General features: G+C 58.4%; 50 protein-coding genes and 1 tRNA gene (1 of these 51 only partly in view). 43 read left to right on the top strand and 8 right to left on the bottom strand.

From position 1 onward, the window contains the following. From bcsA to ACN1C3_RS28815, 12 genes are all read left to right on the top strand, one after another. Nucleotides 1-894, top strand: the final stretch of a protein-coding gene (gene bcsA / locus ACN1C3_RS28870) for a UDP-forming cellulose synthase catalytic subunit (protein ID WP_419119123.1). It extends 1329 nt beyond the left edge of the window; 894 of the gene's 2223 nt are visible here — the last part of the coding sequence; its start codon lies off the left edge, out of view; it ends in the stop codon at nt 892-894. Then, a complete protein-coding gene (gene bcsB, locus ACN1C3_RS28865; RefSeq protein WP_419119122.1) occupies nt 894-3167 on the top strand; it encodes a cellulose biosynthesis cyclic di-GMP-binding regulatory protein BcsB in 2274 nt (757 codons plus the stop codon). The genes bcsA and bcsB overlap by 1 nt, the downstream gene beginning before the upstream one ends. A gap of 22 nt (nt 3168-3189) precedes the next feature. Beyond that, on the top strand, nt 3190-4416 hold the full coding sequence (gene bcsZ / locus ACN1C3_RS28860; RefSeq protein WP_419119121.1) for a cellulose synthase complex periplasmic endoglucanase BcsZ: 1227 nt from the start codon (nt 3190-3192) through the stop codon (nt 4414-4416). Beyond that, complete coding sequence (locus ACN1C3_RS28855; RefSeq protein WP_419119120.1) at nt 4392-8357, top strand: cellulose synthase subunit BcsC-related outer membrane protein; 3966 nt, start codon at nt 4392-4394, stop codon at nt 8355-8357. The genes bcsZ and ACN1C3_RS28855 overlap by 25 nt, the downstream gene beginning before the upstream one ends. Before the next feature lie 15 nt (nt 8358-8372). Continuing rightward, the gene (locus tag ACN1C3_RS28850; RefSeq protein WP_419119119.1) at nt 8373-9041 is read left to right on the top strand and encodes an SGNH/GDSL hydrolase family protein; all 669 of its coding nucleotides are present in this window, start codon (nt 8373-8375) and stop codon (nt 9039-9041) included. 38 nt (nt 9042-9079) lie between these two features. Beyond that, nucleotides 9080-9712 (top strand): cell division protein FtsQ, encoded by a 633-nt coding sequence (locus tag ACN1C3_RS28845; RefSeq protein WP_419119135.1) that lies wholly within the window; start codon nt 9080-9082, stop codon nt 9710-9712. Nucleotides 9713-9730: 18 nt separating this feature from the next. After that, on the top strand, nt 9731-11146 hold the full coding sequence (locus ACN1C3_RS28840; protein WP_419119118.1) for an MBOAT family O-acyltransferase: 1416 nt from the start codon (nt 9731-9733) through the stop codon (nt 11144-11146). An 11-nt stretch (nt 11147-11157) separates the two neighbouring features. Further along, a complete protein-coding gene (locus ACN1C3_RS28835) occupies nt 11158-12300 on the top strand; it encodes an alginate O-acetyltransferase AlgX-related protein (protein ID WP_419119117.1) in 1143 nt (380 codons plus the stop codon). A gap of 197 nt (nt 12301-12497) precedes the next feature. Continuing rightward, on the top strand, nt 12498-13394 hold the full coding sequence (locus ACN1C3_RS28830; RefSeq protein WP_419119116.1) for a TauD/TfdA dioxygenase family protein: 897 nt from the start codon (nt 12498-12500) through the stop codon (nt 13392-13394). A gap of 24 nt (nt 13395-13418) precedes the next feature. Continuing rightward, entirely contained in the window at nt 13419-14456 is a 1038-nt protein-coding gene (locus tag ACN1C3_RS28825; protein ID WP_419119115.1) for an ABC transporter substrate-binding protein, read from the top strand. Nucleotides 14457-14461: 5 nt separating this feature from the next. Beyond that, a complete protein-coding gene (locus ACN1C3_RS28820; RefSeq protein WP_419119114.1) occupies nt 14462-15322 on the top strand; it encodes an ABC transporter ATP-binding protein in 861 nt (286 codons plus the stop codon). 20 nt (nt 15323-15342) lie between these two features. Next, nucleotides 15343-16209, top strand: a complete 867-nt coding sequence (locus ACN1C3_RS28815; protein WP_419119113.1) for an ABC transporter permease — start codon at nt 15343-15345, stop codon at nt 16207-16209. Nucleotides 16210-16325: 116 nt separating this feature from the next. Here the strand turns inward: ACN1C3_RS28815 and ACN1C3_RS28810 are convergent, their stop codons facing one another. Then, nucleotides 16326-17150: an RHS repeat-associated core domain-containing protein gene (locus ACN1C3_RS28810; protein WP_419119112.1), complete on the bottom strand. Its 825-nt coding sequence runs from the start codon at nt 17148-17150 to the stop codon at nt 16326-16328. 385 nt (nt 17151-17535) lie between these two features. Between ACN1C3_RS28810 and ACN1C3_RS28805 the strand changes: the two genes are divergently transcribed. Further along, complete coding sequence (locus tag ACN1C3_RS28805) at nt 17536-19158, top strand: glycosyltransferase family 39 protein (RefSeq protein WP_419119111.1); 1623 nt, start codon at nt 17536-17538, stop codon at nt 19156-19158. A gap of 11 nt (nt 19159-19169) precedes the next feature. Here ACN1C3_RS28805 and ACN1C3_RS28800 read toward each other — a convergent pair whose 3' ends face one another. Further along, on the bottom strand, nt 19170-19928 hold the full coding sequence (locus ACN1C3_RS28800) for a slipin family protein (RefSeq protein WP_419119110.1): 759 nt from the start codon (nt 19926-19928) through the stop codon (nt 19170-19172). Between the two features lie 2 nt (nt 19929-19930). Then, on the bottom strand, nt 19931-21301 hold the full coding sequence (locus tag ACN1C3_RS28795) for an NfeD family protein (RefSeq protein WP_419119109.1): 1371 nt from the start codon (nt 21299-21301) through the stop codon (nt 19931-19933). 234 nt (nt 21302-21535) lie between these two features. Here ACN1C3_RS28795 and ACN1C3_RS28790 point away from each other — a divergent pair, with 234 nt between their 5' ends. The 13 genes from ACN1C3_RS28790 (at nt 21536) to ACN1C3_RS28730 (ending at nt 34284) form a co-directional block, all read left to right on the top strand. Continuing rightward, nucleotides 21536-22000 carry an aminoacyl-tRNA deacylase gene (locus ACN1C3_RS28790; protein WP_419119108.1) on the top strand — a complete coding sequence of 155 codons (465 nt, stop codon included), beginning with the start codon at nt 21536-21538 and terminating at the stop codon, nt 21998-22000. 101 nt (nt 22001-22101) lie between these two features. Next, nucleotides 22102-22347 (top strand): DUF2789 domain-containing protein, encoded by a 246-nt coding sequence (locus ACN1C3_RS28785; RefSeq protein WP_419119107.1) that lies wholly within the window; start codon nt 22102-22104, stop codon nt 22345-22347. Between the two features lie 99 nt (nt 22348-22446). Continuing rightward, nucleotides 22447-23916: a Fic family protein gene (locus ACN1C3_RS28780; protein ID WP_419119106.1), complete on the top strand. Its 1470-nt coding sequence runs from the start codon at nt 22447-22449 to the stop codon at nt 23914-23916. A gap of 351 nt (nt 23917-24267) precedes the next feature. Then, nucleotides 24268-24546 carry a hypothetical protein gene (locus ACN1C3_RS28775; protein WP_419119105.1) on the top strand — a complete coding sequence of 93 codons (279 nt, stop codon included), beginning with the start codon at nt 24268-24270 and terminating at the stop codon, nt 24544-24546. Between the two features lie 688 nt (nt 24547-25234). Beyond that, nucleotides 25235-25663, top strand: coding sequence for a MarR family winged helix-turn-helix transcriptional regulator (locus ACN1C3_RS28770; RefSeq protein ID WP_419119104.1), 429 nt, complete (start codon nt 25235-25237; stop codon nt 25661-25663). Continuing rightward, nucleotides 25660-27747, top strand: coding sequence for an FUSC family protein (locus ACN1C3_RS28765; protein ID WP_419119103.1), 2088 nt, complete (start codon nt 25660-25662; stop codon nt 27745-27747). Before ACN1C3_RS28770 ends, ACN1C3_RS28765 begins: the two co-directional genes overlap by 4 nt. Beyond that, entirely contained in the window at nt 27744-27953 is a 210-nt protein-coding gene (locus tag ACN1C3_RS28760) for a DUF1656 domain-containing protein (protein ID WP_419119102.1), read from the top strand. Before ACN1C3_RS28765 ends, ACN1C3_RS28760 begins: the two co-directional genes overlap by 4 nt. Next, nucleotides 27950-28840, top strand: a complete 891-nt coding sequence (locus tag ACN1C3_RS28755) for an efflux RND transporter periplasmic adaptor subunit (RefSeq protein WP_419119101.1) — start codon at nt 27950-27952, stop codon at nt 28838-28840. The genes ACN1C3_RS28760 and ACN1C3_RS28755 overlap by 4 nt, the downstream gene beginning before the upstream one ends. After that, complete coding sequence (locus ACN1C3_RS28750; RefSeq protein ID WP_419119100.1) at nt 28837-30285, top strand: efflux transporter outer membrane subunit; 1449 nt, start codon at nt 28837-28839, stop codon at nt 30283-30285. Before ACN1C3_RS28755 ends, ACN1C3_RS28750 begins: the two co-directional genes overlap by 4 nt. 92 nt (nt 30286-30377) lie before the next feature. Next, nucleotides 30378-31010: an NADH:ubiquinone oxidoreductase subunit N gene (locus ACN1C3_RS28745; RefSeq protein ID WP_419119099.1), complete on the top strand. Its 633-nt coding sequence runs from the start codon at nt 30378-30380 to the stop codon at nt 31008-31010. Between the two features lie 392 nt (nt 31011-31402). Further along, nucleotides 31403-32914 (top strand): YdgA family protein, encoded by a 1512-nt coding sequence (locus ACN1C3_RS28740; RefSeq protein ID WP_419119098.1) that lies wholly within the window; start codon nt 31403-31405, stop codon nt 32912-32914. 354 nt (nt 32915-33268) lie between these two features. Further along, nucleotides 33269-33829: a YbhB/YbcL family Raf kinase inhibitor-like protein gene (locus tag ACN1C3_RS28735; protein ID WP_419119097.1), complete on the top strand. Its 561-nt coding sequence runs from the start codon at nt 33269-33271 to the stop codon at nt 33827-33829. 260 nt (nt 33830-34089) lie between these two features. Then, nucleotides 34090-34284 (top strand): hypothetical protein, encoded by a 195-nt coding sequence (locus ACN1C3_RS28730; protein WP_419119096.1) that lies wholly within the window; start codon nt 34090-34092, stop codon nt 34282-34284. A 374-nt stretch (nt 34285-34658) separates the two neighbouring features. Here the strand turns inward: ACN1C3_RS28730 and ACN1C3_RS28725 are convergent. Then, nucleotides 34659-34735 (bottom strand) — tRNA-Arg (locus tag ACN1C3_RS28725). A gap of 351 nt (nt 34736-35086) precedes the next feature. Between ACN1C3_RS28725 and gabD the strand changes: the two genes are divergently transcribed. The 3 genes from gabD (at nt 35087) to ACN1C3_RS28710 (ending at nt 39338) form a co-directional block, all read left to right on the top strand. Further along, nucleotides 35087-36529 carry an NADP-dependent succinate-semialdehyde dehydrogenase gene (gene gabD, locus ACN1C3_RS28720; RefSeq protein ID WP_419119095.1) on the top strand — a complete coding sequence of 481 codons (1443 nt, stop codon included), beginning with the start codon at nt 35087-35089 and terminating at the stop codon, nt 36527-36529. Nucleotides 36530-36708: 179 nt separating this feature from the next. Continuing rightward, complete coding sequence (gabT, locus tag ACN1C3_RS28715) at nt 36709-37986, top strand: 4-aminobutyrate--2-oxoglutarate transaminase (RefSeq protein WP_419119094.1); 1278 nt, start codon at nt 36709-36711, stop codon at nt 37984-37986. Nucleotides 37987-38123: 137 nt separating this feature from the next. Beyond that, nucleotides 38124-39338: an HDOD domain-containing protein gene (locus ACN1C3_RS28710; protein WP_419119093.1), complete on the top strand. Its 1215-nt coding sequence runs from the start codon at nt 38124-38126 to the stop codon at nt 39336-39338. A gap of 143 nt (nt 39339-39481) precedes the next feature. Here ACN1C3_RS28710 and ACN1C3_RS28705 read toward each other — a convergent pair whose 3' ends face one another. Together ACN1C3_RS28705 and desA are read right to left on the bottom strand one after the other, a co-directional pair. Further along, nucleotides 39482-40471 (bottom strand): GGDEF domain-containing protein, encoded by a 990-nt coding sequence (locus tag ACN1C3_RS28705; RefSeq protein WP_419119092.1) that lies wholly within the window; start codon nt 40469-40471, stop codon nt 39482-39484. Nucleotides 40472-40619: 148 nt separating this feature from the next. Beyond that, complete coding sequence (desA, locus tag ACN1C3_RS28700; RefSeq protein WP_419119091.1) at nt 40620-41804, bottom strand: delta-9 fatty acid desaturase DesA; 1185 nt, start codon at nt 41802-41804, stop codon at nt 40620-40622. 147 nt (nt 41805-41951) lie between these two features. Here desA and dibA point away from each other — a divergent pair, with 147 nt between their 5' ends. The 6 genes from dibA to ACN1C3_RS28670 all read left to right on the top strand — a co-directional run bounded on the left by dibA (nt 41952) and on the right by ACN1C3_RS28670 (nt 48202). Then, the gene (gene dibA / locus ACN1C3_RS28695) at nt 41952-43871 is read left to right on the top strand and encodes a phosphodiesterase DibA (protein ID WP_419119090.1); all 1920 of its coding nucleotides are present in this window, start codon (nt 41952-41954) and stop codon (nt 43869-43871) included. Between the two features lie 200 nt (nt 43872-44071). After that, entirely contained in the window at nt 44072-44254 is a 183-nt protein-coding gene (gene oscA, locus ACN1C3_RS28690) for a sulfur starvation response protein OscA (protein ID WP_003170956.1), read from the top strand. Nucleotides 44255-44417: 163 nt separating this feature from the next. Then, nucleotides 44418-45428 carry a sulfate ABC transporter substrate-binding protein gene (locus ACN1C3_RS28685; RefSeq protein WP_419119089.1) on the top strand — a complete coding sequence of 337 codons (1011 nt, stop codon included), beginning with the start codon at nt 44418-44420 and terminating at the stop codon, nt 45426-45428. Nucleotides 45429-45504: 76 nt separating this feature from the next. Next, nucleotides 45505-46323 (top strand): sulfate ABC transporter permease subunit CysT, encoded by an 819-nt coding sequence (gene cysT / locus ACN1C3_RS28680; RefSeq protein WP_419119088.1) that lies wholly within the window; start codon nt 45505-45507, stop codon nt 46321-46323. A 13-nt stretch (nt 46324-46336) separates the two neighbouring features. After that, nucleotides 46337-47209 carry a sulfate ABC transporter permease subunit CysW gene (gene cysW, locus ACN1C3_RS28675; protein ID WP_419119087.1) on the top strand — a complete coding sequence of 291 codons (873 nt, stop codon included), beginning with the start codon at nt 46337-46339 and terminating at the stop codon, nt 47207-47209. A 3-nt stretch (nt 47210-47212) separates the two neighbouring features. Beyond that, on the top strand, nt 47213-48202 hold the full coding sequence (locus tag ACN1C3_RS28670; RefSeq protein ID WP_419119086.1) for a sulfate/molybdate ABC transporter ATP-binding protein: 990 nt from the start codon (nt 47213-47215) through the stop codon (nt 48200-48202). Between the two features lie 122 nt (nt 48203-48324). Here ACN1C3_RS28670 and ACN1C3_RS28665 read toward each other — a convergent pair whose 3' ends face one another. Beyond that, nucleotides 48325-48846, bottom strand: coding sequence for a DUF962 domain-containing protein (locus ACN1C3_RS28665; RefSeq protein WP_419119085.1), 522 nt, complete (start codon nt 48844-48846; stop codon nt 48325-48327). Between the two features lie 82 nt (nt 48847-48928). Here ACN1C3_RS28665 and ACN1C3_RS28660 point away from each other — a divergent pair, with 82 nt between their 5' ends. Further along, on the top strand, nt 48929-49615 hold the full coding sequence (locus tag ACN1C3_RS28660) for a Crp/Fnr family transcriptional regulator (RefSeq protein WP_419119084.1): 687 nt from the start codon (nt 48929-48931) through the stop codon (nt 49613-49615). Between the two features lie 87 nt (nt 49616-49702). After that, complete coding sequence (locus tag ACN1C3_RS28655; RefSeq protein WP_419119083.1) at nt 49703-50071, top strand: response regulator; 369 nt, start codon at nt 49703-49705, stop codon at nt 50069-50071. A 3-nt stretch (nt 50072-50074) separates the two neighbouring features. Here the strand turns inward: ACN1C3_RS28655 and ACN1C3_RS28650 are convergent, their stop codons facing one another. Continuing rightward, nucleotides 50075-51079 carry an AraC family transcriptional regulator gene (locus tag ACN1C3_RS28650; RefSeq protein WP_419119082.1) on the bottom strand — a complete coding sequence of 335 codons (1005 nt, stop codon included), beginning with the start codon at nt 51077-51079 and terminating at the stop codon, nt 50075-50077. Between the two features lie 100 nt (nt 51080-51179). On the opposite strand from ACN1C3_RS28650, the gene ACN1C3_RS28645 reads away from it, so the two are divergent. The 6 genes from ACN1C3_RS28645 to ACN1C3_RS28620 all read left to right on the top strand — a co-directional run bounded on the left by ACN1C3_RS28645 (nt 51180) and on the right by ACN1C3_RS28620 (nt 57335). After that, entirely contained in the window at nt 51180-52253 is a 1074-nt protein-coding gene (locus ACN1C3_RS28645; RefSeq protein WP_419119081.1) for a fatty acid desaturase, read from the top strand. A 396-nt stretch (nt 52254-52649) separates the two neighbouring features. Further along, a complete protein-coding gene (locus tag ACN1C3_RS28640; protein ID WP_419119080.1) occupies nt 52650-52973 on the top strand; it encodes a hypothetical protein in 324 nt (107 codons plus the stop codon). 477 nt (nt 52974-53450) lie between these two features. Beyond that, a complete protein-coding gene (locus tag ACN1C3_RS28635; protein WP_419119079.1) occupies nt 53451-54032 on the top strand; it encodes an alpha/beta hydrolase in 582 nt (193 codons plus the stop codon). Nucleotides 54033-54088: 56 nt separating this feature from the next. Continuing rightward, a complete protein-coding gene (locus ACN1C3_RS28630; RefSeq protein ID WP_419119078.1) occupies nt 54089-55036 on the top strand; it encodes a sigma 54-interacting transcriptional regulator in 948 nt (315 codons plus the stop codon). 168 nt (nt 55037-55204) lie between these two features. Next, a complete protein-coding gene (locus ACN1C3_RS28625; RefSeq protein ID WP_419119077.1) occupies nt 55205-55987 on the top strand; it encodes a MetQ/NlpA family ABC transporter substrate-binding protein in 783 nt (260 codons plus the stop codon). A 190-nt stretch (nt 55988-56177) separates the two neighbouring features. Further along, on the top strand, nt 56178-57335 hold the full coding sequence (locus tag ACN1C3_RS28620; RefSeq protein WP_419119076.1) for an RHS repeat-associated core domain-containing protein: 1158 nt from the start codon (nt 56178-56180) through the stop codon (nt 57333-57335). Nucleotides 57336-57423 lie beyond the last annotated feature (88 nt).

Raw genomic sequence — 57423 nt, 5'->3', positions numbered from 1 at the left:
TCGGCGTTGATGATCAGCGCTTATGTGTTACCGCATATCTTCCACGCCAGTTTGACCAACTCCAGCATTCAGGGGCGTTTCCGTCACTCGTTCTGGAACGAAGTCTACGAGACGGTGCTGGCTTGGTACATCATGGGGCCGGTGCTGATGGCGTTGGTCAATCCCAAGTTCGGTGGTTTCAACGTGACCGACAAGGGCGGGATCATCGATCAGAAATTCTTCGAGTGGAAGCTGGCACGTCCTTACATCATTCTGCTGACGCTGAACATCGCTGGCCTGATCTTCGGTGTAGTGAAGCTCATAACGGGCGATGACGGCGCAGTGACGACGATCCTGATCAACCTTGTCTGGACCCTCTACAACATTGTCATCACCAGTGCTTCGGTGGCTGTTGCCAGTGAAACGCGACAGGTTCGTTCCGAACCCAGGGTGGCTGCAGTTCTACCCATGCGCATCACGCGCCCTGACGGTACGAGCATTGAAGGCGTTACTCAGGACTTCTCGCAGAAAGGGCTAGGTTTCAAGCTGCCGGAAGGGGTCACCATTCCTACCGGTGAGCAGGTACAGATCACGCTTTTTCGCAATCAGCAGGTCAGTGTTTTTCCCGCAACTGTCGTATTCAGTCGTGGCTCGCTATTGGGTGCCCAGTTCGATCGGTTGACGTTGCGTCAGCAAAGCGATCTGGTCCGGTTGACTTTTTCCCGCGCGGACACGTGGGCTTCGATGTGGGGCAGTGGTCAGGTCGACACGCCGCTAGTTGCATTGCGCGATGTGAGTGTCATCGGTATGCAGGGCATTTACGAATTGTTCAAAGCCACCGTCAAGGAAGGTCGTATCGTGTTCCGCAACCGTCGCTCGGCTCCATCCCCTCTCAAAAACCTTATGGAGAAGTGATGAATTCGACGTATTTCGTTTTCAGCATCCTGCGCGGCACTCGGCGCTTTCTGATACTGCTGGCTTCCTCCTTATTGGCCTTGGGTGTCGGTGCAACGGCGTTTGCCGACACAGCGCTCGGGGCGGATGCTCCTACTGGCGCCAATAGCTACAGCTTGACCCTCAAGCAGCTGGGTCGGAACTATCCGATGAGTTTGCATGGGGTCGAGTCCACTGACAGCGTCAACTTCGATGTGCGTGCCGACTCAATCGTCACCGGCGCACACGTGACCCTGGAGTACACGTATTCGCCATCGTTGCTGGCCGATCTCTCGCAGATCAACGTCATCGTCAACGATGAGGTGGCTGCCAGCCTGCCTTTGCCCAAGGAAAACGCCGGGAAGATGCAAAAACAGGTGGTCGAGATTCCGGCGCACCTGATTACCGAGTTCAACCGTCTGAGCCTGCAGTTCATCGGCCACTACACGATGAGTTGCGAAGACCCGCAGCACTCCAGCCTCTGGGCCAAGATCAGCAACGCCAGTCAGCTCGACATAAAGGTATCGCCACTCGCCCTGCCGGATGATCTTTCGATTCTGCCGCTACCGTTCTTCGACCGTCGAGATGCGCGGCCATTAAACCTGCCGTTCGTTTTCGGCACGGCGCCTGACAACGGCACACTGGAAGCCGCTGGCGCACTGTCGTCCTGGTTCGGCGCCCAAGCCAGCTACCGCGGTGCGGTGTTCTCCTCTCGGCTCAACGAACTACCCGCCAGTGGCAACGCCGTCGTTATGTTGAGTGGCAATAACCCTCAGCAATTGGGATTGCTGACCTTGCCTGTGCCGAAAGGGCCGACGTTGACGCTGATGACCAACCCCAACGATCCGAACGGCAAGCTGTTGGTCGTCACCGGTCGTGATGCGCAAGAATTAAAACGTGCCGCTACCGCTCTGGTTCTGGGTAGCCAGACACTCTCGGGCAGCAGCGTGGTGATTGATCGCCTGGATACCCTACAACCGCGCAAACCCTACGATGCCCCCAACTGGTTACCCAGCGATCGCCCGGTCAAGCTCGGCGAGTTGATAGCCGCCAAGCAGTTGAATGTGTCCGGCTACAATCCTGGCGAGATCACCGTGCCGCTGAATTTTCCGCCGGACTTGTTCAGCTGGCGTGACGCGGGTGCTCCGCTGGACCTGAAATACCGATATACGCCACAGGAGAAGTCGACTAACTCGTCTTTCATCGTCAGCTTCAACGATGCGTTGATCAAAGCCCAGAACCTGCCCTCCGAAGACAAACTGGATAGCGGTGTACTGAGCGTGCTGAAAACCAATGACAGCCTCGTGCGCGAAACCCGCGTGCTGTTGCCGCTCAATTCCGTGGCCCTGCAATCTCGCCTGCAACTGCGCTACATGTTCGATTACATCAAACAGGGCGAATGTGGCGACATCATCATCGATAACATGCGCGGTAGCGTCGATCCGGAATCGACCCTGGACCTGAGTGGTTACGACCACTTCATGGCCATGCCGAACCTGGGTGTGTTCAAGGATGCGGGCTTCCCCTTCACCCGCATGGCCGATTTGTCGCAAACCGCCGTGGTGCTGCCGGACAACGCCGGCGCTGCCGAGTTGAGTGCATACCTCACCGTACTGGGGCGTTTTGGTCAATCCACCGGTTATCCGGCCACTGGCGTCGTGGTGACTCAAGCGGCACAGGTTACTGCCGTCGCCGACAAGGATCTGCTGGTGTTCGCTTCCGGCGCCAATCAGCCGCTGCTCACGCAATGGGCCGATCACTTGCCGGCTACCGACAATGGCGGTCAGCAACGTTTCGAGCTGTCTGACCTGCCGTTCCGTCTGCGTGACTGGTTTAGTCCGGACGCTGAGGCGAACTTGCGCAATACGCGGGTCGCCATGGCCTTTACCGGTGGTCAGCGCAGCACCTTTCTGACCGGTTTCGAGTCACCACTCAAACGTGGTCGCAGCGTGGTCGTGATATCCAGCGGTCGTCCTGAAGGTCTGGCTGAAGCAACCAACGCCTTGATCGGCGGCGACGAATACACCCAGTCGATACAGGGCAGCCTGGTGGTGGTGCGCGGCAAATCCATCGAAGCACTGGTTGCGGACGAGCAGTACTACGTCGGTCATCTGGGCCCGTTCAAGTACATGCAATGGCTGATGTCGCGGCATGTGGGGTGGGTGTTGGTGCTGACCGGGCTAGGTGTGTTGCTGCTCAGCGGTTTGGCTTATCTGGCTCTGCGTGCTCGTGCCAAGCGGCGGCTGAGTAATTAAGTTGCCCATGGAAGCCATCCCGATGAATAGCCGCAACCTTTCTTCTGGTCGTCGATTGCGCAAAGCCGCCTTGTGGCTGGCTGGTACGTTCGCATCGATGGTACTGGTACCAGCAATGGCGGCGCAGGCGATGTGCAACAGCCAGGCCTGGCCACTTTGGCAGACCTATGCCTCGCGCTTCCTTCAGGACGATGGGCGAATGCTGGAGTCGAGCATAGAGCCCAATCACAGCACTTCCGAAGGTCAGTCCTACGGCATGCTGTTCGCCGTGATTGGCAATGATCGGCAACGCTTCGACAATATATGGAAGTGGACTGCCGCCAATATGGTGGGCTCCGATCTCACGAACCGCCTGCCAGGCTGGTTATGGGGGCAAGGAAAGGATGGTCAGTGGCAACTGCAGGACGCCAATTCGGCGTCTGACTCTGACCTCTGGATCGTTTATGCGCTGCTCGAAGCTGCTCGTCTCTGGCAACGCCCGGACTATCGGGAAGATGCCCTGCACCTGCTCAAGACCATTGAGACGCAGCTGGTCGTCAACCTCCCGGGTTTGGGCAAGATGGTACTGCCCGGCCCTGAGGGGTTCGTTCAACCCGACCACCTCTGGCGCCTGAACCCCAGCTACCTGCCATTGCCATTATTGCGTCGGCTTGCCAAAGAGGCCCCGGCCGGGCCGTGGAAAGAAATTGCCGAAAACACTGTCAAGATGGTGCGTGCATCCAGCCCAAGGGGCTTCGTTGCCGACTGGATTGGCTATCGCGGTACCTCACCCCACTCTGGTCTGTTTGTGATCGATCCTATCAAGGGCGAACTCGGCAGTTATGACGCTATTCGTGTCTATCTTTGGGCCGGTATGACGGCCAAGTCCGACCCGCTGGCTGCACCTCTGCTGGCGAGCCTTGACGGCATGGCGAACAGCACTGCTTCCAACGGAGTTCCGCCGGAAAAGGTCCAGGTCATCAGTGGACATGGCGAGGGTCAGGGACCGTTCGGCTTCTCCGCAGCGTTGGTCCCTTACTTCCAGGCCAAAGGCCAGCCCTGGCTTGTTGAGCAACAACAGCGTCGTGTCGAACAGGCTCTAAATACGGCACTGGCTAAAGCTGATAGCGAACGCGCTGAACCTCTGTATTACAACGTTATGCTCAGCCTGTTTGCTTTAGGCTGGGCAGAAAAACGCTATCAGTTTCGTGATGACGGAACACTCAAATTGTCTTGGGAGACGTCATGCATCCGCGCCGCTATACGTTAGCCATTGGGATTTTCACCGCGCTGATCACCTGCGGCGCCCATGCTGAAAGCAACGATCTGCAGGCCCAGCTGGTCGAGCAAGGGCAATATTGGCAGGCGCGTGAGAATGCTCAGCGTGCCTCCGAAACGTGGCAGAAAGTGCTGCGTCTGGACCCCAATCAGGTCGATGCGCTTTATGGCATGGGATTGATTGGCGTCAAGCAGGGTAATCCTGCGCAGGCACAGGAATACCTCGTGCGATTGCAGGCGCTTTCACCTCGGCCATGGCTGGCTCTTCAGTTGGAGCAGGACATCGCACTGGCACAGCCGCAGAACAAGGCGTTGCTGGACGAAGCACGGCGTCTGGCTGATGGTGATGAGCGTGACAAGGCCACGCAAGTGTTCCGCCAATTGTTTGCTGACCGCACGCCGGAAGGAACGATTGGACGCGAGTATTACACCAACCTGGCCTTCAATTCCGCTGATTGGCCAGAGGCTCGCAAAGGTCTGGAGCGGCTTTTGCGCGAGACGCCTAACGATTCGATCCTGGCGTTGTTTCTTGCCAAGCATCTGGTGCGTCATGAAGACAGTCGCGCTGAAGGTATACGCGCGCTTGCGAAACTCTCCACCCGTGTTGATATCGCCGGGGATGCCGATGAAAGCTGGCGCCTGGCATTGACCTGGATCGGTCCGCCCAACGCGGCGCAGGTCCCCTTGTTCGAAGAGTTCCTCAAAGTGCATCCCGATGATCAGGGGATACGGGAGCAGATGAGCAAAGGTAAGTCGCAGTCGGCGGGTGCCGGTGTGGGTGCGCCAGCCTGGCAGCAGGATCCGATCGTTGCGCGTGGGCTTCAGGCGCTGGAGAAAGGTGATCAGGCGGGTGCCGAGCAGGCCTTTCAGACTCGCCTTAAAAGCAAACCCGACGATGCCGACGCGCTGGGTGGCCTGGGCGTGGTCCGCCAGCAGCAGAACAAACTCGGCGAGGCCGAGCAACTGTTGACTCGAGCGATAAGCAAAGGCGGCGTACGCTGGAAAGCGGCCCTGGGTAGCGTGCGCTACTGGTCGCTGCTGCAACAGGCTCGCGAGCTGCAAGCCAAAAGTCGGACCGCCCAGGCCCAGGATGCAATTGCTCAAGCCATGCGTCTGAATCCGGCAGGCGTCGATGCGCGATTGACCCTGGCCGATATCCAGGCTCAGGCAGGGCAACTGGACGCCGCTCAAGGCAATTACCGTCAGGTACTTTCGGTCCAGCGTGGCAACCCGCAGGCCGTTCGCGGATTGATTAACGTGCTGTCGCAAACTGGCCAGGCCGATGAGGCGCTGCGTTTGCTCGACACCCTGCCGCCTGCCGATCAGGCCAGGCTGGGCGACAGCGGTCGCCTGCGTGCCCTGCGTTCGACGCAAATGGCCAAACTTGCCGAGCAACGGGGTGATGTGCGCGGCGCTCAAAGCGCATTGGCGGAGGCGGTGCAGAACGATCCGGATAACGTCTGGACTCGTTTCGACCTGGCTCGCTTGTACCTCAAGACGGGTGAGTCGCAGAAGGCTCGCGATCTGATAGATGCGATGCTCAAGACACACCCCGATAGCATCGACGCGCTTTACACCAGTGCTTTGCTCTCCGTTGAAATGGAGCAGTGGAAGGCCGCGCAAACCGCGATCAGCCGTATTCCGGCTGACCGCCGCACAGCGGACATGAACGAGCTGGCCGACCAGATCACGCTCACCGTGCAAATCAAACTCGCCGCGAGTATGGCCAAGCGGGGCCAGCGTCAGGAGGCTCTGGCACTGCTCGATCGTTTACAGCCGATGGCCAGTCGCAGTCCCGAGCGTATGGCTACCCTGGCTTCGGCCTATGTCGATGCCGGTGATTCTGCTCGCGCCCAGGCCATGATGCGCGATGTCATTGCGCAGACCCGTGCGCCGTCTGCGGACTTGATGCTGCAATACGCCAACCTGTTACTCAAGACGGGTGACGATGTGCAGGTCAACTCGATTCTGCACAGCCTGCAAAATCAGCCCATGAGTGTGGCTACCCGCAAGCGTTTTGATGATGTGTTGTATCTGTACCGAATTCGCCAGGCCGATATCCTGCGCGAGAGCGGTGATCTGGCCTCCGCCTATGACACCCTGGCGCCGGCGTTGGCTCAGCGTCCAGGTGACGCCGCTTCTGTCTCTGCGCTTGCCCGGATGTACGCTGCCAACGGCAACAACGCCAAGGCATTCGAACTCTACAAACCGTTGTTGCAGCGTCAGCCGAATGACCCTCAAATCCTGTTGAACGCCGCCGATGCTGCCGTTCAGGCCCATGACAATGCCTTTGCGGAGCAGGCTCTGGATCAGTTTCTCAAGCTCGAAACCTACGATCCGCAGTCGTTGACCGAGGCCGCTCGGATTTACCGCAGCATGGGCAAGGTCAGTAAAGCGACCGACCTGCTGCGTCAAGCCGTGGCCACAGAACAAACTGAACAAAGGCGCAGTCTGGCAGCCCAGGCCAGCACCTTGAACGTGGCACCCAACCCATTTGTGGGGACCCCGGGCCAGCGCAATCAAGTGAGCAGAGTCGCCGTTGCCGTGATTCCTCCACCCGCTCAGGCAACGCTTGGCGCTGCGACTAACGCTGTCGCCAGCGCAGATGCCCTGCCAACTGACGCTTACCCAAGCCAGACTCAACGCATGGTCGGCGCTGTCCCAAGCGCCGGCGACTATCGACAGCCAATGCCAACAGGACGCTTCGCAGGTCCGCAAGGTAACCCGTTTGCGCCTCAGCCACTGGCGGCGGTCGCTGCTGTTGATGAGGTCAGTTCCGCCCAGCGCGCGCTGGACAACATTCTTCAGGAACGCAGCGGCTACGTGACCCAAGGCGTGACGATTCGCGGCAACAACAGCGAATCGGGCCTGAGCAAACTGACGGATATCGAGACACCACTGGAAATCAATGTTCCAGCCGGCGATAACCGTTTGGCCGTGCGTGTCACGCCGGTGTCGCTGAATGCGGGCAGTGTTGGCAGCGACGCTGCGTCGCGTTTCGGCGGTGGCAACACTGCGTCGCAGGGCGTGGGGTCACAACGCGATAGCGGTGTAGGCCTCGCGGTAGCGTTCGCGCGCCCCGACGAGGGCCTCAAGGCTGATATCGGCACCACCCCTATCGGTTTCAAATACAGCACCGTTGCCGGTGGCGTGAGTGTCGATCGGCCGTTGGCGGATAACTCCAATGTGCGCTACGGCGTCAACGTTTCGCGGCGTCCTGTGACCGACAGCCTGACCTCGTTCGCCGGAACCACTGACAAGCGCGACGGTTTGTCCTGGGGCGGCGTCACCGCAAACGGCGGCCGCGCTCAACTGAGCTATGACGACGCCGAAGTCGGCGCCGAAGTCGGCGCCTATGGATACGGTTCCTGGCACAAGTTGTTGGGTCACAACGTCGAATCCAACAGCCGGAGTGAACTGGGTGGTGGCGTCTACTGGTACCTGCAAAATGCCATGGACAGCAAGCTAACGGCGGGGCTGAGTGCGACGGGGCTGAGCTACGACAACAACCAGGACTTCTTCACCTACGGCCACGGCGGTTACTTCAGTCCTCAAAGTTACTTCGCCCTTAGCGTGCCGGTGGTTTGGGCGCAGCGTGCCGATCGTTTCAGCTATCAGGTCAAAACCTCGGTGGGCGTGCAGCACTTCCAGCAGGACAGTGTTGACTACTTCCCCAATGACAAAGACTTGCAAGCGGCCAATAACAATCAACGCTACGCTGGGCAAAGTAAGACCGGGCTGGGTTACAGCCTCGGTGCCGCTGGCGAATATAAATTCGGGTCGAAATTTTTCCTGGGCGGCAATCTCGGCCTGGACAACGCTCAAGATTACCAGCAGTTCAACGGGGGCCTGTATGTGCGCTACATGTTCGAAAACATGACGGGTCCCATGGACTTACCGGTCAGCCCCTACCGCTCACCTTATTCCAATTGATTTCTGGAGACTTCAATGCCTTCTTCTGTTCTTGCCGGTATGACCCTTCTGGTCCTTGGGGAAAGTCACATGAGCCTGGCGGACCACTTGATGGAACCGCTGCATGACAACCTGACCCAGCAAGGCGCAATCGTTCACTCGATCGGTGCCTGCGGTGCCAGCGCAGGCGACTGGTTGATCACCAAAAAAGTTGATTGCGGCGCCGAGCGCAAAGGTAGCGGCAAAATAGTGATCAAGGGGCGCGAAGCGACCACCACGCCGATCGCTGAGCTGATCGCTGCTGACAAGCCTGACTTGGTGGTCTTGGTGATTGCTGACACGATGGCCTCTTACGACAAACCTGCCTTCCCCAAAGCCTGGGCCTGGCAGAACGTGACCAGCCTGACCAAGGCTATTGCGGCCACTGGCACCAAGTGCGCCTGGGTCGGGCCAGCGTGGGGTAAGGCTGGGGGCATGTATCAGAAAAACGATGCCCGTACTCAGTTGATATCGCAGTTTTTGGCGGCCAACGTTGCCCCCTGCACCTACATCGACTCACTGACATTTTCCAAACCTGGCCAATGGGTCACGACCGATGGCCAGCATTTCACGGTTGCTGGTTATAAATCCTGGGGCACTGCGATCGGCGACGCTCTGGGCAAACTGCCCGCAGGCAGTGTTAGCAGCACAGGTGCGAAGAAGTGATTCGCGTTATTCATGGTCTGTGTGCCATTGCTGCGCTGATGTCGAGCCTGAACACCTTAGCAGCGCAAATCTCGCTCTATCCCACCGGCCCCAGTGAAGACTCGGCGTTCATACGCTTCGTCAACGCCAGCACCGCGCCATTGGATGTCATTGCCCAGGAAGGGCAGGCGCCGCTGCGTCTTGAAGCGACCAAGCCGGTGTCGTTGTTCTTCCCGGTGCAGGCCAGCAGTCCGATCAAGGGCACGTTGGTCAGTGGCCAGCAAAACCTGCCGCTGGAGCTGAGGGTAGAGCCGGGCGAGTTCGCCACGGTGGTGGCGCTGCCAGATGGTACTAACGGACTCAAGCAAGTCACCGTGCGTGAACAGCCGGATGATTTCAACGGCCTCAAGGCGTCGCTGGCCTTCCTCAGCCTTGATCCAGCCTGTGCCGACGCCAGCCTGCGTCCGGCCGGGCGCACGGCGGATCTATTCAAAGCGGTGCCGGACGGTACGCTGCAACGGCGCTCGATTAACCCGGTGAGTCTGTCGGTGCAACTGGTCTGCGCCAACGCCAATGTCGGTTCGGCGCTGGACCTGGGTGAGCTCAAAGCGGGCGAGCGTTACAGCGTATTGCTGTTGCCGTCGGCAGCGGGACCGCGTCTTTTGAACGTCACGGACTCGTTGTCCCACTGATCGGATCCTGCCGTCGCCATGGTCTTCGCCTCACTCGAGTTTCTGTCGTTGTTTCTGCCAGCGTTTCTGCTGGTCTATGCCTTGGCCCCAGCGGGCGGGCGCAACGTCATATTGCTGCTGGGCAGCTGGCTGTTCTATGGCTGGCTGAGCCCGTTGTTCCTGATGCTGCATATCGTCCTGAGCATCGTTGCCTGGGTGGGTGGCCTGCTGATCGATCCCGTGCGGGAGGGTTCGCGTGGGCGGATCCGATTGTTGATGGTACTGATCGTGTTCAACACGGCCGTGCTCTGTTGGTACAAGTACGCCAACATTCTAGTCGGGACCTGGAGTGAGCTGATCACCTACTACGGTGCGATGCCGTTGGAGTGGCAGCGGGTGGCCTTGCCAGCCGGTCTGTCGTTCATCGTGCTGCAGGCCATTTCCTATCTCGTGGATGTGCATCGGCGTACCGTGCCGGTCGAACGCAGCTTCATCAATTACGCCACTTACATTTCGATGTTTGGCCATTCCATTGCGGGCCCGATCATTCGTTATGACTGGGTGCGTCGTGAACTGACTCAGCGCTATTTCAACTGGCAGAATTTTTCTCTGGGTGCGCGTCGGTTCATGATCGGCATGTGCATGAAGGTGCTGGTGGCCGACACTCTGTCACCACTGGTGGACGTCGCGTTCCATCTGGATAACCCCTCCTTCGTCGACGCTTGGATTGGCTGTCTGGCGTATTCGCTGCAACTGTTTTTCGACTTCGCTGGCTACAGTGCGATGGCCATCGGGCTGGGTCTGATGCTGGGCTTTCACTTTCCGGAAAACTTCAACCGTCCTTACCTGGCCAGCAGCATCCAGGACTTCTGGCGGCGCTGGCATTTGTCACTTTCCAGTTGGCTGCGCGACTACCTGTACATAGCCTTGGGCGGCAACCGCAAGGGCGTGTGGAAGACCTATCGCAACCTGTTCCTGACCATGGCCATCGCTGGCCTGTGGCACGGCGGCGACAGCTGGAATTATCTGCTCTGGGGTTCGGCCCATGGCATCGCATTGTGCATAGACCGCCTCTGGGCACGCTCGAACATGCCGAGCCTGCCCGCAGTGTTGTCGCATTCGCTGACGCTATTGTTCGTGTTCCTGGCGTGGACGCTGTTCCGTGCACCGGATTTCCATTCGGCGATGAACATGTACGCGGGACAGTTCGGCCTGCACGATTTTGCGTTGGGCGATGCGCTGGCCGTGACACTGCGTCCAGTACATGGCCTGGCGGCCCTGCTCGGTGTGGCGTGCATTCTGGCCCCGTTGCTGCAAACCCGTTATGAACGACAATTCGCAGGCCTCGGGATCTTCGTCCCGGTCGCTGCCCTTTGGCCCGTGGCTGGTTTCATGCTCTCGTTCGCGTTGATCGCAAGCCGCGAAGCCGTGCCCTTTCTGTACTTTCAGTTCTGATGACGACGCCAATGCCTCCTCCGTCTCCCACACCGGCTCAGCCGAGTGAACTCACCACCCGTATCAGCAAGGTGGCGGGCGCTGTCTTCGTCGCTTTCATTGCGACGGGGTTTGTTTCCTGCGGTTGGTTGCTGCTGAGCGGCAAAGTCGAAATGCTGCCGCCCAATCTGACGCGCCAGGTGGTGCTTGAAGGCGATGTGACCCACAAGCTTGCCAAGCAGCTGTCCAAAGCGACGCTACCTGAGCAGGCGGCTGATCTGGAGCGGGGCGCGAGCTGGCTGTTGCTGCATGACACCGGGCCGCGTGTGCGCTCGGGTTGCCCGGGTTGGCTGTTCCTGACAGACGAGTTCAAGCTCAATCGCCATGCCCAGGCCAATGCCGACACCAAGGCCAACGCATTGATCGATATTCAGCAACGTCTGGCCAAACGTGGCATTCAGCTGTTGGTGGCGGTGGTGCCGGATAAAAGCCGGATCGTCACCGATCAGCTCTGCGCCTTGCGTCGCCCTGCCGCACTGGACGGGCGCGTGCAGGGGTGGACCGATGCCTTGCAAAAAGCCGGTGTTGCCGCGATCGATCTGACGTCAACCCTGCAGCCACTGGGGGCTGCCGCTTACCTGCGCACCGACACGCATTGGAGTGAAAGCGGTGCTGGCGCGGCGGCAAAAGCGATTGCCCAACGAGTGCAGGCGCTGGGTGTCACCGCATCGCCGCAGAAATCATTCGACGTCCATACGGAAGATGCGACCCGGCGTCCCGGTGATTTGGTGCGGCTGGCCGGTATCGATTGGCTGCCACTGACCTGGCAACCGACACCGGAAATCGTCGCCACCACCCAGATCCGTGAGCGTGCCGTTGCCCCTCAAGGCAGCGACGATAACCTTGATGATCTGTTCGGCGATGACAATCTTCCGAATGTGGCGCTGATTGGCACGTCGTTCTCGCGTAACTCCAGTTTCGCTGGCTTTCTGCAACAGGCATTGGGTGCCCCTATCGGGAATTTTGCCAAAGACGGCGGCGAGTTTTCAGGAGCGGCCAACGCCTATTTCATCAACCCGGCGTTCAAGAAAACCCCTCCGAAATTAATCGTCTGGGAAATTCCCGAACGTGATCTGCAAACGCCTTACACCGACCTCATTGTCTGGGGGAAATAAGCTCACGGGCATAAACGTGATGTTGAATATCGTTATTCGTTAACGGTATTTAAATTTCAGTTCTTATATCTATAAAGTCAAACCCCTGCGTACAGGCCGACCAATCGGCGCGCCGCACGAAATGAACGAACACGGGACCTCCGTGAGTTTCTGATCGACGCGCGCGCCACTGGGCGTGCTCTGCGTGGGAGTGATGTATGTCTTTATCGTCTGTCTCTGCGATTGCCGCGAGCATCGCGCCTCAATCCTTTGAAATCCGTCCGTTCAGCGGCGCCGTGGGTGCCGAAATCATCGGTCTCGATCTGGCCCGTCCGGTCAATGACCAGGACTTCGCCCATATTCACCGCGCACATCTGGATTATCACGTGGTGGTGTTCCGCGACCAGCGCATCAGCCCCGAACAACAGATCGCCTTCAGCCGTCGCTTCGGCGTGTTGCAGATCCACGTGCTCAAGCAGTTTTTGCTGGCCGGCCACCCGGAAATCCTCATCGTTTCCAACATCATCGAGAACGGCCAATCCATCGGCCTGGGCGACGCCGGCAAGTTCTGGCACTCCGACCTCTCCTACAAAGAACTCCCGAGCCTGGGCTCGATGCTGCATGCCCAGGAGCTGCCCCCCGAAGGCGGCGACACCCTGTTCGCCGACATGCACAACGCCTGGGACAACCTGCCGCAAGCGCTGCGCACAACAGTCGAAGGACGCTTGGCCGCACACTCCTACACCGCGCGCTACAGCGAAACCAAATTCGAAGGTAACTGGCGCCCGACCCTGACCCCGGAGCAGCTCGCTCAGGTCAACGAAGTGGTGCATCCGATCGTCCGTACCCATCCGGAAAACGGTCGCAAGGTGCTGTTCGTCAGCGAAGGCTTCACCACCCGCATCGTGGGTTTGCCGGACGACGAAAGCCAGCAACTGCTGGCTGAGCTCTATGCCCACAGCGTGCTGCCGGAAAACATCTACCGCCATCAATGGCAGCCCCACGACCTGGTGTTCTGGGACAACCGATCGCTGATCCACCTCGCCGCCGGTTGCCCGAGTCATCTGCGACGCAAGCTCTATCGCACCACCATCCAGGGTGACGCCCCTTTCTGATTGGCCGTATTTCGGAGAATGACCATGTCCACACCTATTCAAATCGTGCCGCGAATCGGTCGGCTGGCAGCCGCCATCGGTCTGGGATTCAGCCTGCTCGCCGGTAGCCTCGTCGCCCCGACGGTGGCCCACGCCGAAGGTGAGATCCGCATCGCCGAACAATTCGGCATTGTGTACCTGTTGCTCAACGTGGTGCGCGATCAAAACCTGATCGAGAAACACGGCAAGGAAGAGGGCATCGACATCAAGGTCGACTGGACCCAGCTGTCCGGCGGGGCGGCGGTCAACGACGCGTTGCTCTCAGGTTCCATCGACATTGCCGGAGCCGGCGTCGGCCCGTTGCTGACCATCTGGGACCGCACCCACGGCAAGCAAAACGTCAAAGCCGTGGCCTCGTTGGGCAACTTTCCGTACTACCTGGTGAGCAATAATCCCAAGGTCAAAACCATCGCCGATTTCACTGAGAAGGACCGTATCGCGGTGCCTGCTGTCGGTGTTTCGGTGCAGTCGCGCTTCCTGCAATACGCCGCCGCCAAGCAGTGGGGCGACAAGGAGTTCAATCGCCTGGACAAGTACACCATTGCCGTTCCGCACCCGGACGCCACCGCCGCGTTGATCGCCGGCGGCACCGAACTGACCGGGCATTTTTCAAACCCGCCCTTCCAGGATCAGGCGCTGCAAAACCCCAACGTGCATGTGGTGCTGAACACCTACGACCTGCTCGGCCCGAACTCGCCCACCGTGCTGTTCGCCACTGAGAAATTCCGTAACGAGAACCCGAAAACCTACAAAGCCTTCATCGAAGCCCTGACCGAAGCTGCTGAGTTCGCCCAGAACGATAAAGGCGCGGCCGCCGACACTTACATTCGCGTGACCAAGGCCAAAATCGACCGCGCCGACTTGCTGAAAATCATCGACAACCCACAGTTCGAATTCAGCGTCACACCGAAAAACACCTACCCGTTGGCGGAATTCCTCTACCGCGTCGGCGCGATCAAAAACAAGCCCGAGTCGTGGAAGGACTACTTCTTCCAGGATGCAAAACCGCTGCAAGGGAGCTGACAGACATGAACGCGCCCCTGCAAGGCCACACGGCCAGCAACCTGATCGCAGCAGCCTCGGCGCTGCTTTCGGTCGATAACGTCAGCCTGGAATACCGCACTCCGCAGCGCGTCGTTCGGGCGACTCACCAGGTCAGTTTCGAGATTGATCCTGCCGATCGTTTTGTCCTGCTTGGCCCTTCGGGTTGCGGCAAGTCGACGCTGCTCAAGGCGGTTGCCGGGTTCATCCAACCGTGTGAAGGTCAGATCCGTCTGCAAGGGCAAACCGTCAGCGCACCTGGGCCGGACCGGATCGTGGTGTTCCAGGAATTCGATCAACTACCGCCCTGGAAAACCGTCAAACAGAACGTCATGTTCCCGCTGCTCGCCTCGAAAACCCTCAAGCGCCGCGAGGCTGAAGAACGGGCGTTGCACTACCTGGACAAGGTCGGTCTGGCGGCGTTTGCCGATGCCTATCCGCACACCTTGTCCGGCGGCATGAAGGCCCGCGTAGCGATTGCCCGAGCCTTGGCCATGCAGCCGAAAATCCTGCTGATGGACGAACCCTTCGCGGCCCTCGACGCCCTGACCCGACGCAAGATGCAGGAAGAGTTGCTGCTGCTCTGGGAAGAGGTGCGCTTCACCTTGCTGTTCGTCACTCACTCCATCGAAGAGGCGTTGGTGGTGGGTAATCGGATTCTGTTGCTGTCACCGCATCCGGGGCGCGTGCGGGCAGAAATCCACAGTCATCAATACGACTTGCACAGCCTCGGTGGCGTGGCTTTTCAGCACTCGGCGCGGCGTATTCATCGGCTGTTGTTCGACGAAGGTCAGACGCCTGAAACCGAGCAAGCACTGAATTTCGCCGATATCCGTATCGCTTATTGAGCCGTTGAGAGGATCGCCTGATGAGCCATTCATCACCCGTACGCCAGGAATACGAAGTTGTTTTACAGCCGTTGCTGACCGTCCCGCTGGAGCGCGAACTGCCCCTCGGTCAACGTCTTTGGCAACAAGGTTGGTTGCGCAAAAGCCTGATCCTGATCCTGCTGGCCGTGCTCTGGGAGTTGGTCGCCCGCTATCAGAACAACGACCTGCTGCTGCCCAGCTTCCTGCAAACCAGTAGCGCGCTGTACGACGGTCTGCTCAGTGGCGAGTTGCTGGGCAAGGTTGGTATTTCACTGGTGGTGCTGCTCAAGGGCTACGTGATCGGCATCGTCCTGGCCTTCGCCTTGACCACTTTGGCGGTCTCGACCCAGTTCGGGCGCGACCTCCTGAGCACCCTGACCTCGATGTTCAACCCGTTGCCGGCGATTGCGCTGTTGCCACTGGCCCTGCTGTGGTTCGGGTTGGGGCAGAACAGCCTGATCTTCGTGCTGGTGCATTCGGTGCTTTGGGCGCTGGCCTTGAATACCTACGCGGGATTTCTCGGTGTCTCGGAAACCCTGCGCATGGCTGGCCGTAATTACGGTCTCAAGGGTATTCGCTTCGTGCTGTTCATCCTGATCCCGGCCGCGCTGCCGTCGATCCTCGCTGGGCTGAAAATCGGCTGGGCCTTCGCCTGGCGCACGTTGATCGCGGCGGAATTGGTGTTCGGCGCCACCAGCGGCAAGGGCGGATTGGGGTGGTACATCTTTCAGAATCGCAATGAGCTGTACACCGACAAGGTGTTCGCCGGGTTGGCGGTGGTGATTCTGATTGGGTTGCTGGTGGAAAATCTGGTGTTCGATACGCTGGAGCGGGTGACGGTGAAGCGGTGGGGGATGCAGCGGTGAGGGGGTAGGTGGTGAGCGCAGTCTATAACCCATCAAGGTAAATACCTTGATGGGTAAAGTTGCTGAGTTAGACTGCCAAAAATGGTCTCACCGGTCATTGAAGGCAGACAATGGGCTCACTTCTTTTTCTGTGAGCTCGAGCCGTAACTCCTATTCGCATAGCCGTGAGGTTGACTATTAATCGTCTCCTGCGCCGATTTCGGTTTCTCATAGGTAGCACCTCTAGTCGAAGAGCTATTCGGGTAGCTACTACTGCTTGAAGAGCTGCTTGAACTGGACGAGCTGGTTTTTTTTGAGTCCATGTTTGAATGCCAAGCATTCTGCGGGAGCTTGCCCGATTTCGTTTGTGTCCTTGTGATCGTCATGAGCTCCGGGAGGTTATCCGGAGATGCTCCCAAGGCATTGAACATTCTTCTATCGAGGGGAACTTTTAGAGCGTCTATAACCCCAGTACCATTTGCAATTACCGTTTGGACGTTTTTAGAAACGGTTGCCGAAAATGCGCTCGCAGAACGCTGGCTGTTACTCACAACTGCTTTGAATACATCGTCAACAAACACGCTAAGTTTTTGAAAAAAATGCCCCGTTTGATCCGAGTTTGTAACTGGCTCACCGCCACAATACATATACGCATTCAACCCACCCCGCCCAAACGGGCTCCAACTGTCCGGGCTATGAAAACGCATCAATCGCGGGTTATAGGTTCGGTAGCCGTTACCCAGCAAATACCAGCCGATCCGCGCCTCGCGCAATTCGCCGTTGAAACCCAGCCTCGTGGTGACGTCCTGTTTGGCGGACTGATGACCGTAGGCTGAATAAGCCATGCGGTTGGTTCTGCCGGCAACGACTTCGGCGAGCACCGATTTTTTGTTATCGGTCGCCAACAGGACTGTGCGTTGCTGGGTCGGATTGGTGTGGTCATCAGCAATTGAATGGGCCATGAAGATGCCTTCCTTGGTGACACGGTCGGTGTGAGTTCAGGCCTCCAGTTTTACGCGCTCAGCCCAACGTTGAGAACTAGCAGAACTGCTAGGGTTTTGACCGACGTACGCTGGCGTCTTCAGTGAGTACTCCCTCCAGAACCGCAATGAACAGCACATCGGTCGTGCCCTAAAAGATCGCAGCCTGCGGCAGCTCCCTCTGGTTATGCTTATGCCTGATAATGCGTGGGTGTATTGGGCTGGCGCAGACGCTACGTGCGGCCGGTCGGATCAGCAATTTTTGACGTCGCAGACGATGGAGACCTGTCGTAGAGTTACAGGTGTTTCAACACTCATAGAGGGTGTATGCGGCGTCTATTTTCATCAGTAGTAGTAGGGGGGATGAATGCAGGTGCGCAGAAACACAGAGCTTGGCGACAAGCCTGACGAACACTTTGCGGTCAGCCAGGTAGAGGTTGTGCGGCGTTTGATTCAGTGGGGTCGTGAACACTGGCTGTTGCCGATTCTGGTACTGGCGGCATTCACGCGATTTTATGATTTGACCGCAGCAGCGATCTGGGGCGACGAAGGCTCCAGCTTATTGTTAAGCCAGTATTCATTGGCCGGGATCTGGTTCCACGCCGCCCATGATGTGCATCCGCCGCTGTACTTCCTGATGCTGCACGGCTGGATCGAGCTGTTCGGCGACGGGATCTTCTCGATCCGCAGCTTCAGCGCGTTGCCCGGTATCGCCACCGTGGCACTGGGGGCCTGGCTGGTGGAATTGGTCGCCACACGGCGTGCGGCGGTGCTGGCCGGAGTGCTGCTGGCCTTGCTGCCTACGGCGGTCCGCTACAGCCAGGAAGTGCGCATGTATGCGCTGTTGGGCGTCTGGTTGATCGGTGCGACCATCGCGTTGGTGTATTGGGTAAAACAACCGCAGCGTCAGCGCTATCTGGTGTTCTATGTCCTGTTGATGACGGCCGGGTTTTATACCCATTACTTCACCGCCCTCTGCGTGCTTTCCCATTGGTTGTATCTGCTGGTGATCCGTTTGCAGCCGTCGAACCCGTGTCGGCATATCACCCGCCCGGACTGGTGGCTCGCCAACGTCGCGATCGTTGTGCTGTATCTGCCGTGGGTTCCCGGCCTGGTCGACTTGATTCAGCACATCGATCAGTTGAAAGCTGGCGGTGATGTGGGCTGGGAAACACCGGTCACGCTCTCTTCGTTACCAACGATGATCTGGTTGTATTTGATCCAGGACGAGGCGGATACCCTGCCATGGGCGTTGTTCGCCTCGATGCCACTGCTGGCGCTGATCGTCGCCGGCATGACGGCCTGGAGTGCCCGAACGCCCTATAAGTTTGATGTTTTGCTGGTGATTTACACCGCACTTCCGCTGCTGCTGGTGTTCGCGGTGTCGTTCATTACGCCGGTCTTCATCGAGCGTTACTTGACCGCATATGCGCTGGGTCTGCCGATGGTGTTTGCGGTTGCCATCGACCGCCTGCAAAAGCGTTTTCGGGTGCTGGCGATCACTGTGCTCACGGTGTTTGTAGGCGCAGAACTGGTCGGTTTAAACGTCAACTCCACCGTCGACGTGAATGATCAAGTCAGCGTCATGGTCGATTATGTGAACCGGCACTATGTCGCGGGCGATCGCATCGTCATCAGCGACATGCTCTGGTATATGAGCTACGTCTATTACAACCGGACCGACGCCCAGCCGCTGCTCTACACGCCGCCGTTGTCCGACGGCACTTCCAGCCGGCCGAACAGTTATGGCTTTGGAACCTTGGTCGATCAAGAGGCCGACACGCTTTATCTCGACCATCTGGGAACGTTGCCCAGAGGAACGGGGCGGGTGTGGTTGATCAGCACCGGCGATCAGCCGGATGAATTCGCACCGCTGCCCAGCGCGTGGCAGAAACTCAGCGAATTCGAGGCGGGTAATGCCAAAGCGCGGCTGTTTGTCATGGCCAGCCCTGCACAGCGGCTACAGAGCGCGCGGGGAACGGGATATTGATCGTTGTCCCGTCACCCCTTCGACGACAAATCCGCCATGCCTTTCAGCAACTCGATTGGCAGCGGAAAGACGATGGTCGAGGTTTTGTCACCGGCAATCGCACCCAGGGTCTGCATGTAGCGCAGCTGCATCGCGCCTGGCTGGCGGCCGAGCATTTCGGCGGCTTGCATCAGTTTTTCCGAGGCCTGTAATTCGCCTTCGGCGTGGATCACCTTGGCCCGACGTTCCCGTTCGGCTTCGGCTTGTTTGGCGATGGCACGGATCATCGATTCATTGAGGTCGACGTGCTTGATCTCGACGTTGGCTACCTTGATCCCCCAGGCATCGGTCTGGGCATCGAGCACTTGCTGGACATCGGTGTTCAGGCGTTCGCGTTCGGCCAGCAGTTCGTCCAATTCATGTTTACCCAGTACCGCCCGCAAGGTGGTTTGCGCCAGCTGGCTGGTGGCCATGAGGAAGTCTTCGACCTGGATGATCGCCTTCTGCGGGTCGAGTACCCGGAAGTACAGCACCGCATTGACCTTCACCGAGACGTTATCGCGGGTGATCACGTCTTGCGGCGGTATGTCGAGCACCACGGTGCGCAGGTCCACCCGGACCATTTGCTGGACCATCGGAATCAACAGAATCAGCCCTGGGCCTTTGACCTGCCAGAAGCGTCCAAGCTGGAACACCACCCCGCGCTCATATTCACGCAGGATGCGAAAGGTTGACGCGGCCAACAGAATCAACAGCGCGATGAGCGCGCCAAAACCCAATTCCAGACCCATAATCATTCTCCTCGAGGCGCAGCCTGCGCCGCAGTCACTTCCAGTAGCAGGCCTTTACGCGCCACCACCTGCACCCGTTGTCCGGGTCGCAGTGGCATCGGACTCAGCACTTGCCAGTTTTCCCCTTGCAGCTGCACCCAGCCGTTGCATGGGTTGCCGGGTTGCACGGCGGTCACGGGCGTAATGCTGCCCACAAGCCCGGCATCGCCGCTAACGAGTTTTCGCCGTCGCGCCCTGATTGCCATGCCCGCCAGTGCCACGAACAGCACTGAACTGAACACGGCCAGGACGAAGATCAACGGCAGCGGAATGCCATAACCCGGCACATCGGTGTCCATCAGAATCACCGCACCCACCACAAAAGCAGCAATCCCGCCGAAACCGATCACACCGAACGTCGGCAAAAAGGCTTCAGCCACCATGAACGCGACACCCAGCAAAATCAGCGCAACCCCGGCGTAATTCACCGGCAATAACTGCAGTGCATACAAGCCGAGCAGCAGGCAGATCCCGCCCAGCACGCCGCTGATACCGGAGCCCGGGCTCATGAACTCAAAAAACAGGCCATAGATGCCGATCATCATCAGAATCAACGCCACGCTGGGATGGGCGATCACCGACAGCAGTTGCGTGCGCCAGTCCGGGTCATGGTTGATCACCGCGGCGCCGAAGGTATGCAGCTGCACCTCCTGCCCGGCGACGCTAAAGGTCTTGCCATCGAGCTGTTTGAGCAGACCGTTCAGGTCGTCTGCTACGTAATCGACCACCTTGAGCTTCAGCGCTTCCTGAGCCGACAGACTGACGGCCTCACGCACCGCCTGCTCGGCCCAGTCAACGTTGCGCCCGCGCAATTGCGCCAGGCCACGGATATAGGCGGCGGCATCATTGATCTGTTTGTGGGTCAGGGTGTCGGTGGTGGCTTCGGGCTCTGGATTCTTGTCGGTGCGTGGCGCCGCCGGTGGGTTTGGCTGCCCGGGCAGGCCACCGATTTGCACCGGTGTCGCAGCACCCAGGTTGGTGCCCGGCGCCATGGCGGCGATATGGCTGGCATAGAGAATATAAGTCCCGGCGCTGGCGGCACGGGCGCCGCTGGGGGCGACGAAACTGGCCACTGGCACGGGGCTGGCGAGGATCGCCTTGATGATCGCTCGCATTGAAGTGTCCAGCCCTCCCGGCGTGTCGATGCCCAGCACGACCAATTGCGCGTGTTCATCGACGGCCTTGTTCAAACCACGCACCACATAGTCGGCGCTGGCCGGGTTGATCACATCGTTCACCGTGAGCACCACCACCGGGTCCACAGCCCACGCCTGCCCGGTCGGTAACCCGATCAGCAACCACAGCCACATTGCCCGCCATACACGTTTGTTCATATGACCCTCCCGGAGAGTCATGCATCAGGGGCCGTCATCCTTTCGTCGGCTTTGAACTGGAGTTTAGTTGAGCAATGGGCTGAGCGAATTTTGATCAGTTATGTCGGCAAACCGGTCAGCAGTTTGTCGGGATGAAGGGTGGTTGGTACCCGGTGCACGGCCTAGACTCTTAAAGTGGAATCAAGTTGTTTACCCATCGTCCGCAAGCAGTTGCTCAGGACACCGAGGTGCATCATGCGTATGGCAAGAACCGTGCATTTGAGCCTGGAACAGGCCAAATGCGATTATGACGTCGTGACTCATCCACACTCGGCGAGCAGCCTGGAAACCGCCAGGGTGGCGGGCATCCCCGCTGAGCGCGTGGCGAAATCAGTCATCCTCGACGACCACCACGGCCACTACTTGATGGCCGTCCTGCCCGCCAGCCGCCATCTGGACCTGACCAAAGTCCGTGGCAGCAGCGAATGGCAAATTACCCGCGAAAGCACGCTGGCTCACCTGTTCAACGACTGTGAACGTGGCGCTGTGCCTGCTCTGGGCGAATCCTATGGCATGGACATGATCATCGACCCAATGCTGACCCGCCAGAAAGACATCTACCTTGAGGCCGGCAACCACAACAACCTTGTCCACCTGAGCATGGACCAGTACCTGAAAATGGTGCCCCATGCCGAAGTGTGCGAGGTGAGTCATTCATGATGATTGGCAGTGATCGTTGCGCAATCTTCGCGGGCAAGCTCATTCCTTGCCCGCGATCGTTTAATCACTGACCCCTCCAACCAGAAACCCGGGAGTCCCCCATGGAATCACCCACCCACAGCCTGCCATCCCTGTTCAAACAACTCGGCCTGCCCGATGACCCCGTCAGCATCGACCAATTCATCGCCACCCACTCACCGCTCAAACCCGAACTGCACCTGGCCGACGCCTTCTTCTGGACCAAATGCCAGGCGGATTTTCTGCGTGATGAAGTTCTGGACGACGCCGATTGGGCAGAGGTGGTGGATCAACTGGATGTGCTGATGAGGAAGGGGCGGGGGGTGTAAAAATCTGAAGGGAATCGCCGAAATATACAAAAATCTGGTGAGCGTTGAAAAAATCTGGGCTTTAATCGCGTTTGTGAACTTTTTCTGTGGACGCGCGCAATGCCTTTGGTTGGATATGCCTACCTACATGATGCCCTAGGACTCAAAGCCATTGCGCCAACACGCTTGGCGATGATCAAACCGGTCACTCGCATTTCGATGATTGGCGATTGTTTGGCGGTTCCACAGTCAGTAGCGCCTGCCAACGATTCTGTTCTCGATCACATCCTCTTCGCGCTCAAACATGAGGGCGTCAACCTTAGCATCCTGGCTCAGTCGCTTCAGGTGATTTCTGCCGAACAGCTACTTCAAGAGTTAGCGAAGGCGCCCAACGGCGTCTTCATACGCAAGGCCTGTTTTCTCTGGGAGAGTTTGACTGCGCGGCGGCTTGACTATGAAGTCCCGGTGAATAGCCGTTTCTCTCCATTGTTCGACCCGAAGCGATATGTAACGGGCCCCACGGTTCGAAACGCACGCTGGCGAATCGAGTTCAACGGCCTTGGGTCCCTTAACTATTGCGCCACCGTGGAACGTACCCCAGAACTCGAAACCTTGCTCAGCCTAAACATTCTCGGCCGGGCCAAAGCCTTTATGGCGACCTTGCCCCCGGAGATGATGGACCGCGCCATCAACTGGGCCTATCTCCACGAAACTCGTGACTCCTTCGCTATCGAGAAGGAAGAGCCCAGCGAAGAAAAATCCCGACGCTTCGTTCAATTGCTACGCCAGGCCCATGAAGGTCGCGAGCTGAGCGAAGACTATCTGGTCGAGTTGCAAAACAGCACGGTCTCCAATCCCTTCGACAAAGCCGTGATGTTTCGACACGAGCAAAATCATCTGCACAACGGCCTGCGAGGCGCTGCCGGTGTGAGCTATGTGCCACCCGCGCCGGACCTGTGCCGCGAATTGATGCAAGAACTGATGACTTTCGCCAATCAGGCTTCGCGACAGATCGATCCATTGGTTGCCGCGGCTGTGACGGCCTTTGGTTTCGTCTTCCTTCATCCGTTCATGGATGGCAACGGCCGACTCTCTCGATTTTTGATCCACCAGACACTTTGCCATTCCGGTGCACTTGAGAACGGGTTGCTCCTGCCCGTCTCAGTCGCCATGAAACACGAAGAACAAAGCTATCTGGCCGCCTTGAAGGACTTCTCCCTGCCTGCTCGTGAGTTCTGGAACGTCACTTGGCTGGACGCGGAAAAAATGGCCTGTGAGTTCATCGGCCATCCGTCGATCTACCGCTTTTGGGACGCCACTCGCTGCGTCGAATTCACCCTGCAAATGGCCCGCCGCGCCCTAGAAGTAGAGCTACGCGAAGAAACTGAATTCCTTGGCCGCTATGACCGCGTGGTCAAAGCCGTCAACCAGCGCTTTGACGTGCGTGGCAGCGACCTGTCCAGGCTGGTGATGATGTGCCTGGACAACGAAGGAAAGGTCTCCAGGAATCGGCGCAAGCAGTTTCAGTACAGCGTGCCGGAGGAGGTTTTTGAGTTTATTGAGGCGGAGGCAGGGAAGGTGTTGATTTAGGTAAGCGCGAACGTAGCGCTGTGTACGAATAGGCTAAAAAACGCTAAGAAAAGTAAGCGGCCAGCCCGTTTGGTTGCACACCCTGAACCATCCCCCCTATAGTTCGCCCCGTCGCCGCACATCGGCGACAGGATTTGGCGATCCTAGTCACAACCTTGCGCTTCAGCGCCCAGAACTCTCTTGCCTCCACTTTTTGGTTGGCGAGATGTTTTATGGCGGCTGTGCGCGGGAGACCTTCGGGTCTGCCGGGTTGGGTCGTGACCGGTTCGCCAACCTGCGTACAGCTGCCACCCTTTTTCGTTTGGCGACGATGAATGGAGGCTCCAAAACACGACCTTTGAGAGATATCCCATGACTCCATACCGCCCCCTGACATCCAATCCCACCGCCGCCTCTGTTCTAGCCTTCAACACCCTCGCGGCGACCCATCTTCTGCACGAAACCGCCTGTAGCCGTGTGCGCATTGGCACCGATCTGCTGGAAACCCTCACCTCAGTCACCATTCGCGATATCGACGATCAGGATCTTTATCGCTTCATCAACGCGGCGTTTGTGTCGTTGCGTGATGGTCTGGACATGATGGAAGAAGTGCAGCATCGCTTGACCGCCCAAGCACTGAAAGCGACTTGATCTTTCGTTCTCGGATTTTGGCGGATAGGGCTGTCGACCGTTAGTTCGTCTTCGCGGGCAAGCCCGCTCCCACAAGGATCGCGCAGTTCCTGTGGGAGCGGGCTTGCCCGCGAATGGTCTGGAGCCATGCTCGATCGCTGCGGTTGCTCACTGAACTGATGGTTCCCACGCTGACGGCGATTTTAGGTCGCTCTGAAGCACACTGAACGGTCTAAAGCCTGAGCCCGTCGAGCTGCGTACTCAGCCTCGACCTCATCATTGGATTGGCCTTGCCCTCTATGTATTGACGCACGGGCCGCTTCGACTTTGTTCTGCAGAAACTCAACGTATTGGATGGAATCCCTCCAGTCCCGCGTGTCCTCGGACGGCATTGTTGTAGCAGGTCGTTTCGACATCGCTGGTCTCTTCATTTGGTCCCTGAACCCTATAGATGTTTTCGGTAACGCGAGAGCATGATCGTTCCCACGCTCTGCGTGGGAATGCCTCACTGGACGCTCTGCGTCCGCTTCGGCAGTGACGCGGAGCGTCACGGGCTGCATTCCCACGCAGAGCGTGGGAACGATAGGTCGGTCCGCTTTACCAATGTGTTTCAAAACTTGACTGAATTTACCCGTCAATGCCATATTGATAGTTAGCAAACTAACAGTGTGCGAATTTCCCTTTGCTCAACAATCTCGACACTCTCCAGATGAATATCAGCAGTGGCATGGTGGTCGCTTCGCGGCATTGGCGGCGGATCTGTCAGACCACGCTGGTCAACTATGGAGTCTCCGAAGCCTGCGCCGTCCCGTTGTTGATGATCGGGCGCTTGGGCGAGGGTGTGCGGCAGGTGACGGTGGCGCACGCGGCGGGGATGGAGAGCCCGTCTCTTGTCCGTCTGCTCGATCAGTTGTGCAAAGCCGGCTACGTGTGCCGCACAGAAGATGCCCATGACCGTCGCGCCAAATGCTTGAGCCTGACCCAGAGCGGTCGCGAACTGGTGCAGGCGGTCGAAGCCGAGCTGGTGCGCTTGCGCCGCGAGGTGCTTGAAGGCATCGAGCTGGCGGATCTTGAGGCCGCATTGCGGGTGATCCGCGCGTTTGAGTCGGCCACGCATTTACCGGTGACGACTTCGTGAACGGATTTTTTACCGGCATGCCACCCGCGCGGGACTGGTTTTATGGTGTGCGTACCTTCGCTGCGTCGATGACCGCACTGTACATCGCCATGTTGATGCAGATGCCGCGCCCGTATTGGGCGATGGCCACGGTGTATATCGTTTCCAGCCCCTTCGTTGGCCCCACCAGTTCCAAGGCGTTGTATCGCGCCGTCGGCACGTTTTTAGGTGCCGCGGCGGCGGTGTTTTTTGTGCCGATGTTTGTGCAGACGCCGCTGCTGCTGGCGGTGGTGATTGCCCTGTGGACCGGCATTCTGCTGTTTCTTTCGTTGCACCTGCGCACCGCCAACAGCTACGCACTAATGCTCGCCGGTTACACCTTGCCGCTGATTGCCCTGCCGGTGGTGGATAACCCGCTGGCGGTGTGGGATGTGGCCGAGGCGCGTACCGAAGAGATTTTCCTCGGCATTGTCTGCGCGGCGGTGATCGGCAGTCTGTTCTGGCCACGGCGCCTGGCGCCGGTGTTCGTTGAATCGACGGGCAAGTGGTTTGCCGATGCGGCGACCTACAGCCAGCGCTTTCTGAACCGTAACGTGCAGCCTGAGGAAGTCAGCGCATTGCGCGCCTCGATGGTCGCGACCTTCAACAGCCTGGAGTTGATGATCGGCCAGTTGCCCCACGAGGGCGCGCTGCCGCAAACGGTGCGCAACACCCAGAAACTGCGGGGCCGGATGATTCACCTGCTGACAGTGGTGGATGAACTGGACGATGCGTTGTACGCGCTGGAGCGGCGCACACCGGAACTTGTGGATAAGTTCGCGCCGCTTTTGAGCGCGGCCAATGAGTGGCTCGCCAGCACCGCCAAAGACGCGTCGGTCGAGCGCTGGCAGGCAATGCGCAGTCAACTTGAAGCCCTGCAACCGAGCTTTGATGCGCTGGACGATCGCCGCCAGTTGCTGTTTTCCAACGCCCTGTACCGCCTCGGCGAATGGATCGATTTGTGGCAAGACTGCCGCAGCCTGCAGCGGGCGATTCAATGCGAAAGCCAGGACATTTGGCGCGCGGTCTATCGTCACTGGCGCCTGGGTCGATTGACGCCGTTTCTCGACCGTGGGCTGATGCTGTATTCGGTTGCGTCGACCATCATTGCGATCATTGTTGCTTCGGTGCTGTGGATGCTGCTGGGCTGGACCGACGGCGGTAGCGCGGTGATTCTGGCGGCGGTGGCCTGTAGCTTTTTCGCCTCGATGGACGACCCGGCGCCGCAGATTTACCGGTTCTTTTTCTGGACCGCGATGTCGGTGCTGTTCGCCAGCCTCTACCTGTTTTTGATCCTGCCGAACCTGCATGACTTCCCGATGCTGGTGCTGGCGTTCGCCGTGCCCTTTATCTGTGTCGGCACCCTCACCGTGCAGCCGCGTTTTTACCTCGGCATGCTGCTGACCATCGTCAACACCTCATCGTTTATCAGCATCCAGGGCGCTTACGACGCGGATTTCCTGAGCTTTGCCAATTCCAATCTGGCCGGCCCTATCGGGCTGCTGTTCGCGTTCGTCTGGACCCTGATCGCCCGGCCATTTGGCTCGGAACTGGCGGCCAAACGCCTGACCCGCTTCAACTGGCGGGAAATTGTCAGCCTGACTGAGCCTGCGACCCTGAACGAGCACCGACACATGGGCGTACAGGTGCTCGACCGACTGATGCAGCACTTGCCCCGACTGGCGATGACCGGTCAGGACACAGGCATCGCCCTGCGTGAAGTGCGGGTGGCGCTAAATCTGCTGGACTTGCTGGCTTACTTGCCGAGGGTGTCGGGCCTGCCGCAGGCCCTGGTGCGCCAAGTGGTGGCCGAGGTCGGCGAGTACTTCAAGGCGTGCCTGAAGACTGACGAGCGGTTGCCTGCGCCGAGCCCGCTGTTGATGACGCTTGATCGAACACGTCGCGCGCTGAACAGCCAAGGCGTTCAAAGCGATGGCGAAACCCGCCTGCATCTGTTGCACGCGCTGAGTGGTTTGCGTCTGGCGTTGTTGCCGGGCGTCGAATTTCTCGGCGCTGGCGACCTCGAAGAACCGCTTCCCCATGGCATCGATGGAGCGCCTCTATGATCGGTGATCTGGACATCAGCGGGGTGTTCCTGCCCACGCTGCTGGTGCTGATGGGCATTACATATGTGTTGTACCTGGTGGTGCACGGGGTGCTGACGCGCTTGCACTTTTATCGTCTGGTCTGGCACCGGGCATTGTTCAACGTGGGTCTCTACGCCTTGCTGCTCGGCGCCGTGGACTCACTCAGTCGATACCTGATGACATGAAAAAACCTTTATTGACCCTCGGTCGCGTGGTTCTGACCCTGCTGGTGGTGACCTTCGCCTGCGTCGTGGTCTGGCGCATGGTGATGTATTACATGTTTGCGCCGTGGACCCGGGACGGACACATCCGTGCCGATGTCGTGCAGATCGCCCCGGACGTATCGGGTCTGATCCAGCAGGTACAAGTACGCGACAACCAGCTGGTGACGCGCGGTCAGGTGCTGTTCAGCATCGATCAGGACCGTTTCAAACTGGCGTTGCGTCAAGCCAAAGCCGCTGTCGCCGACCGTCAGGAAACCCTTGCTCAGGCCCAGCGCGAGGCCAAACGCAACAGTGGCCTCGGCAATCTGGTGCCCCGCGAGCAACTGGAAGAAAGCCAGTCCCGCGTCGCCCGCGCCCAATCGGCGTTGGCCGAGGCGCAGGTGACGGTGGACAGCGCTCAACTGAACCTCGACCGCTCGGTGATCCGCAGCCCGGTGGACGGCTACGTCAACGACCGCGCGCCGCGAACCCAGGAATTCGTCACGGCCGGTCGGCCCGTGTTGTCGGTGGTGGACAGCAATTCCTTCCACATCGACGGCTATTTCGAAGAGACCAAACTGGACGGCATTCATGTCGGCCAAAGCGTCGACATCCGGGTGATCGGCGACAAGGCGCGGCTGCGCGGGCATGTCGAAAGCATCGTCGCCGGTATCGAAGACCGCGACCGCAGCAGCGGCTCGAACCTGTTGCCCAACGTCAACCCGGCGTTCAGCTGGGTGCGGCTGGCGCAACGGATTCCGGTGCGGATCGCCTTCGACGAAGTGCCGGAAGACTTCCGCATGATCGCCGGGCGGACCGCCACTGTTTCGATAATGGGTGACAAGCCCGAGCAGGAGCCTACGCAATGAACACGGCCGCCCGTTTGGCAGCGGCCGGGCTTGGCCTGCTGCTTTCAGCCTGTCAGGTCGTCGGGCCGGATTATCACCTGCCGGACAACGCCGCCGTGCACCGCGAAGACTTGCAAGGCGAGCTGGCCGGGCAGAGCAACAACGTGGTCTCGGCGCCGGTGCCGAGCGATTGGTGGCGGTTGTATCAGGACCCGCGTCTGGATGAGCTGGTGCGTCAGGCCATGGCGTCCAATACCGATTTGCGCGTGGCGGCGGCCAACCTGTCCCGGGCTCGCGCTCAAGTCGACGAAGCTCAGTCGGCCGGTGGCTGGAGCGGTGGGGTGAAGATGGGCGCGCAGCGTTTGCAGGAGTCCGGTGAAGCGTTTTTGCTGGCCGATAAAGTGCCGGTGGCCAATGTCGGCGACATTGGGATCACGACGTCTTATCAATTCGACTTGTTCGGCACTTTGCAGCGCGGGATCGAAGCGGCCAAGGCCAACGCCGATGCCACCCAGGCGGCGGCGGACACGGCACGGATTACCTTGGTGGCGGATGTGGTGCGCGCTTACACACAAGTCTGCGCAGCCAATGAGGAACGTGAAATCGCCGAGCATTCGCTGGACTTGCAAGCCCAGAGCACCACGCTCACCCAGCGCTTGCGGGACGCCGGGCGCGGTGACGAAACCCAGGTCACCCGTTCGCAAACCCAATTCAAATCCCTGCGCGCCGAACTCCCTCGCTATGAGGCCGCTCGTCAGGCCGGACTCTTCCGTTTGTCGATGTTGCTGGCCAAACCGGTTGAGCAACTGCCCTCCGGCACTAACACCTGCGCTGAGCTGCCGCACATTGCGCAATTGTTACCGGTGGGTGACGGCGCGACGTTGCTCAAGCGTCGGCCAGATGTGCGTCAGGCCGAACGTCGGCTGGCCGCTGCGACTGCCGGGATCGGCATTGCCACTGGCGAGCTGTACCCGGACATCAGCATCGGCGCGACCGTCGGCACCGTCGGCCTTCTGGAAAACCTCGGTAAACCGGCGACCAACCGTTGGGGTTTTGGCCCGTTGTTGAGCTGGACCGTACCGTCCAACGGCTCCCGCGCGCGGATTCGTGAAGCCGAAGCGTCGACCCAGGGCGCACTGGCGCATTTCGACGGGGTGGTGCTCAACGCCATTCGCGAAACCCAGACCGGTCTGGCGCAGTATTCCGCGCAGTTGCAGCGCCGCGATGCCCTGGCCGATGCCGAGCAGTCGGCGCAACTGGCGGCGGACCAGACACACCGCTTCTTCCAGGCCGGTCGGGCGTCGTTCCTGGCTGACCTGCAGGCGACCCGGACCTACACCGATGTGCGCGCGCAGCTGGCTTCGGCCAACACTCAGGTTGCCATGAGTCAGATCGATTTGTTCCTGGCGCTGGGCGGTGGTTGGGAAAGCGGACGAACGCAAGGTTCTGAGCACGCGAAACCCTGAGGCCGTTGCTATGCTTTGATCAGTTGGGTGGCGCGCAGCTGTTTGCGCCCGTCCGCGGATCAAGGCTCGCGTTGGTCATGGGGATTCGAGTAATGAAAAACCCTTATGCTCCCGGCTTCTGGTGCGCCATCGTTGCGGTGGTGTTGCTCTCTGCTACCTATTTCTACGGCATCATGCTGGCCCATCAGATCGACAAGGCGCTGCTGTTTCTTGACAGCGCCAGCGCGCTGATCGCCGTGCTATCGATCGTGGTCGTCGCCTGGGCTTCGTTTCAGGGCCAGAAGGTCAAGAAAAAACAGCTCGAACAAGGCAAAACCCTGGTGCTGATCTGGGACACCAAGGTTGCGCTGCGCCGGGTCGAAACGGTGTTTGATCGTTACTTCTGGGGCAGTTACTGGCAACCGGGACGGACCTTCCAGGAAGTCATGGGCGAACTCACGGGCACACCGCTGGAAAAGAGTCTTGAAGCCCTGAAACACCAATGCCTGGTCCTCGACAAGCAAATAGCCGATGGCCGGCACTGGCTGAGCAATGCCCGCGAACTCGCTGATGTCGCCACGGCCATGGCCCGGGAACGCTATCAACTCGATTTCTGCGACCCACGCTCGGAATCACCGAGCGGAGCGGTGATCAATCGGGACTTTGAAGTGCTCGTCTATACCTGGACCGCCAGGCTGAAGAGCTTTGATCATCAATTGGATGAGATTGAAGTTCAGTATTCGTAACGGTAGACCCATTTAGATTTGTGCTGGCTGGACCGCCCCCATCGCGAGCAAGCCCGCTCCCACACTTAATCTGCGGCGGCCACAAACAGTGTGCTCACCAGAGATCTAGTGTGGGAGCGGGCTTGCTCGCGATGGCGGTCGAATGATCTCCAACGATTCCGGTCAGTTTGAAACTTCAGAGATCACCCACCTTTGCATTAAACATCCTCGGCTCATCACTAAAGTCATACACCTGAACCTCCTCGATCTAATCGTTGTTTCACATCCTATGTGGGTCGCCCCGTACGGCAAATGCTAATCTCCCAGCACTTTTAGCGGAGTCGAGCCGCAACCCGTCAAGGGTTCAGGGAAGACGACCACTCTTTCAACAACGGACATTGATCGGGCCAAACATGAATAAATCAGCGGGCGTACTGTTAGGAATCGTTGTCGCGGTAGGTGCAATCAGCGCCGGCGGCGCCTGGTACACCGGCACTAAACTGGAAGGGGTGTTGAACACCACGATTTCCGATGCCAACAAAGAACTGCAAGCGGCCATGGTCGGTTCCAATGGCGTCGCGACCCTGGAATTGGTATCGCTGGATCGCCAGTTGTTCAGCAGCACTGCGCATTACCGTCTCAAAGGTCGGGGCGATATGTTCGGCGATGCTCCTGACGGCGTTGAATTGCTGTTTGTTGACCATATCGAACACGGCCCGTTACCGTTCTCGCGTCTGATTTCGTTGAAGTGGCTGCCGGTCCTGGCCACCAGTCACTATGAGCTGGAAAAGACCTCGCTCACCGAAAAATGGTTCGCCGCCACCAAGGATGTTTCCCCGCTCAAGGGCGTGGTCAACATCGGTTACGACAACGCCACCAACGGTACCCTCGAGATGCTGCCGCTGGAATTGGCGCTGGACGAGAAGTCCAACCTCAAGTTTTCCGGTCTGAACCTCGAGGTATCTGCTAACGCTCAGGCGCAGAAGGTCAAAGCCAACGGCTATATGGATAGCCTCACCCTGTCCACGATTTCCCAGGAGCAGACGCCGGTCCAGATCGAGTTGAACGGCCTGACACTGGCCAGCAACCTCAAAAAAAGCAGCTACGGCTATTACCTGGGGCAAAACACGGTCGAGCTGACCAGCACCAAGACCACCTTCGGCGACAAGCAGTCGGTACTGACCTTCAAAAACGCCGAAATGAAAAGCTCCACCGAGGAGTCAGGCACGAACGCAGCGGGGCGCGCCGATTACAAAGTGGGTGAAGTCGCCCTCAACGGCAAAGCGATTGGTACCGCGCAGATGGCCTGGAGCATGAAGAACCTCGACATTCCGGCCACCCTGGCGCTGATGCAGGTGTACCAGAACAAGCTGCAACCTTACGAGGCTGCCGCCGCCGCTGCGGCTGCCGCAGGTGAGCCGGCGCCAGAGCTGAACCTCACCGAGGCCGAGCAGACTCAGGTCAAGGCTGATCTGGATAAACTGCTGGACGCCAAGCCGCAGATCGCCCTGGAAAACCTTTCGTTCAATACCCCCAACGGTGAAAGCCGCATGAGCCTGGTCGTCGATCTGGCCAAACCGCATTCAATGGACCTGCCGCCCGTTGAAGTGGGCAAGCAACTTATTGCGCTACTGGATTTCAATCTGCTGTTGTCCAAGCCGATGATCGCCGACGTGGCCAGTGCGCAGGCACAGTTCGAAGGTCAGACCGATGACAAGGCCATTGCCGACCAAGGGGCCATGGCCAGTGATATGGCCAGCAGCATGGCGGTTGGGGCTCAATTGGCGACACTGGACGGCAACAACATTGTGTCCAAGCTGCACTACGCCAACAATCAGGTGGATTTCAACGGCCAGAAAATGACCGTCGAGCAATTTGTCAGCTTCGTGATGAGCAAGTTCAGCGGCACTGTCGTCGTTGAGTAAGCCGTCTGTCGAGTCAGCTGCTACGGTTTAAGTACTATTTTTTGATGCTTGGCAGGGCGTAGCAGCTGTCGAGTAGAGCGAGGCGGCGTCCGGCTGCGAAGCAGCCGTAAAACCCTGCACCTCGGTGTTTCAGATACCGCGAGCAGGTTTTACGAGGACTCCGTCCTCGGACGCTGCCTCGTTCTACTCGACAACCGCTACGGGAATTCTAGCTTTTAGAGATGTGTAGATGCCCATGGCCATCGGGGCGGGCCGTACCTGCGCAGTTCAGTGCAATCTTCACTGCCACCTTACGAACGGTCCAGCTATAGTCTGCGGGCCGACGACGGCGCTCTCAGGATAAGGTGCTCTGGTATGACCCGATTTTCTTCGCTCAACCCTTGGCTGGCGGCCGTTGCAGTCGCCCTCTGCCTGCAACTGCCCGCACAAGCCGCGGAGCGCTTTACCCTCAGCATTCCTGGTGTATCGGACGACAGGTTGTTCACGACGGCCAACGCCGGTGACGGCAGTGGCTGCGGCGGGCAGAACCTTTCCCCCGCCCTGAGCTGGACGCCTGGCCCTGAAGGCACCCTCAGCTACGCCATCGTCATGCACGACCCGGATGGTCAGAAAGGCCAGGGTGTCGATCACTGGGTGCATTACGGGATCAAGGCCGCCACTCACCATATTCCGGCGGGTTTCGGCACGAAAGCTGCGATCGAGGGGGTTGGCGGAACCAACAGCAAAAACACCACCAGCTACGTCGGCCCATGCCCACCGGTTGGCGACAGCGCCCACCACTACGTGATTCAGCTCTATGCCCTTGACCTCGCCCCGGACGCATTGCCCGCCGGCCTGACTCGCGCGCAGCTGATGGAGAAGATCAACGGTCATGTGTTGAAAAACAGCAGCGTGGTGCGGCGTTATCAGCGCTGAGGCATTATTTTTCGGGGCTTGACCCGAATTGATGAGGCTGTCCGTCTCAAAGGATGAACAGATCATTTCCTCCTGAGGTCAGCCACATGTCGGCGTCGCGCTGATGCTGGCGTCGATGCATAAGCGTCTTCCGAAGGAATATCTCACGGCCCGACTCAAGGAATTGCAGGAGCAGTGAGGTGTATGGTGCTCAGCGAGTTGGCGTCGATAATTGAAAGGGCGCACTATCGACCCAATTGCTGATGCGTTGGAGAGTAGCCGTGACGCAACGAATCGACCGTATTGCCCTGCTCAAGAGTTGCCCAGTCATGGGCGAGGAGATACGCCGGGCAATCACTGAAAGTCGCAAAGATCCGTTCCCGGTGTCGGAAGCGGACGATGATCTTGAAGAATTGGATGCGGCCATCGAGCCCGTCGAAGCACCTGCGGGCGGCAAGTCGAAAAAAGGATCTTAGGTATCGAGAATCTCGAAAGCAGAACATCGTCCTAAGGACTTATCCGCATGGGCGCAATATTCATTCGCATCTGATAGCCAAAACGCCTCAACGATCCTTTTTTTGCGCAATGGCGCGCAGTGCCTCAATACCCAGTTTTTCGCCCTCGGCCTCTTTAAAGCGGCGACGCTGCTCGGTAGGTTTGTTGTCGGCGGCAGTTGTTCGGTAAAACCGAACAACTGAATCCTCCAGCAGGACATATTTGCTGAAGCGGTAGGCGTTTCATAGCAGCATGCTCTACTGATCAGTAGTCCTGTCGATCAACCAGAACTCGCAAAACGGACAAACAAAAAAGCCCCAGACCCTAAGATCTGAGGCTTTCTCGTTTTTGCGTATGGTGCACCAGGCGGGATTCGAACCCACGACCACTGCCTTCGGAGGGCAGTACTCTATCCAGCTGAGCTACTGGTGCAATGCGGGCGCCATGATACTCATATGCGTTGCGGGCGTCCATGCTGCTGAATCGTCTGATTTTTCTCGACCGTTAAACAGCCGTTGGCTACGTTGATCAGAAAAAATCAGCAAAAGCGCCATTTTCGTTCTTTTTTTCGAACAGCCTATTGTCCTTTACCCCCTTTGATCCTAGGATTCGTTTGAGATTTCAAACGCTCTTGTCTGGGTGCTGAACCGCACGAGTTTCATTATGTGCGCTATTTATGTGCTTCGGGCCGGTGAATGAATTTCCTGACGGCAGCCCTTGAGGCGCCTTTCTACAATTAATAATTCGCTCCGCGCCTGCGCGGTGCTGTTAAGGAAAGCCCACATGCAGCTCAAAGACACCCAGTTGTTCCGCCAACAAGCCTATATCGATGGCGCTTGGGTCGATGCGGACAATGGTCAGACGATCAAGGTCAACAACCCGGCAACGGGCGAAATTCTGGGCACTGTGCCAAAAATGGGCGCTGCCGAAACCCGCCGAGCTATCGAAGCTGCTGACAAAGCGCTGCCGGCCTGGCGTTCACTGACCGCCAAAGAACGTGCGAACAAGCTGCGTCGCTGGTTCGAACTGTTGATTGAAAACCAGGACGACCTCGGTCGCCTGATGACCCTTGAGCAAGGCAAGCCATTGGCTGAAGCCAAGGGCGAAATCGTTTACGCCGCTTCCTTTATCGAGTGGTTCGCCGAAGAAGCCAAGCGCATCTACGGTGACGTGATTCCTGGCCACCAGCCGGACAAGCGCCTGATCGTGCTCAAGCAGCCGATCGGTGTAACTGCCGCGATCACTCCGTGGAACTTCCCGGCCGCCATGATCACCCGCAAAGCCGGCCCGGCTCTGGCCGCTGGTTGCACCATGGTGATCAAGCCTGCGTCGCAAACCCCGTTCTCGGCTTTGGCCCTGGTTGAGCTGGCACACCGTGCCGGTATCCCGAAAGGCGTGCTGAGCGTCGTCACCGGCAGCGCCGGCGACATCGGCGGTGAGCTGACCAGCAACCCGATCGTGCGCAAACTGTCCTTCACCGGCTCGACCGAAATCGGTCGTCAGCTGATGGCCGAATGCGCCAAGGACATCAAAAAAGTTTCTCTGGAACTGGGCGGCAACGCACCGTTCATCGTGTTCGACGACGCGGATCTGGATAAGGCCGTCGAAGGCGCGATCATCTCCAAGTACCGCAACAACGGCCAGACCTGCGTCTGCGCCAACCGCCTGTACATTCAGGATTCAGTCTACGACGCGTTCGCCGAGAAGCTGAAAGTGGCTGTGGCCAAGCTGAAAATCGGTAACGGTCTGGATGACGGCACCACCACCGGCCCGCTGATTGACGAAAAAGCCGTGGCCAAGGTTCAGGAGCACATTGCTGACGCCCTCAGCAAAGGCGCGACCCTGTTGGCGGGCGGCAAGAGCATGGAAGGCAACTTCTTCGAGCCGACCATTCTGACCAACGTGCCAAACAATGCCGCCGTGGCGAAGGAAGAAACCTTCGGCCCATTGGCGCCACTGTTCCGCTTCAAAGACGAAGCCGACGTGATCGCGATGTCCAACGACACCGAGTTCGGTCTGGCCTCGTACTTCTATGCGCGTGACCTGGGCCGTGTGTTCCGTGTGGCTGAAGCCCTGGAATACGGCATGGTCGGCGTCAACACCGGGTTGATCTCCAATGAAGTCGCGCCGTTCGGCGGCATCAAGGCCTCGGGCCTGGGCCGTGAAGGCTCCAAGTACGGCATCGAAGATTACCTGGAAATCAAATACCTCTGCCTGGGCATCTAACCCCGGCAATGTATTGAGCGGAGAGGGGCACGAGAGCGCTGCCCCCTTTCTGCGCTTCAAACGATTTTTCTGTGTGGCCGGGAAAGCTGTGGCAGTCGATCATCGCATGCTGCCGTAGTTGCCTCCCCGCTGCGTATTCCTTGAACCACGCCGACCGATGAGCGGCGAATGAGGACATTATGAGCAAGACTAACGCATCCCTGATGAAACGCCGTGAAGCTGCAGTACCACGCGGCGTTGGCCAGATTCACCCGATCTTCGCCGAGTCGGCAAAGAACGCCACCGTTACCGACGTTGAAGGTCGTGAGTTTATCGACTTCGCCGGCGGCATCGCGGTACTCAACACCGGTCACTTGCACCCGAAAATCATCGCGGCCGTGACTGCGCAACTGAACAAGCTGACCCACACCTGCTTCCAGGTTCTGGCCTACGAGCCGTATGTGGAACTGTGTGAAAAAATCAACGCCAAGGTTCCGGGCGATTTCGCCAAGAAAACCCTGCTGGTCACCACCGGTTCCGAAGCTGTAGAAAACGCCGTGAAAATCGCTCGTGCCGCCACTGGCCGTGCCGGCGTGATCGCCTTCACCGGTGCTTACCACGGTCGCACCATGATGACCCTGGGCCTGACCGGTAAAGTCGTGCCTTACTCGGCCGGTATGGGCCTGATGCCAGGCGGCATCTTCCGCGCGCTGTACCCGAACGAACTGCATGGCGTGAGCATCGACGATTCGATCGCCAGCATCGAGCGCATCTTCAAGAACGACGCTGAGCCGCGTGACATCGCCGCGATCATCATCGAGCCAGTTCAGGGCGAAGGCGGTTTCTACGTCGCGCCGAAAGAATTCATGAAGCGTCTGCGTGCCCTGTGCGACCAGCACGGCATTCTGTTGATCGCTGACGAAGTGCAAACCGGCGCTGGCCGTACCGGCACCTTCTTTGCCATGGAACAGATGGGCGTTGCTGCCGACCTGACCACCTTCGCCAAATCCATCGCTGGCGGCTTCCCGCTCGCCGGTGTGTGCGGCAAGGCCGAATACATGGACGCTATCGCTCCAGGTGGCTTGGGCGGCACTTACGCCGGTAGCCCGATCGCTTGTGCCGCTGCTTTGGCAGTGATGGAAGTGTTCGAAGAAGAGCACCTGCTGGACCGCTGCAAAGCAGTCGGCGAGCGTCTGGTGACTGGCCTGAAAGCCATTCAAGCCAAGTACCCGGTCATCGGCGAAGTCCGTGCACTGGGCGCGATGATCGCTGTCGAGTTGTTCGAAAACGGCGACAGCCACAAGCCGAACGCCGCTGCTGTGGCTCAGGTTGTGGCCAAGGCTCGCGACAAGGGTCTGATCCTGCTGTCGTGCGGTACTTATGGCAACGTGTTGCGCGTGCTGGTGCCGCTGACTTCGCCGGACGAGCAACTGGACAAAGGTCTGGCAATCATCGAAGAGTGCTTCTCTGAGCTCTGATTGCTGGCTGTGACCTGATCGACAAAAAACCCGCTTCGGCGGGTTTTTTTATGGGTTTATCGGTGCATCCCGGGTTTTGCGCTGTATCGAAGGGCGAGCATTGACTAAGGTGCAAGCATTGCCTTGGGAGCGTGCTGATGACCGCGGTTGATCTACCTGCTGTACCACGAGTGCTGATTGCCGAGGCGGACCCTTGGTCTCGTGACCTGCTCGAGCAGGTGTTATTGAGCGTGCGCTGCGACGCTCGAGTGGATGTTTGCGCTGATGGACAGGAAGCGCTGGAGCTGTTGAGCGAAAACCCCTATGACCTGGTGATCGCCGATTGGGAGCTGCCCGGCGTCGATGGTCTGGGTTTACTGCGTAGCGTGCGCCAACGTCGGCGCAACCCGGTGTTGCCGTTTATCCTGATGAGCAGCCGCAATGACAGCGCCAGCGTGCGCGAGGTCTTGCCGCTGGCGCCTACAGCATATCTGACCAAACCGTTAAACATGGAAAGCCTGATTCATCGTCTGCAGGATCTGCTGCTGGCCGAAGGTCAGTCAGTCGCGTGCGAGGCTCCGACCTTGATGCCGGGTATGACCTTATCGGCTTTTCTTGAGCGTCGGCGCGAAGTGGCTGATGGCGCCCCGTTGTTGGCCGACGTGCAGTTGGCGGTCAAGCGCAGCCTCAACCCCAACGGGCTGGACCTGAAACTGCTGGAACAGGAAATTCGCACTGATCCGCAAATCACCGCAGTACTGATCGCCGCCGCCAACAGCGCCGCGCATCACCTCGGCGACTCCGTTCTGACCTTGTCCCAGGCGCTGCACAGGCTGGGTACGGGGCAAAGCATGAACCTGATTCTTGGCCTGACCCTCAAGCGTAGCGCCAAGCTGAGTGACCCTGCGCTGGCCGATTACGCCGAGCGTTATTGGGAGCTGTCGCTGCACACCGCGGAATATGGACGAACCCTGGCGCGCCTGCTGGACCTGGATCAGGAGCGTTGCTATTGCGCCGGCATGCTGCATCGTCTGGGGGATCTGGCGTTGCTGCGTTGCCTGCAAGAATGGAAGGAGGCCGGCGGTGCGCTGGATGATCAAGAGGAGATCGGTGACGCACTCGCTCAATTTGGCGCCGCCTACGGTTCGGCTCTGCGCACGCGCTGGCGTTTGCCACTGGAACTGCGTGAGCTGATCGCGGCGGTCTACCAGCTCGGGGGCGGTGTGTATTCCCGTGAAGCGCTAGTGATGAAGATCTCGGCACAATTGGCCCGCCTGAGGCCTTCAGAGGGCGTGGAGGAGATCGCCAAAAGCAAGACCGCGCGCTTGCTCAAGATTGGTTTACCGGAGTTGATGCGGTTGCGTAAAGGCTAAGTTGTTCGAAGACGATTCTATCTTCAGGATGACGCAATCCCTGTAGAAGCGAGGCTTGCCCGCGATAGCATTACCGCGCTGATCCATTCAAATCGAGGCGCTCCCATCGCGGGCAAGCCTCGCTCCTACATTAGGTTCGGCTTTCACCCCGAAACAACCCGGTTTTTGCCTTGGCGCTTGGCCTCATACATCGCTGTATCGGCGCGGGCGAACAGGCTGTGGATGGTTACGTCTTCGGCGGTAAGACTGGTCAAACCCTGGCTCACGGTAATACCGAAGGTCTGGCCGTCGTGGCTGAAGCTCAGTTTCTGAATTTCCCGTTGCAGACGTTCCGCCACTTGTTTGGCCATGTCGGGCGCACAGCCGGGGAAGACCGCCGCGAACTCCTCACCACCAATGCGCCCGAACAGGTCGCCACGACGCAAAGCCGTGCGACCGCATTCGGCGATGCGTTGCAGCACCAGGTCACCTTCAGGGTGGCCATAGGTGTCGTTAATAACCTTGAAATCATCGATATCCAACAGCAGAAAGGCCAGCGGTGAACCCTGCAACCGTGCCTTTTCGAATTCGAGATTGGCGCAATCGAAAAAGTGTCGACGATTGCTGCTTTGGGTCAGGACGTCGGTGGTGGCCAGCCGTTGCAGCTCGGTTTCCAGCTGCTTTTTTTCAGTGATGTCTTCAGCAATACCGACCAGGATCACCGGCTGCCCGGGTTCGGTCTGGCGGTTGATAAAGCATTTATCACTGATCCAGCGAATCCGGCCGTCGGCCGCGATGATGCGGTACTCGCGATCTTCGACGGCGCCTTTGTGCAAAACCTCGGCCAGGCTGCGTTCGGCGTTTTCGAGGTCGTCCGGGTAAACGCTATCGCGCCACTCATTGTGGTCGGCCAATAGCGAGCCGGCGGAGCGGCCGAAGATGCGCTCATAGGCGGGACTGACGTACAGCACTTGTTTAGCTTCCCAGTCGAAAGCCCAAAGTACTGCGTTGACGCTGACCAGCAACGAGCTGAACAGTTGTACACGCTCGCTCAGGCGCGCGACTTCACCCTGGGCATGCATCAACGCAAGCAGCGTTTGCGCAGCATCGGGCCAAGGTTGAGAGGACGGAATTTGTAGATCTTTATGGACCATCGGCACAGATCTCAAAGGGCGTGCCGCTCAAGGTTCGAAAGCGGCCACAATAAAGCCCGCCTGGATGGCGAATTGCTCTTTGAGATAGGGGATTTACAGCGAAGTTCCGGAGGGTGCGCCCATGAGCGGGGCGCACCGATCAACGGTGTCAGACGGTAGCAGGGCGCAGCGAGTAGGTTTTCAACTGATGGGCGAAGTCGCGCAGCGATTGAATACCGCTGGCCTCGGCTTCGTGAACCCAATCCTTGATTGCCGCGAGCATGTCATGACCATTGGTGCTGGTCTTGAGCCAGATCTGTTGCAGAGCAAGGCGTTTTTCGTAAATGACCTTCAGCGCCTGACTGTGCTCGAGCATCGTCTGGATGCGCAGGTGGTGCTTGTCATCCAGCAGGCTGGTTTCCCGCGAAAGCAGACGTTTGGCCCGATGGAATTGATGGCGGACCGAATGATCGACCTTTTCCAGTTCCTGTTTGACCAGCGGCGCAATGACCAATTTTCGGTACTGGGCCATGATCTGGAAGCGGTTGTTGAGGATCGCCATGGCGGTGTCCATGTCCAGGTGGCCTTTGCCTTCGACCCGATGGGCGATCGGCGCAACCCGCTGAACCTTGGCCAGACGCAGGAAGCTGAAGACCTGGATCCAGGCCCAACCAAGATCGAACTCCCACTTCTTCACCGACAGTTTGGCGGAGTTAGGGTAGGTGTGATGGTTGTTGTGCAGTTCTTCGCCACCGACCAGGATGCCCCAGGGCACCAGATTGGTCGCAGCATCGCGGCATTCGAAGTTGCGGTAGCCGACGGCGTGGCCCAGACCATTGATGACGCCGGCAGCCCAGAACGGAATCCACATCATCTGGATCGCCCAGATAGTGATGCCGATGGTGCCGAACAGCAGCAGGTCGATGACGCCCATGATCGCTACGCCAAGCAGCGGGAAGCGGGTGTAAAGGTTGCGTTCGATCCAGTCGTCCGGGCAGTTCTTGCCGTAGATGCGCAGGGTTTCCGGGTTTTCCGCTTCGGCGCGGTACAGTTCGGCACCTTTGCGCAAAACGGTGGAAAGGCCTTTGATCACCGGGCTGTGCGGGTCATCGACGGTTTCGCATTTGGCGTGGTGTTTGCGGTGGATAGCGGTCCACTCGCGGGTGTTCTGCGCCGTGGTCAACCACAGCCAGAAGCGGAAGAAATGTTTCAGGCCAGCATTGAGCTCCAGGGAGCGATGGGCTGAATAGCGGTGCAGATAGACCGTGACGCCGACAATGGTCACGTGGGTCATCAACAGAGTGACTGCCACCAGTTGCCAAGGCGACAAGTCGAGAAAACCGTTGTACCACATAGGCTGTATGGCCCTCGATAAAAATGAAAACAGCGAACGCATTATCACTCAGCCCACAGATAAAACCAGTCGCCCTTTCAGATAAGAGTGGCTGGATGTTTCTTTCCTCTATAATTCCAGACTTTTCGAAGGGATATTGACTGCCATATGTCGGTTTCTTATCGCGATGCCCTGCGTGCGGCGCTGCTCTACCTGCTGCTGTCAGTGTTCTGGCTGCTGATCACTGGTCATTTATTGAACAGTTTCTTCGATGATTCGGTCGATCTCCTCCGCTGGCAACTGATCAACGGCTACGTCTGGGCCGTGTTCAGTGCCGGATTGATCTTTGTTGCCCGTGCGCGATTGCTGGGTTTTCTCGGTATCGACGCCACGTTGCGCTACCGCAGAGAGGATCGTGAGCACCTTCGTCAGGCAGCGGCGGTGTTCGATTGCACTCGCGAAGGGGTGTTGGTCAGCGACCGTGAGGGGCTGATCGTCCATGTGAACCGTGCGTTCATGGAGATTACTGGCTATCAGCGTGAAGAAGTGCTCGGCCGCCAGCCGAGCATGTTCAAGTCCGGCCATCATCCGCTGGGGTTCTATGAGGCGATGTTCCAGTCCCTCAATAGCACTGGCGAATGGAGCGGCGAGATTTGGAATCGACGCAAAAACGGTGAAATCTACCCGCAATGGCAGACCATCCGGGTCATCCAGGATGACTTTGGCGAGCTCAGCCATTACGTCGCGGTGTTCTCGGATATCAGCGCGATCAAGGACTCTGAGCATGAACTGGCTCACCTGGCACATCATGATCCGCTGACCGATCTGCCCAACCGCTTGCTGTTCACCGACCGGGCCGAACAGGCGCTGGCCTCTGCACAGATCCACAAGCGCGGTTGCGCCTTGCTGCTGATCGATCTGGACCACTTCAAAATCATCAATGACAGCCTTGGTCACAACGTCGGTGATCAGTTGCTCAAGGCCGTGGCCGAGCGTCTGAAAGGCATGTTCGGTCCCGGGATTACCCTGGCGCGGCTGGGTGGCGACGAGTTTGCGGTGCTGGCCGAGAGTTGCCCGCAACTGATTCAGGCGGCAGCGTTGGCCCAGCGGATCATCGACGGACTGAAAGAGCCGTTCCGGTTCGACGGGCATCAACTCTTCATTAACGCCAGCATCGGCATCAGCCTGTTCCCCGGTGATGCATTGAGTGCAGAGCAATTGCTGCGCAATGCGGATTCGGCGCTGTTCAAGGCAAAAAGTTCCGGGCGTGAAAGCTATGCACTGTACACCGAAGAGCTCACCGCCCATGCCCAGCACCGGGTCGAAATGGCTGGCGAATTGCGCCGCGCTCTCGATCAGCAGGAGTTGCGGGTGTATTACCAGCCGGTGCATGACTTGCAGTCCAGCCGGTTGATCGGCGTCGAGGCTCTGGCGCGTTGGGAGCACCCGGAGCGTGGTTTGGTGGCGCCCGGTGAGTTCATCCCGATTGCCGAACGCACCGGGCTGATTGCCGAGATTGATGCCTGGGTCCTGCAGCAAGCCTGTCAGCAGATGTGCCAATGGCTGAAAGCGGGAGTGGTGCTTTCATTTGTCGGGGTGAATGTCTCCAGTCGGCTGTTCGCCCATCGTGAGTTGTATCAGCAGGTCGCCCAGGTGTTGCACGACACGGGCCTGGATCCGGCCTTTCTGGAGTTGGAAGTCACCGAAAGCACGGTGATGGAAGATCCGGAAGTAGCGCTGGAGCAAATGCACCGGCTGCGCAAATTGGGCTTGCGCCTGGCCATCGATGATTTCGGCACTGGCTATTCATCGCTACTGCGACTCAAACGCTTGCCGGTGCAGAAACTCAAGATCGATCAGGGCTTCGTTGCCGGATTGCCTTGGGACGATGACGATGCGGCCATCGTTCGAGTGATTATCGCTCTGGCGCAAAGCATGGGCATGGAAGTGCACGCCGAAGGCATTGAACAGATCGAGCAGGCGAGTTTTTTGCTCGATCATGCCTGCGACTTGGGTCAGGGCTACTGGTTTGGGCGGCCGGTGCCGGCGGAGCAGCTCGACTGGGCGAGAGCGCCAGCGATTCGGTAAGTCCTTTAGTCCGGGTAGTGCCCCAAAAGATCTTGCCCTGCAAATTTCCCCGCAAACCCGCGTCTCACCAAATAATTCGTTATGGTTATATAAACATTCTTAAATAGTATTTTTAAGAATAACTGCGCCTATCTACTATTGCTCTCACGCCGCAAGCAGTGCCGCCACTGCCGGGCACATCTCATTGAAGGAGCAGCACCATGAGCGCATCTCTACGTAGCGTTGACGGCCAGGACGAAGCAGCCATTTTGCGCGAGATCCAGAGCGCATTGCGCGACCTGCGCTTCGGTGCGGTGGAAATCACCGTGCACAACGCTCAAGTGGTACAGATCGAACGCAAAGAAAAATTCCGTTTGCAGAACCCTGGCAACAAGCCGAGCTGAAGCGATTACAAGCCAACGTCAAAAGATCGCAGGCTACGCCAGCGCCTACAGGTGTACGCAAATCCCCGTAGGAGCTGCCGCAGGCTGCGATCTTTTCCGAGGCGACCCGATATCCAGAATCCATAAGAAAAGCCAACACCCAAGAATTTCAGGAGCTTTCACCATGTCGTCGATTCGCCGTTACGCCCTGGCTGCTCTGGCCAGTGCCATTTTTGCTGGTTCCGCGGTTGCCAAGGATTACGAGTTGCTCAACGTGTCGTACGACCCGACCCGTGAGCTGTATCAGGATTACAACGCTGAGTTCGTCAACTTCTGGAAGAAAAATCACGCTGGCGACAACGTGAAAATCCAGCAATCTCACGGTGGTTCTGGCAAACAAGGCCGGGCGGTGATCGATGGCCTGCGTGCTGACGTTGTGACCCTGGCCCTGGCCGGTGACATCGACGAAATCGCCAAGCTTGGCAAGACGTTGCCGGCAGACTGGCAAAAGCGTCTGCCAGAAGCCAGCACCCCTTACACCTCGACCATCGTGTTTCTGGTGCGCAAAGGCAACCCGAAAGGCATCAAGGACTGGGGCGATCTGACCAAAAACGGCGTTGAAGTGATTACGCCAAACCCGAAAACCTCCGGTGGCGCACGCTGGAACTTCCTTGCCGCATGGGCCTATGGCCTGAAAGCCGGCGGTAGCGAAGCCAAGGCGCAGGAGTACGTCAAAGAGCTGTTCAAGCACGTCCCTGTGCTGGACACCGGCGCTCGTGGTTCGACCATCACCTTCGTCAACAATGGTCAGGGTGACGTGTTGCTGGCCTGGGAAAACGAAGCCTTCCTGGCGCTGAAAGAAGAGGGCGGTGCTGACAAATTCGACATTGTGGTGCCATCGCTGTCGATCCTCGCCGAGCCGCCAGTGGCGGTAGTGGATAAGAACGCCGAGAAAAAGGGCAACACCGAGATCGCCGAAGCGTACCTGAAACACCTGTACAGCCCGGCCGCTCAGGAGATCGCGGCGAAGAACTTCTACCGTCCACGTGACAAGGACGTGGCCGCCAAGTACGCCAAGCAGTTCCCGAAACTGGATCTGGTGTCTATCGACAAAGACTTCGGCGGCTGGAAAACGGCCCAGCCGAAATTCTTCAACGACGGTGGTGTGTTCGACCAGATCTACACGGCGCAATAATCTGTACCAAGCCCAGCAAAGAGCCCGGAATTCATCTCCGGGCTTCGCGCGTTAACAACGTTAACCAAGGACTTTTATGTCGCGTCGTATCTCCCCCGTCATACCCGGCTTCGGGCTGACGCTGGGCTACACCTTGGTGTATCTCAGCCTGATTGTGCTCATACCCCTGGCGGCGATGTTCGTGCATGCCGCTCAACTCACCTGGGATCAGTTCTGGGCAATCATCTCCGCACCGCGCGTGTTGGCAGCGCTGAAGCTGAGCTTCGGTACTGCGCTGTACGCGGCGATCATCAACGGCATCATCGGTACGTTGCTGGCCTGGGTGCTGGTGCGTTACACCTTCCCTGGACGAAAAATAATCGACGCGATGATCGACCTGCCGTTCGCGCTGCCCACTGCCGTGGCCGGTATCGCGCTGACCGCGCTGTATACGCCGACCGGGCTGGTCGGGCAATTTGCGGCCGATATGGGCTTCAAGATTGCCTACACCCCACTGGGTATTACTCTGGCGCTGACGTTCGTCACTCTGCCATTCGTGGTGCGTACGGTGCAGCCGGTTCTGGCCGACATCCCTCGTGAAGTCGAAGAAGCCGCCGCCTGCCTGGGTGCCAAGCCGTTGCAGGTGTTCCGCTACATCCTCGTGCCGGCCTTGCTGCCTGCCTGGCTGACCGGCTTCGCCCTGGCGTTTGCCCGTGGTGTTGGTGAGTACGGGTCGGTGATCTTCATCGCCGGCAACATGCCGATGAAAACCGAGATTTTGCCGCTGCTGATCATGGTCAAGCTCGACCAATACGACTACACCGGCGCCACCTCCATCGGCGTGTTGATGCTGGTGGTTTCCTTCGTCCTGTTGCTGCTGATCAACTTGTTGCAGCGGCGCATCGAAACCCCATAAGGAGGCCCGGAACATGTCCCAAGCGTCTATTACCGCCGCTTCCTCGGCCAACGCTGCCCGCCGTGGCAGTGCCACCTCGCGGCGTATTCTGATTGGCCTCGGCTGGCTGATTTTTACCCTGTTCCTGCTGCTGCCGCTGTTTATCGTGGTGTCCCAGGGACTGAAACTCGGTCTCGGTGCGTTCTTCACCGCGATCTTCGAGCCCGACGCGTTGTCGGCCCTGAAACTGACGGTGATCGCCGTGCTGATTTCGGTGCCGCTCAACCTGGTGTTCGGCGTCAGCGCCGCCTGGTGCGTGAGCAAGTATTCGTTCCGCGGCAAGAGCATGCTGGTGACCCTGATCGACTTGCCGTTCTCGGTCTCGCCGGTGATCGCCGGTCTGGTCTATGTGCTGATGTTCGGCGCTCAGGGCTTCTTCGGCCCATGGCTGCAGGACCACGACATTCAGATCATCTTCGCCTTGCCGGGCATTGTGCTGGCGACCATTTTCGTCACCGTACCGTTCGTGGCCCGTGAGCTGATCCCGCTGATGCAGGAGCAGGGTACTCAGGAAGAAGAAGCCGCTCGGCTGCTGGGCGCTAACGGCTGGCAGATGTTCTGGCACGTCACTGTGCCTAACATCAAATGGGGTCTGATCTACGGCGTGGTGCTCTGTACTGCGCGGGCGATGGGTGAGTTCGGCGCGGTCTCGGTGGTTTCCGGGCACATCCGCGGGGTGACCAACACGCTGCCGCTGCACGTCGAGATTCTCTACAACGAATACAACCACGTCGCGGCGTTTGCCGTTGCGAGTCTGTTGCTGATCCTGGCGCTCTTCATCCTGCTGCTCAAGCAGTGGAGCGAGAACCGTATTAACCGCCTGCGCGCCAGTGCGGCGGAGGAATAAATCATGTCGATCGAAGTCCGTAATGTCAGCAAGAATTTCCACGCCTTCAAGGCCCTGAACGGCATCAATCTGGACATCCAGAGCGGTGAGCTGGTGGCGCTGCTCGGCCCGTCCGGCTGCGGCAAGACCACGTTGCTACGGATCATCGCCGGTCTGGAAACCCCGGATGAAGGCAGCATCGTCTTCCACGGCGAAGACGTCTCCGGCCACGACGTGCGTGATCGCAACGTCGGGTTCGTGTTCCAGCACTACGCTTTGTTCCGCCATATGACGGTGTTCGACAACGTCGCGTTCGGTTTGCGTATGAAGCCGAAGAACCAACGCCCAACGGAAAGCCAGATCGCGGTCAAAGTCCACGAACTGCTGAACATGGTTCAACTGGATTGGCTTTCCGATCGCTACCCGAAACAGCTCTCCGGCGGCCAGCGTCAACGTATCGCTTTGGCTCGCGCCTTGGCGGTGGAACCGAAAGTCCTGCTGCTGGACGAACCCTTCGGCGCGCTGGATGCCAAGGTCCGTAAGGAACTGCGTCGCTGGTTGGCGCGGTTGCACGAAGACATCAACCTGACCTCGGTGTTCGTGACCCACGATCAGGAAGAGGCCATGGAAGTCGCCGACCGCATTGTGGTGATGAACAAGGGTGTGATCGAGCAGATCGGCTCGCCGGGTGAAGTCTATGAAAACCCGGCCAGCGATTTCGTTTATCACTTCCTCGGTGACTCCAACCGCCTGCACCTGGGCGAAGACAAGCACGTGCTGTTCCGTCCTCACGAAGTGTCGTTGTCGCGCCATGAACTGGAAGACCACCATGCTGCGCAAGTGCGGGACATTCGTCCGCTGGGCGCAACCACCCGGGTGACGCTGAAAGTCGAAGGGCAGAGTGAGTTGATCGAAGCCGAGGTGGTGAAAGACCACGACAGCCTGATCGGCCTGGCGCGCGGCGAAACGTTGTTCTTCAAGCCGAAGGTTTGGCAGAAAGTGGCCAACCTCTAAAAGCAAAAGCTTCGCGAGCAAGCTCGCTCCCACAGGGTTTTCGGTTGGCCACAGGATTTGTGGTCAGCCCCGATCCACTGTGGGAGCGAGCTTGCTCCGGGCGGCGTTCCGACGATTGCGATCTACACAGCGGCGCGCTTCGGATTGACCCGCACACCACCCGCCCGCGCAATCTGCTCTTTGAGGTCATGTCTCAAGCCGACCATGAACGCCAGTTCGGCCACGACAAACAGCGGCCCGACGATCAGTCCCGACACGTCATCGACAAACGCCGGTTTGCGCCCTTCGTAGTGATGGCCGACAAACTGAATCACCCAACCGACCACGAACATACCGATTCCGCTACCGAGCCAGACAAGCGTGCTCTCCTGCGCAAGCACATGGCCTAGCCAAACGGACAGGCCAAGCAGCACGGTCATCAGTACGCCCAGACGAATCTCCAGACGCAAATAGAACCACGCCGAGACCAATGCCAGCAGCACCGCTGGTGACACCCAGAGCCCCGCCACCGGCCATTGCGGCCGTGACAGCAACACTGCAACGGCAACCACGATCAGCGGTATGCCGATAAAGTGGCTGGCGATATTGCGCGGGTCGCGGTGGTAGGCGGCGTATTGACTGAGATGGTCAACGAGGCTTTTCATTGTTATTTCCTCCTGTAGGGCATTTGATCATGCCCTGCACTCACGCTTCGCTCTGTCAGCCAGGCGACAATTTGGAGTTCTGATGGATATGCAGGCCTGGCGTCAGCGCTTGTTGAGCGGTCATTGGTTCAACCATTTGCCTGCCTTGTTACAGGATAGTCTGCTGGCCATTGCCAAGGTGCGGCGCCTGTCGCCAGGGCAACGGCTGTTCAGGCGTGGTGATCCGCCCTGTGGTTTGTATGCGGTGCTTGAAGGTGCGGTGCGCATTGGCGCGGTGAATGAACAGGGCAAGGAGGCATTGCTGAGTCTGGTCGAGCCGCCGCACTGGTTTGGCGAAATCTGCCTGTTCGATGGCCAGCCGCGAACGCACGATGCCTTTGGAGTTGGCCTCAGCGTTTTGTTGCATGTGCCTCAGGCTGCGCTGCTCGAACTGCTGGAAGAACATCCGCACTACTGGCGGCATTTGGCGTTATTAATGAGCCACAAACTGCGCCTGACATTCATCAGCCTTGAACAGCTGAGCCTGATGCCGGCGCCAGCGCGGGTGGCTCACCGCCTGCTGCTGATTGCCGAAGGCTATGGCGAGACCGAACACTCGCGGCGGATCCTTCAGCTGCCCCAGGAGCAGTTGGCATTGATGCTCTCGCTCTCCCGGCAGACCACTAACCAGATCCTCAAGGAGCTGCAAAACAAGGGCATCCTCAATCTGAGTTATGGCGAGATCGAAGTGCTCGACCTGGAGAAATTACGTGTCGCGGCACAAGGGTAAATGGTCGGCTCATCCGAAATAACCGTTAGTGATGGGCAATGGCCGCCAAGGCGCCTAGCCTGTACTGACGATTAATCGAGGTGTGCCATGCGTTTGCTGTTAGTGGAAGACGAGTCCGAGGTCGCGAAGCTTCTGGCTCAAGGCCTGAGCGAAGCGAGTTATGCGGTGGATGTAGCGGTCAACGGGATGCAGGGGCGACGGCTTATCAAAGAGCAGCCTGAGTACGACCTGATCATCCTCGACGTCATGTTGCCTGGGCTCAATGCCTGGCAATTGCTGCAGCAGATTCGCCAGCGCGGCGCGACGCCGGTGCTGTTTCTGACCACCAAAGACGGGATTGAAGATCGGCTGCGGGGGCTTGAGTTGCACGATGATGATTACTTGCTCAAGCCATTTGCCGTGAGTGAGTTGGTGGCGCGGGTGCGTAAGTTGTTGCGGCGTGCACGGGAGAAGTAAGCCTCACCGCAACCCATCCCGAAACTGCCCCGGCGTCATCCCGGTCCAGCGCTTGAACGCGCGGCTGAAGCTGCTGGTATCTGCAAAACCCAGCAAATAGCTGATCTCACTCAATGAGCACTGCGGATCGCGCAGATGCAGCAACGCCAGGTTTTCCCGACATTCATTGAGCAAGGTATCAAAGCGACAACCTTCATCCGCCAGATGCCGCTGCAGGCTGCGCAGGCTCAGATGCAATGCCTCGGCGATGCGTTCTGCGGAGGGTTCGCCTTCCGGCAATTGCGCTTCAATGGCGGAGCGGACCTTACGCTCCCAGTTCAATGGTTTTAGTTGTGCAAGGGTGCGTTCGAGCACCGTTTCGTTGTGTTCGGCCAATTCCGGGTTGGCGTCGTCGAGATGGCAGTCGAAATCGCTGATGGCAAACTCCAGCCGGTCCTCATCGGCAGCAAAAAAGATCGGTGCGCGAAACACCGTGTGCCATTGCTTCGGATCAACCGGTTCCGGACGACGCAGATACACCGCCAGCGGTGCGTAATCGCGACCCAAACGGTTGCGACAGGTACGGACATAGATCGCCGCAAAAGCATCGATGGCCTCGACCGCCGGCCTCGGGCTCCCCTCAGGGACCCTCAAATGAAAGCAATAGCGGTCGCCGCGCAGGCTCAACTCCAGCTCCAGTGCGTCGCTGACCACCTGGTGATAGCGCACGATCCGCTCGAAGACTTCGCGCAGGCTGCCGCTGGCCACCAACGCATACCCCAGCGCATGAAACGTGGTCGGGCTGACAAAGCGCGAAACCCGCAAGCCGATTGCCGGATCGCCGCTGGCCTTGACCGCCACTTCCCACAGTCGTGTGGTGGCAGACAGCGGATAACGGGCATTTGGGTCGTCCATCAGTTGCGGGTCGAGCCCGGCTTCCCGGCACAGTGCATCGCTGTCGAGGCCAAGGGCGTCGAGTTGCTTGCGCAGAGCGCGGGTCCAGCTGGCGAGGGAGGTAGGTTCAATCATGATGAATGGCGCTTCCGGTCAACAAGTTGGCGTTCACGGCTAGAGCCCTGCGCGGTGACGCAGTGCAGGATGCGAACATCAATAACTAGAGGATGGAAGCATGCAGGGTATTTCTGCAAGTCCCGACCGGCTGAATGCACAACAACGATCAGCGCATATTCGTGAAGTGGTGTTGGCCCGAGGTGTTGAGCTGCGCAAACTCTACCCGATTCTTAACCATCAGGACGCCCTAGGCTCGGGTATTCTGGCCTTTGCGCTGGCCGGGATGATCGGCTCGGCGGCGCTCTATCTCGCGGGGTATATGGCCTGGTGGGTGTGCGTGCTGCTGAACGCATTTTTCGCCTCGCTGACCCACGAGCTGGAACACGATCTGATTCACAGCATGTATTTTCGTAAGCAACGGGTACCCCACAACCTGATGCTGGCGCTGGTCTGGCTGGCGCGGCCGAGCACGATCAATCCGTGGATTCGCCGTCACTTGCACCTCAACCACCACAAGGTTTCCGGCACCGAAACCGACATGGAAGAACGTGCGATCACCAACGGTGAGCCGTGGGGTTTTGCACGTTTGTTGATGATCGGCGACAACATCATGTCGGCGTTCATCCGCATGCTACGGGCCAAAACCTGGGCGCATAAAGTCAGCATCCTCAAGCGCACGCTGAAGGTCTATGCGCCGCTGGCGTTGCTGCATTGGGGCGCCTGGTATGTGTTCCTTGGGTTTCACGCAGCCAACGGTATTGCCAGTCTGCTCGGTGCGCCGATCGAGTGGTCGGCGACCACCTTGTCGGTGATGCAGGTGATCGATATCGCGGCGGTGGTGATCATCGGCCCGAACGTGTTGCGTACCTTCTGCCTGCACTTTGTCAGCTCGAACATGCACTACTACGGTGACGTGGAATTGGGCAACGTAATCCAGCAGACCCAAGTGCTGAATTCGTGGTGGTTGTGGCCGTTGCAGGCATTCTGCTTCAACTTTGGCAGCACCCACGGCATCCATCATTTCGTGGTGAAAGAACCCTTCTACCTCCGCCAGATGACCGCGCCGGAGGCGCATAAAGTGATGGCCGAGATGGGCGTGCGTTTCAATGATTTCGGCACGTTTGGGCGGGCGAACCGGTTTGTGCGCAAGGAGAACGTTGCGAGGGAGACGACGCAAACCGCCCAAGCTTGACGCAGATCTTGTAGCAGCTGGCCTAGCCTGCGTTCGGCTGCGCAGCAGTCGTAAAACCGGCAATTGCATTCTTTCAGGGGCACCGCGTTTTTTGGATTGCGACCGCTTCGCGCTCGAACACAGGCTACGGGGCCTGGGCGACATCGGCTGGTCAATCAGGCTGAAACGCCACGGACCCCTGGGAGTTACCGGTTGTTATGATTTTTAGCGCCAAGCGGTATAAGTCTATTAGTTATCGAAATAAGTTATGAGTTGTTCGAGTAGTGTATATAGCGTTTTTGTCGATAAGTAACGTGGACAATAGTGGAATGTCGAACCATGCTGTGTGTCGTGAGTTTCCAGGAGGAACTCACCTTCATTGGAAGATACTTTTAAACGGCATAAGGAAACCGCATCATGTCGAGCATTAATGGAACCTATGTAAACTCCAACGCTGACGCCAGACTGGTCGTTACCGACGGCAACGACTCGAACGGTTCGTTCAGTGGTCAGCTCACCCAAGCCGGCGTGAACTACAGCGTTACCGGTCACTACCACTTCCAGAACAGCACTGGCCAACCCACGATCATCTCAGTGACCGGCTACAACGATGGTTATGGGTATCAGGCCTGGGCGCTGTTTTCCCCCGATCATAATTACTCGAAATTAAGGGCGTCTGGTGCACGCTCGAACTTCAGTGGCGACGTGGTGGGTTTGAGTGGAGAGTTCGTTAAACAGTAATACATGTGATGGTCGTGCCGCTAGACACTGTGAAAGTTAAATAAACTGATCGGTGTTCTAGCGGTGTTGTTTTGTCTGCACGTTAAGTTGTTTGCTGGGTCAGTATTTCTTTGCTTGAATTAGTTCGCTCAGCGCTGGTTTCTTGTCTCGTCCCCCTCAATCTGATTTCAACTCTAATTCTGAGAAAAACGTAAATCCTGTGGGAGCGTGGCTTGCCCGCGATCGACTGCGCAGCAGTCGTAGAATGCTTGAACGCGATATGTCTGAAAGAACGGGGATACCGAATTACGACCGCTACGGTCGAGCGCGACCCCGGTCCGATCGCGGGCAAGCCACGCTCCCACAGGAGATCTTCGCCATCAGATACTTCTTCATATATTCCTTTAAGGTCTTAACAAATAGCTTCTTATTCCTTAACGGATATAACTCCGGTCCCTATAATCGGTCTTGAACAGACACGTAGCCGGAGGGCTCCCCATGCGCAACGAATCAATTCGCTATCTGATCGTGCCGGGCTGGCAAGGATCGCCAGAAGATCATTGGCAAAGCCATTGGCAGAAAAGCTTGCCCAACAGCGCGCGCGTGGAGCAGGCCGACTGGCTGACACCGCGTCGCGAAGATTGGGTCGCAGCGTTAGCCGAGGCCATCGCCGCCGATAGCACGCCAGTGATTTTGATCGCCCACAGCCTGGGTTGCATCACCGTTGCTCATTGGGCCGCGCAGGCGCCAGTGAGTTTTTTGCGTCAGGTCCGCGGCGCTTTGCTGGTCGCGCCGGCCGATGTCGAACGCCCTGCCTGCGCACCTGCCTTGCGCAATTTCGCGCCGATCCCGACGCACTTGTTGCCGTTCCCCAGCCAGATTGTCAGCTCGGACAACGACAGCGCCGTCAGCGCCCCCCGCGCCCTGGAGCTGGCCCGTAACTGGGGCGCCGAAGCCGGGATTCTGGCGGGTGCCGGCCACATTAATGTGAAGTCTGGTCACCAACGCTGGGAGCAGGGCTTCGCCTACCTCTACCGTCTGCAAAATCGCATGGAACAGCATTCTTTGCGTCGCGCTTAAGTCTTTTATTTATTTAACGCCCCCCGTCTCCCGGCGGATTTGGGCGGGAGTTTGCCATGAGCCTGCATGAAACCTTCGGTCAGCCGCTGCTGACCTTTCCCGATGCGGAAAAAAGCCCGCTGAGCATTCGCGCCAAGGCGCTGGTATTCGTCGACCCGCGTTCACGGCAGCTGCGCCAGGAGCTCGAACAACTGGCCCCGCGCTCGATTTCTGTGCTGATACGCGGTGAAACCGGTAGCGGTAAAGAATTGCTGGCGCGGCACATTCACCGTGCCAGCGACCGTGGTGGTTTGTTTGTCTCGGTGAACTGTGGGGCGATCAGCCCGACGTACGCCGATGCCGAGTTATTCGGCTATGCCGCCGGCAGTTACACCGGTTCAGCCAGTAGTCGCGCTGGCTGGTTTGGTTCAGCCAATGGCGGCACCTTGTATCTGGACGAAATCGGTGACTTGCCGTTGCCGATCCAGATCAAATTGCTCGCGGCGCTGGAGAACCATGAAGTCACCCGGGTTGGCGCTCAGCAGCCGAGTCCGGTGGATGTGCGGCTGGTGGCGGCGACGAGCATTGACCTGGCGCAAGCGGTGAGTGCCGGGAAATTCCACGAGCGGCTGTATCACTACTTGAGCGAAGGCCAACTGGAGCTGCCGGCGTTGCGCGAACGGGTCGGCGATATCCTTTCGTTGTCCGAGTATTTCCTCGGCATTTACAGCCAGCGCCTGGACCTGCCGGTGCCGTTGATCAGCGAGGCGGCGCAGCAACTGCTGGAACGGCACAGCTGGCCGGGCAATACCCGTGAGCTGGAGAACGTCATTCACTTTGCGCTGCTGGTGAGCAGTGGCGACGAGATTTTGCCGGAACATCTCAATCTGCCGGAACGCCTGGCGCCGTTGCCGTTGATCGAGCAACAGGTGGGGCACGTCATCAGGGCAGGTACGCCCTCACAATTGAGCGCGCTTAAGCAGTTGCTGGAACAGGCTATCCAGCGGCTACAGGTTGGGTTGTAGAGCTGTTGGCACCTGTATGAGCAAAATGGAATATGAAAGTGAATAAAAGATATTGTTCGGGAATAAAAAATCTCGGTATTGTCCGCTCCACGCCAGCGATAGCACTTCGCTGGCACCTCACTTGAAGCCGTCGTCGATGACGACTGTGATTTTCGATAAGGACACTGCATGAAAAAGGTTCTGTTGTTCACCGCATTGGCGGCTGCCCTGACCGCAGGTTTGGCCCAGGCCAACGAGAAACTGGTGGTTGCCGCAACGCCGGTGCCACACGCCGAGATCCTCGAGCTGATCAAACCGACCCTCGCCAAAGAAGGCGTGGATCTGGAAATCAAAGTCTTCACCGACTACGTACAACCGAACGTGCAGGTTGATCAGAAGCGTCTGGACGCCAACTACTTCCAGACCCTGCCGTACCTGAAAAGCTTCAATGAAGGCAAAGGCACTAACCTTGTGACCGTGATCGGCGTTCACGTCGAACCTTTCGGCGGTTACTCGAAGAAAGTCAAAACCCTGGCTGAGCTCAAAGACGGCGCGACCATTGCCATCCCGAACGAAGGCAGCAACAGCGGCCGTGCGTTGATCCTGCTGCAGAAGGCCGGTCTGATTGAATTGAAAGACCCGAAAAACGCTCTGGCCACGCCAAAAGACATCGCCAAGAACCCGCACAACTTCAAGTTCAAAGAACTTGAATCGGCCATGCTGCCGCGCGTTCTGGACCAGGTTGACCTGGACATGATCAACACCAACTACGCGCTGGAAGCCGGCCTGAACCCGGCCAAGGATGCACTGGTCATCGAAGGTGCTGATTCACCGTACGTGAACTTCCTGGTGGCCCGTCCGGACAACAAGGACAGCGACGCCATCCAGAAACTCGCCAAGGCGCTGACCAGCCCGGAAGTGAAAGCCTTCATCGCGAAGAAATACAGCGGCGCAGTACTGCCAGCGTTCTGATTTCGCGCGCTTCAAAACCCTTTCAAGGTTTCAACGTCGACGGCTGGTAAAGCGTCGGCGTTTTTTTTGGCGCGTGAAAGCCGGGGCTTTGTGTAACGCCGTGATCAAGCGCCTACCTAGCAGTTCTGCTAGGTAGGCGCCGGGCTGATATCCATGCAATCTAAGCCTTCTTAACGCGAAGGATCAGGCCATGGAACTGCCGGAAACGTTTTTGTGCCGTTACGCCTACGACGCACTGGATCGGCTGACCGGGCTTGTGCCCTCAGAGCAAGAAGAGGTGCAACGGTTCTATAACATTGAGCATTTGGCCACTGAGCTTCAGGGGCAGACGTCGCGGACAGTGTTCCAGGAGGGCACTCAATTGCTCGCGTTACAGCAGCGAGAAGGTGATGAGCTCAATAATCAGTTGCTGGCCACCGATCAGCAACGTTCAGTCCTGCACGCCATCGACGGGGTTCAACACCGGCAAAAAGTCTATTCACCTTACGGCCATCGACGCGCTGAAAGCGGCCTGAGCAGCCTCCTCGGTTTCAACGGCGAGCGCCCGGACCCGGTGACCGGGCACTATCTGCTGGGCAACGGACATCGAGCGTTCAACCCGGTGTTGATGCGCTTCAATAGCCCGGACAGATTGAGCCCGTTTGGTCAGGGCGGGTTGAATCCGTATGCGTATTGTCTGGGGGATCCCGTTAACCGTAGTGATCCGACCGGGCAGTTTACCAGGCTCGTCACGAGCTTCTTCAATCTGGGGAGCTCACGTTTTACGTTGTCCTCCGCCATACCCTTCAAAACGGCAAAGGATGCATTGCAGTGGGGGGCAGTGGGTCATTTGCCTTTGAAGTACACGGTCGGGGCTGCTTCCTCGGTCATTGTGGGCACTACGTCGGTCCTCTCGGCCATAACGGGCATAGCCAGTGCAGTTGCTGCAATCACCAAGGACTCAGAAGCAGCCCGGGACTTGGGTTTCATTTCTTTGGGGCTGGCCGGAGTCACGATTGCGGCTCGGCTGGGTTCCTACTGGGTGGCGCGCGATCCCAAGGCCGTTTCAGCTTTGAAGGATTTTATTGCCACCAAATCACCTTCAACTCAAATACCCTCAGGGCTTCCAGGAATGGTCCCCGATTCGGTCCCGCCTTCGCCCATTCCGACAGCCCCGCCACTAACACCAAAATCACCTATCGCTTCAGCCCCACCGCAAACGCCCGGGCCTAACGTGATTGGATTTAAAAATTTTTCAATGGGAAGAGGTATTAAGCGAACATTTGATGACATGTCCGCTGATCCGGCTTTCTATGATCTTTCTTCGCAGGCCCTCCGTGTCAGGCTACCTGTCGCCCTTGTAGATTGACTCATTCATTCAAGGGGGCGAAGGTGCATAGCAATGTCTAAACGTTACACCAACGACTTCAAAGACTGGGCTGTACAGCAAATGATGC

Origin of the sequence: Pseudomonas sp. H11T01, from assembly GCF_048515765.1 — a bacterium.
In the GTDB taxonomy this organism is placed as follows: Bacteria; Pseudomonadota; Gammaproteobacteria; order Pseudomonadales; family Pseudomonadaceae; genus Aquipseudomonas.
The sequence above is the reverse complement of the archived record's forward strand: the minus strand, read 5'-3'. Positions and strand labels throughout refer to the sequence as shown.

Excerpts from the sequence above, each read along its gene's own strand:
- bcsB (WP_419119122.1), top strand. The coding sequence starts at position 894 with ATGAATTCGACGTATTTCGTTTTCAGCATCCTGCGCGGCACTCGGCGC.
- bcsZ (WP_419119121.1), top strand. The coding sequence starts at position 3,190 with ATGAATAGCCGCAACCTTTCTTCTGGTCGTCGATTGCGCAAAGCCGCC.
- ACN1C3_RS28855 (WP_419119120.1), top strand. The coding sequence starts at position 4,392 with ATGCATCCGCGCCGCTATACGTTAGCCATTGGGATTTTCACCGCGCTG.
- ACN1C3_RS28850 (WP_419119119.1), top strand. The coding sequence starts at position 8,373 with ATGCCTTCTTCTGTTCTTGCCGGTATGACCCTTCTGGTCCTTGGGGAA.
- ACN1C3_RS28845 (WP_419119135.1), top strand. The coding sequence starts at position 9,080 with ATGTCGAGCCTGAACACCTTAGCAGCGCAAATCTCGCTCTATCCCACC.
- ACN1C3_RS28840 (WP_419119118.1), top strand. The coding sequence starts at position 9,731 with ATGGTCTTCGCCTCACTCGAGTTTCTGTCGTTGTTTCTGCCAGCGTTT.
- ACN1C3_RS28835 (WP_419119117.1), top strand. The coding sequence starts at position 11,158 with ATGCCTCCTCCGTCTCCCACACCGGCTCAGCCGAGTGAACTCACCACC.
- ACN1C3_RS28830 (WP_419119116.1), top strand. The coding sequence starts at position 12,498 with ATGTCTTTATCGTCTGTCTCTGCGATTGCCGCGAGCATCGCGCCTCAA.
- ACN1C3_RS28825 (WP_419119115.1), top strand. The coding sequence starts at position 13,419 with ATGTCCACACCTATTCAAATCGTGCCGCGAATCGGTCGGCTGGCAGCC.
- ACN1C3_RS28820 (WP_419119114.1), top strand. The coding sequence starts at position 14,462 with ATGAACGCGCCCCTGCAAGGCCACACGGCCAGCAACCTGATCGCAGCA.
- ACN1C3_RS28815 (WP_419119113.1), top strand. The coding sequence starts at position 15,343 with ATGAGCCATTCATCACCCGTACGCCAGGAATACGAAGTTGTTTTACAG.
- ACN1C3_RS28810 (WP_419119112.1), bottom strand. The coding sequence starts at position 17,150 with ATGGCCCATTCAATTGCTGATGACCACACCAATCCGACCCAGCAACGC.
- ACN1C3_RS28805 (WP_419119111.1), top strand. The coding sequence starts at position 17,536 with ATGCAGGTGCGCAGAAACACAGAGCTTGGCGACAAGCCTGACGAACAC.
- ACN1C3_RS28800 (WP_419119110.1), bottom strand. The coding sequence starts at position 19,928 with ATGGGTCTGGAATTGGGTTTTGGCGCGCTCATCGCGCTGTTGATTCTG.
- ACN1C3_RS28795 (WP_419119109.1), bottom strand. The coding sequence starts at position 21,301 with ATGAACAAACGTGTATGGCGGGCAATGTGGCTGTGGTTGCTGATCGGG.
- ACN1C3_RS28790 (WP_419119108.1), top strand. The coding sequence starts at position 21,536 with ATGCGTATGGCAAGAACCGTGCATTTGAGCCTGGAACAGGCCAAATGC.
- ACN1C3_RS28785 (WP_419119107.1), top strand. The coding sequence starts at position 22,102 with ATGGAATCACCCACCCACAGCCTGCCATCCCTGTTCAAACAACTCGGC.
- ACN1C3_RS28780 (WP_419119106.1), top strand. The coding sequence starts at position 22,447 with ATGCCTTTGGTTGGATATGCCTACCTACATGATGCCCTAGGACTCAAA.
- ACN1C3_RS28775 (WP_419119105.1), top strand. The coding sequence starts at position 24,268 with ATGACTCCATACCGCCCCCTGACATCCAATCCCACCGCCGCCTCTGTT.
- ACN1C3_RS28770 (WP_419119104.1), top strand. The coding sequence starts at position 25,235 with ATGAATATCAGCAGTGGCATGGTGGTCGCTTCGCGGCATTGGCGGCGG.
- ACN1C3_RS28760 (WP_419119102.1), top strand. The coding sequence starts at position 27,744 with ATGATCGGTGATCTGGACATCAGCGGGGTGTTCCTGCCCACGCTGCTG.
- ACN1C3_RS28755 (WP_419119101.1), top strand. The coding sequence starts at position 27,950 with ATGAAAAAACCTTTATTGACCCTCGGTCGCGTGGTTCTGACCCTGCTG.
- ACN1C3_RS28750 (WP_419119100.1), top strand. The coding sequence starts at position 28,837 with ATGAACACGGCCGCCCGTTTGGCAGCGGCCGGGCTTGGCCTGCTGCTT.
- ACN1C3_RS28745 (WP_419119099.1), top strand. The coding sequence starts at position 30,378 with ATGAAAAACCCTTATGCTCCCGGCTTCTGGTGCGCCATCGTTGCGGTG.
- ACN1C3_RS28740 (WP_419119098.1), top strand. The coding sequence starts at position 31,403 with ATGAATAAATCAGCGGGCGTACTGTTAGGAATCGTTGTCGCGGTAGGT.
- ACN1C3_RS28735 (WP_419119097.1), top strand. The coding sequence starts at position 33,269 with ATGACCCGATTTTCTTCGCTCAACCCTTGGCTGGCGGCCGTTGCAGTC.
- gabD (WP_419119095.1), top strand. The coding sequence starts at position 35,087 with ATGCAGCTCAAAGACACCCAGTTGTTCCGCCAACAAGCCTATATCGAT.
- gabT (WP_419119094.1), top strand. The coding sequence starts at position 36,709 with ATGAGCAAGACTAACGCATCCCTGATGAAACGCCGTGAAGCTGCAGTA.
- ACN1C3_RS28710 (WP_419119093.1), top strand. The coding sequence starts at position 38,124 with ATGACCGCGGTTGATCTACCTGCTGTACCACGAGTGCTGATTGCCGAG.
- ACN1C3_RS28705 (WP_419119092.1), bottom strand. The coding sequence starts at position 40,471 with ATGGTCCATAAAGATCTACAAATTCCGTCCTCTCAACCTTGGCCCGAT.
- desA (WP_419119091.1), bottom strand. The coding sequence starts at position 41,804 with ATGTGGTACAACGGTTTTCTCGACTTGTCGCCTTGGCAACTGGTGGCA.
- dibA (WP_419119090.1), top strand. The coding sequence starts at position 41,952 with ATGTCGGTTTCTTATCGCGATGCCCTGCGTGCGGCGCTGCTCTACCTG.
- oscA (WP_003170956.1), top strand. The coding sequence starts at position 44,072 with ATGAGCGCATCTCTACGTAGCGTTGACGGCCAGGACGAAGCAGCCATT.
- ACN1C3_RS28685 (WP_419119089.1), top strand. The coding sequence starts at position 44,418 with ATGTCGTCGATTCGCCGTTACGCCCTGGCTGCTCTGGCCAGTGCCATT.
- cysT (WP_419119088.1), top strand. The coding sequence starts at position 45,505 with ATGTCGCGTCGTATCTCCCCCGTCATACCCGGCTTCGGGCTGACGCTG.
- cysW (WP_419119087.1), top strand. The coding sequence starts at position 46,337 with ATGTCCCAAGCGTCTATTACCGCCGCTTCCTCGGCCAACGCTGCCCGC.
- ACN1C3_RS28670 (WP_419119086.1), top strand. The coding sequence starts at position 47,213 with ATGTCGATCGAAGTCCGTAATGTCAGCAAGAATTTCCACGCCTTCAAG.
- ACN1C3_RS28665 (WP_419119085.1), bottom strand. The coding sequence starts at position 48,846 with ATGAAAAGCCTCGTTGACCATCTCAGTCAATACGCCGCCTACCACCGC.
- ACN1C3_RS28660 (WP_419119084.1), top strand. The coding sequence starts at position 48,929 with ATGGATATGCAGGCCTGGCGTCAGCGCTTGTTGAGCGGTCATTGGTTC.
- ACN1C3_RS28655 (WP_419119083.1), top strand. The coding sequence starts at position 49,703 with ATGCGTTTGCTGTTAGTGGAAGACGAGTCCGAGGTCGCGAAGCTTCTG.
- ACN1C3_RS28650 (WP_419119082.1), bottom strand. The coding sequence starts at position 51,079 with ATGATTGAACCTACCTCCCTCGCCAGCTGGACCCGCGCTCTGCGCAAG.
- ACN1C3_RS28645 (WP_419119081.1), top strand. The coding sequence starts at position 51,180 with ATGCAGGGTATTTCTGCAAGTCCCGACCGGCTGAATGCACAACAACGA.
- ACN1C3_RS28640 (WP_419119080.1), top strand. The coding sequence starts at position 52,650 with ATGTCGAGCATTAATGGAACCTATGTAAACTCCAACGCTGACGCCAGA.
- ACN1C3_RS28635 (WP_419119079.1), top strand. The coding sequence starts at position 53,451 with ATGCGCAACGAATCAATTCGCTATCTGATCGTGCCGGGCTGGCAAGGA.
- ACN1C3_RS28630 (WP_419119078.1), top strand. The coding sequence starts at position 54,089 with ATGAGCCTGCATGAAACCTTCGGTCAGCCGCTGCTGACCTTTCCCGAT.
- ACN1C3_RS28625 (WP_419119077.1), top strand. The coding sequence starts at position 55,205 with ATGAAAAAGGTTCTGTTGTTCACCGCATTGGCGGCTGCCCTGACCGCA.
- ACN1C3_RS28620 (WP_419119076.1), top strand. The coding sequence starts at position 56,178 with ATGGAACTGCCGGAAACGTTTTTGTGCCGTTACGCCTACGACGCACTG.